Source organism: Streptomyces sp. NPDC088794, from assembly GCF_044750545.1.
Classification (GTDB): Bacteria; Actinomycetota; Actinomycetes; order Streptomycetales; family Streptomycetaceae; genus Streptomyces.
Genome location: NZ_JBIVKB010000004.1, coordinates 165138 through 222414 on the forward strand (window position 1 = coordinate 165138; position 57277 = coordinate 222414).

Sequence of the window (57277 nt, forward strand, 5' to 3'; positions counted from 1 at the left end):
ACCGGAGGTCATCAGCATGAGCGTTTCCGTCCGTATCCCGACCATCCTGCGGCCCTACACCGGCGGCGCGGCCGAGGTCGCGGCCGAAGGGGCCACCCTCGGCGAGGTCATCGCCGATCTGGAGAAGAACCACGCCGGTATCGCCGCGCGCGTGCTGGACGACCAGGGCAAGCTGCGGCGGTTCGTCAATGTGTACGTGAACGACGACGACGTGCGGTTCGAGCAGGGGCTCGAGACGGTCACCCCGGACGGGGCCGGTGTCTCGATCATCCCCGCCGTCGCCGGTGGCTGAACGTGGTTGATCGCGGCCGATAATTACCTTCGGTAACAGCGATTACGAAGAGTTCATCCGATTGCCCCCTCCGTGAGAGAAGCGGAGGGGGCAATTCAGTGGGGTTGAGCGAGGTACAGTTGGGGAACGCGCCGCCGATCCACGGGTCGGCCTCCCCGGAAACCTGCTGCACGGGCGACAAGAAGTAGCCAAAGTAAGCAGGTTTTTTGTGTGTTTTGCGCCTTTTATGGGGCCCGACTTGCCCTGAATTCTAATGAATTCTCGCCAGATTCCCGACCGGTCGTGCCCGGAATTCTCGTCGGATTGACCTGTTGCAGACGGCAGTTGGACGGATACATTCGGCCGCGGTCGACGCGTTCCGGCGCACGCCCCCAATCCGTGGGGGGTGAGGTCTGACCCGGATCCGCGAAGTGTGGATCTGTGCAAGGGCCAGTAATAGGGGAGTTAGGCATGGCTCAGGGCACCGTCAAGTGGTTCAACGCGGAGAAGGGGTACGGCTTCATCGCGGTCGACGGTGGTGCGGACGTCTTCGTCCATTACAGCGCCATTCAGATGGACGGCTACCGCACCCTGGAAGAGGGCCAGCGGGTCGAGTTCGAGATCTCGCAGGGTCAGAAGGGCCCGCAGGCCGACATGGTTCGCGTCACCGCCTGAACATTTCACATGGCGAGGGGTCCGCATCCGGCAGGGTGCGGGCCCCTCGCCGTGTCTGCGCGTGCCCTCGACGGTGCCCCGGCCGCCTGCCCGATCCCGAGAGCCGCTTGCGCCCGCCCGGCGCCCGACCACCACCCCTCAACGAGCCCGCTTCGCGGGCGCACCTTGCACTCTACGGGGGCGAGTGCTAATCATTGGCGTTAGCACTCTGAAGGTGAGAGTGACAAGAAGGACCGGGTCGGTGAGGCCCGCAGGCCAGGTGGGGCAAGGAACCACGGGGCATGCGAGCCGTCCGTCGCGGGCGCGGGCGCGGTCCGAAGGAATCACCCCCAGTCCTGGAGGGACCACTTCACATGGCCAAGATCATCGCGTTCGACGAGGAGGCGCGGCGCGGCCTCGAGCGCGGCATGAACCAGCTCGCGGACGCCGTGAAGGTGACGCTCGGCCCCAAGGGCCGCAACGTCGTCCTCGAGAAGAAGTGGGGCGCCCCCACGATCACCAACGATGGTGTCTCCATCGCCAAGGAGATCGAGCTCGAGGACCCGTACGAGAAGATCGGCGCCGAGCTGGTCAAGGAAGTCGCCAAGAAGACGGACGACGTCGCCGGTGACGGTACGACCACCGCGACCGTGCTCGCCCAGGCCCTCGTCAAGGAGGGTCTGCGCAACGTAGCCGCCGGCGCCAACCCGATGGCCCTCAAGCGCGGTATCGAGAAGGCCGTCGAGGCCGTCTCCGGTGCCCTGCTCGAGCAGGCCAAGGATGTCGAGACCAAGGAGCAGATCGCCTCCACGGCCTCCATCTCCGCCGCCGACACCCAGATCGGCGAGCTCATCGCCGAGGCGATGGACAAGGTCGGCAAGGAAGGCGTCATCACCGTCGAGGAGTCCCAGACCTTCGGTCTGGAGCTGGAGCTCACCGAGGGTATGCGCTTCGACAAGGGCTACATCTCGGCGTACTTCGCCACCGACATGGAGCGGATGGAGGCGTCGCTCGACGACCCCTACATCCTGATCGCCAACTCCAAGATCGGCTCCGTCAAGGACCTGCTCCCGCTCCTGGAGAAGGTCATGCAGTCGGGCAAGCCGCTGCTGATCATCGCCGAGGACGTCGAGGGCGAGGCCCTGTCGACCCTGGTCGTCAACAAGATCCGTGGCACCTTCAAGTCCGTCGCCGTCAAGGCCCCGGGCTTCGGTGACCGTCGCAAGGCCATGCTCGGCGACATCGCCATCCTCACGGGCGGCGAGGTCATCTCCGAGGAGGTCGGCCTCAAGCTGGAGAACGCGTCCCTGGACCTCCTGGGCCGCGCCCGCAAGGTCGTCATCACCAAGGACGAGACCACCATCGTCGACGGCGCCGGGTCCTCGGACCAGGTCGGCGGCCGGGTCAACCAGATCCGCGCCGAGATCGAGAACAGCGACTCGGACTACGACCGCGAGAAGCTCCAGGAGCGCCTGGCGAAGCTCGCCGGTGGCGTCGCCGTCATCAAGGCCGGTGCCGCGACCGAGGTGGAGCTCAAGGAGCGCAAGCACCGCATCGAGGACGCCGTGCGCAACGCCAAGGCGGCCGTCGAGGAGGGCATCGTCGCCGGTGGTGGCGTGGCCCTGCTGCAGGCCTCCGCGGTGTTCGAGAAGCTGGAGCTGACGGGTGACGAGGCGACCGGCGCCAACGCCGTGAAGCTCGCCCTGGAGGCCCCGCTCAAGCAGATCGCCGTCAACGGTGGTCTCGAGGGCGGCGTCGTGGTCGAGAAGGTCCGCAACCTGACCGTGGGTTGGGGTCTGAACGCGGCCACCGGCGAGTACGTCGACATGATCGCCGAGGGCATCATCGACCCGGCGAAGGTCACGCGTTCCGCTCTGCAGAACGCCGCGTCCATCGCCGCGCTGTTCCTCACCACCGAGGCCGTCATCGCCGACAAGCCGGAGAAGGCCGCCGCGCCGGCCGGCGGCGGCATGCCGGGCGGTGACATGGACTTCTGATCGACCGGTTCCGGTTGATCAACGTCCTTACGGAGGGCGGCACTTCCTGTTCCGACAGGGGGTGCCGCCCTTCGGCGTGTCCGGGATCACAGGGCGAGGTGTCGGTGGGGCGGAATGAGATCGCCGGCGCGGGTGTTGAACATTGACCGACGTTCAATGCGCGCGCACATACCATCCGGTACCTCAAGGAGTTCCCCCACGTGACCGCCACCGCCTTTCCCGCCGGCTCCCCCTCCCGCGCAGCCGAGATCCTCTCCCGCCCGATCACCCTGGGCGGCCTGACGGTCCCCAACCGCATCGTGATGGCCCCGATGACCCGCCAGTTCTCCCCGGGCGGCATCCCCGGCGAGAACGTGGCCTCGTACTACGCGCGCCGCGCCGGAGCGGGCGTCGGTCTCGTCGTCACCGAGGGCACGTACGTCGGACACGAGTCGGCCGGGCAGAGCGACCGCATCCCGCGGTTCCACGGCGAGGAGCAGCTGGCGGGCTGGGCGAAGGTCGCCGACGCGGTGCACGCGGCGGGCGGGCGGATCGTGCCGCAGCTGTGGCACATCGGCATGGTGCGCGAGCAGGGCCAGCCGCCGTACGCCGACGCCCCCGCGGTCGGCCCCTCCGGGCTGCGGATCGGCGCCACCGAGCCCACCGGCAGGGCGATGACCCAGGACGACCTGGACGACGTCATCGACGCCTTCGTCGAGGCCGCGGTCGCCGCCGAGCGGATCGGCTTCGACGGGGTCGAACTGCACGGCGCCCACGGCTACCTGCTCGACCAGTTCCTGTGGGCGGGCACCAACCGCCGCAGCGACTCCTACGGCGGTGACCCGGTCGCCCGTACCAAGTTCGCGGCGGAGATCGTGGGGTCGGTCCGGGAGGCCGTGTCCCCCGACTTCCCGATCATCTTCCGCTACTCGCAGTGGAAGCAGGACGTCTACAAGGCCCGCCTGGCCGAGACCCCCGAGGAGCTGGAGTCGATCCTGGCGCCCCTCGCGGCGGCCGGCGTCGACGCCTTCCACGCCTCCACCCGCCGCTACTGGCTCCCCGAGTTCGACGGCTCCGACCTCAACCTGGCCGGGTGGACCAAGAAGCTCACCGGCAAGCCCGTCATCACCGTCGGCTCGGTCGGCCTCGACGGCGACTTCCTCAAGGGCTTCCGCGGCGAGGGCGCCCCGCTCAAGGGCATCGACGACCTGCTGGACGCCCTGGAGCGAGAGGAGTACGACATGGTCGCCGTCGGCCGCGCCCTGCTCCAGGACCCGGAGTGGGCCTCGAAGGTCCTGGCGGGCCGCTTCGACGAACTGAAGCCGTACGACGCGGCGGCGCTGAAGACCCTGAGCTGAGAGACCGAAGGCCGGATCCGGGGCGGTGACCGCGGGAGGGTGCTCGGCTAGCGTTCCGTCGTATGCGGATCATCCATCTGTCCGACACGCATCTGGACCGCACCGACGCCCCCAACCGGCACGGTGTCAACGCGACCGAATCCCTCCGTCTCATGCTCGGCGAACTGCGTCACCAGCGGGCCGTCGACGCGGTCTTCGTCACCGGTGACATCGCCGATGACGGAGCCGTGGAGGCGTACACGACCGCCCGTGAGCTGATCACGGAGTTCGCGCGGCGGTGGGCCGCGCCGGTGTTCTTCACGACCGGGAACCACGACGAGCGCGAGGCGTTCGGCAAGGTGCTGGGGAGCGGGCATCTGGCGGCGGACGGCACCGAGCGGGCCGAGGCGGTCATCGGGTCGGCGCGGGGCGAGCGGGCCGCGGTGAGCACGGTGGCCGGCTGGCGGGTCGTGACCTTGGACTCGTTGGTGCCGGGCAAGGTGCACGGATGCCTGGGGGACGAGCAACTCGCCTGGCTGCGGTTGGTGTTGGCCACTCCGGCCGATGCTGCCCACGGCACGATCCTCGCCTTCCACCACCCGCCCCTCGCCCTCGACGTCGAGACGCAGCGCGTCTTCGGACTGCGCGACCCGGACGCCCTCGCGGACGTCGTCCGGGGCAGTGACGTCCGGGTCGTCCTCACCGGACACTTCCATCTCCAGCTCTTCGGGATGCTGGCGGGGGTCCCGGTCTGGGTGACCCCCGGCGTGGTCAACCGCATCGACCTGACGACACCGCCCGGCACGGAACGCGCGGTGCGCGGCGCGTCCGCCTCGCTGGTGGAGCTGGGCGGCGCGACGGGACCGATGTTCCACACCCTCCACGCCCGCGACCCGCGTGCCCACGAGACGGTGTACGAGCTCGACGCGGCGCGGACGCGGGAGCTGATCGAGCGGTACGTCGGGGCCGACGAGTCCCGCAACCCATGAGTGAGGAGCAGTCGATGACGACCAGCGAGCCCGCGGGGACCGTCGTGCGGACCGCCGCCGGGGCGGTGCGCGGCCGGCGGGAGGACGGGTTGGCCGTCTTTCGCGGCATCCCGTTCGCCGAACCCTCGGTGGGGGAGGCCCGGTTCGGGGCGCCGCGGCCCGTCCGGAGCTGGGACGGCACCCGGGAGGCGTACGCCTTCGGGCCGCCGCCCCCGCAGGAGTCGGGGATCCAGGGCTTCAAGGGCCCGGCGACCGAGCCCACGGGCGACGACTGGCTGACGGTCAACGTCTGGACCCCGGACCCGGATCCGGCCGCCCGCCGCCCGGTCATGGTCTGGATCTACGGCGGCGCCTACAAGCTGGGCCACGCCGGCAGCCCCGGCTACGACGCCCAGCACATCGCGCGCGAGGGCGACCTGGTCGTCGTCACCTTCAACTACCGGGTGGGCATGGAGGGTTTCGCGCGCGTCGACGGAGCGCCCGCCAACCGCGGTCTGCTCGACCAGGTGGCGGCCCTGGAGTGGGTACGGGAGAACATCACGGCGTTCGGCGGCGACCCTGAACAGGTCACCGTCTTCGGGGAGTCGGCCGGGGCCGGGTCGGTGGCCTCGCTGCTGGCGATGCCGAGCGCGCGGGGCCTGTTCACGCGGGCGATCGCGCAGAGCGTGCCCGGCACGTTCTTCTCCGACGACCTGGCCCGGGACATCGCCGCGGCCATCGCCGAGGAGGCGGGCCTGCGCCCGACGGCAGCCGATCTCGCCACCCTCGCCCCGCACCGACTCACCACGGTCGGCGAGGCGTTGGGCCAGAAGATGCGGGCGTACGGGGACCGTTGGGGCCAGGTGGCCGCGACGGCGACCCCCTTCTCGCCGGTCGTCGACGGCGAGGTCCTCCCCGTCACCCCCTGGGAGGCGCTGGCGGCGGGCGCGGCCCGGGACGTGGACCTCCTCACCGGCCACAACCGCGACGAGTACCGCCTGTTCGCGGTCCTGGCCCAACTGTCCGGAACCGCGGCCGAGGTCGGCGACGAGCAGGCGGCCTGGGCCCTGCGGACCTACGCGCCCGAGCCGGACGGCGAGCGCTCCTACCGCGCCGCCTTCCCGGACGCCACGCCGGGCGAGCTCTTCGAACAGGTCTGGACGGACTGGCTGTTCGCCATGCCGACCCTGCACCTGGCCGAGGCGCAGCTCAGGGGCGGCGGCCGGGCGCACGTCTACGAACTGACCTGGCCGGCCCCCGGCGCCGACGGCATCTTCGGCGCCTGCCACGGCCTGGACATCCCGCTCCTCTTCGGCACGTACACGGCGGACCTCGGCATCCTGCTGTTCGGAGGCGCGGAGGTGCCGGCCGAGGCACGGGCCCTGTCCACCCGGTTCCGCTCCTCGTGGACGGCGTTCGCGCGCGGCGGCGACCCGGGCTGGCCGGCGTACGACGGGGAACGGCGTCTGGTCCAGGTCCTGGACGTGGACCCGCGGGTCGTGCCGTACCCGGGGGAGAGCTCGCGGCGCCTGTGGGAGGGGTACGAGTTCCGATCGCTGGCGCTGCCCAAGTAGCGGCCGGCGCCTACAAGTTGCCGAGGGGCTCGATGTCGACCTTCACCGGCGTGCCCCACACCCGCAGCACCTCGTAGTCGGTGAACTCGTGCACGAGCCGGTACGCCATGGCGGCCCGGGGCGCGCGACGCTGGGCGGTGAGGTACAGCTCCGCCTCGTGCCGGTCCCGCCGTGGTGTGCCGCACAGCTGCCACTCCTGCCCGTTCCACAGCTCCGGCAGCCAGCGCTCCTGGGGCTGCGGGCGGTCGGCGCGGACGCCGTAGCGGGACGAGGCCGCGGTGTCGGCGCTCCTGGCCGGCATGGCGGGTCCGTTGAACTCGGCGCGGCGGGCGGAGCGGCGGCGGGTCTCGCAGAGCAGGCACAGGTCGTGGGCGTTCTCGTCGACCGGGCCGTTCGGGTGCTCGGGGCAGCGGGTGGCGGGCGCGGCGCCGGTGACGCTCTCGTCCAGCAGGTCCAGGGCGCGGCGCAGATCGGCCCTGGCCTCGTGCAGCTTGGCGTCCGGGGTGTCGGTGGAGAGCGTCTCGCCGTGCTCACCGAGGAGCCGGAGGGCGCGACCGAGGGCGGTGAGCTGGGCGTGGTTCACGGTGTGAGCCTTTCAAATGCGCACGGTTCAGGCCAACCTGCGGCCCCGGAGCGGCGATTGTTGACGATTCTGGCGCCAATTCATCGGATTCACAGGAGGTCTTAAGCAACCACTGTTGCACTCGTGCCGCCCGAGCCGCTCAGAGAAGAGACGGAAGTGAAGCGAGTGAAGCGCAGAACTGTGGTCATGGGGCTCACCGCGGCCGCCGCGGCACCGTCCGTGGGGTTCGCGACCGGCGCCGGCGCGTCCACCAGGTCGAGCGCGTCCGGCGAGTCGAGCGTGTCCGGGACGGACGCCTCGCTGGTCTTCGACCCGAGTGCCTACACCGAGCTCACCACCGGCATCACCGACACCGAAGGCACCGCGCACTCGGTGACGTACCACTTCTACAAGGTCGCCAGTTACGTGGCGAACCCGGTCGACGTCACCTACCAGGGCCTCAACGTCAGCGTCCCGGTGTCGGTGGACGGGACGGCCGTCGACGCGACCGGCGCACCGATCCTGTTCGCCAACTCCGTCGGCGGCTACATGCCGTCCTCGGTGGCGAACGCGACCGGCATCGGCGGCGGAGGCGGCGCGGGCGGCCCCGGCGGACCGGGCGGTCCCGGTGGCCCCGGCGGTGACAGCGGCCCGAACCGCACCCAGCTCTCGCTCCTCGCCGGGTACGTCGTCGTCGAGCCGGGCGCCCGCGGCCGTACGCTCGTCGACTCCTCCGGTGTGTACTACGGCGTCGCGCCCGCCGCGATCGTCGACCTCAAGGCGGCCGTGCGCTACCTGCGCCTCAACCGGGGCCTGATTCCCGGGAACGTCGAGCGGATCGTGTCGTCCGGTACGAGCGCGGGCGGCGCGCTGTCGGCGCTGCTGGGCGCGTCGGGCGACAGCCCGCTCTACGAGCCGTACCTGCGTGAACTGGGCGCGGCGGACACGAGCGACGCGATCTTCGCGAGCGGCGACTGGTGCCCGATCACCGATCTCGAACACTCCGACATGTCCTACGAGTGGTGCTGGGGCGACAACCCGCTCGCGGACGGCACATCGGTCGACCCGACGATCTCCGCGGACCTGAAAGCCGAGTTCACAGGCTACTTGGCGGCCCTCCACCTCACGGCCCCCGGCTTCGGCCGCCTGACCGCCCGCAACCTCGACGACTACCTGGTCAGGACCCACCTGGAGCCCTCGGCCGGCCGCTACCTCGCCGCCCTCCCGGACGCGGACCGCACGACGTACCTGACGGCCAACCCCTTCATCACCTGGGACGGCTCGAAAGCCACTTTCACCTGGGCGGACTTCCTCACGCACGTCGGCGCCCGCAAGAAGAGCGCGCCGTCCTTCGACGCGTTCGACCTGTCGACGCCGGAGTGCAACGAGTTCGGCGACGGCACCACGATCGCCCGTCACTTCACGCGCTACGGCCAGGAGCACGACACCTCCGGCTCCATCGACACCCGCCTCGACGCCCACATCCCCGAGAAGCTGCACGCGATGAACCCGATGTACCACCTGGTCGACAAGGTCAACCCGCACCGCTCCCGGCACTGGTGGATCCGCCTCGGCACCAAGGACAGCGACACCTCCCTCACCGTCGCGTCCAACCTCGCCGCCCGCCTGGGCGAGCTGGGCGACGACGTCGACCTGAAGTACTACTGGGACGCGGGCCACGGCGCCGACAACGACCCCGGTGACTTCGTCACGTGGATCGCGCGGGTGTCGGGGCACCGGCCGTCGGGACGCCGGTCGTTGTGACCGCCGGCCTGAACAGCGCGTACGTGGCGAGAAAGCCGACCAGGTAGCCGGTCAGCAGCCCGCCGCCGTAGACGGCCACCGTCAGGGCCGGGCTCCCGTTCCCCGCCAGCAGCGGGAACAGGGCCCAGCCCGACGGTCCGATCGCCGTCGCCCCCACCCGGTCGCCGAGCAGCGCGAAGAACCCGACGAAGGCACCCCCGGCCGCGCCGCCCGCGCAGGCGGTGAGGAAGGGCCGTCCGAGGGGCAGCGAGACGCCGTAGACGAGCGGCTCCCCGATCCCCAACAGCCCCGCCGGGAGCGCGGACTTGATGGTCGTACGAAGTGAGCCGTCGTGCCGCATCCGGACGTACACGGCGACCGCCGCACCCACCTGTCCCGCACCCGCCATCGCCAGCAACGGCAGCAGCACGGTGTAGCCCTGCTGCTCGATGAGTGTGGTGTGGATGGGGATCAGCGCCTGGTGCAGCCCCAGCATGACCAGCGGCAGGAACAGCCCGCCGAGGACCAGCCCCGCGAACGGTCCCGCCGTCTCCAGCAGCCAGTTCGCGCCCGTACCGATGGCGGACGAGACCGCGCCGGCCGCGTACATCAGCCCGTAGAGCGTGGCGAGCCCGGCGAGCAGGACGGTGAGGGTAGGGGTGACCAGCACGTCCAGGGTGGCCGGCACCCAGGTACGGCACCACTTCTCGATGTACGTGGCGAGGAGCGCGGCGGCGAGCGCGCCGAGGACACCGCCCTGCCCGGGGGAGAGGGCGACCCCGAAGGCGGTCACCTTGGCCACGCCCGGATAGACGACGATCGCGGCGACGGCCCCGCCGAGCACGGGCGTACCGCCGAATTCCTTGGCGGTGTTGTAGCCGACGAACACGGCGATCAGCGCCATGAAGGCGGAGGCGACGGAGGTCAGGGCGGGGGTCAGGCCGGGCAGCCAACTCAGGTTGAGGAGAAGGCCATTGAGACCGGCCAGCACTCCGCAGCCGATGAGGGCGGGGATGAGGGGGACGAAGATGTTCGCGACGCGGCGCAGCAGGAGTTTGCCGGGGGTCGCGTTGCGTCTGCGCCGCTCCTCCTTCAACTCCACGCCCCGTGCTGCCAGTTCACCGGCGCTGCCCACCAACTTCTCGAACTCGGGCGTCACTCGGGCCACCACTCCGGGCCCCAGCACGATCTGATACGTGTCGTCGTCCACGACGCCGAGCACCCCCGGCGCCCCCCGCACCGCCTCCTCGTCCACGAGCGACCGGTCGTCCAGCCCCAGCCGCAGCCGGGTCATGCAGTGGGCGACGGAGGTGACGTTGGCCGCTCCTCCGACGAGGGGGAGGAGCGCGGCGGCGAGATCCCGGGGGGTAGACATCCCCCGAGAGTGCTGGTCAGCGGGGTGCCGCCGCCAGCGCGGCACGCAGATGTCCGCCGGACTCCTCCAGAAGGCGGGCGGCCGTGGGCCCGTCGACGCCGGCGAGGAGCGTCAGGATCGCGTTCTTCACCTCACCGTCGGTCGCCGCGAGCGCCCGCTCGATCTCCTCGTCCCCGGCACCGGTGGCGAGCGCGACGATCCGCCGGGAACGGGCCCGCAGCTTCTCGTTCGAGGCGCGTACGTCGACCATCAGGTTCCCGTACGTCTTCCCCAGCCGGATCATCGTGATCGTGGAGAGCATGTTGAGCACGAGCTTCTGCGCGGTGCCGGCCTTGAGCCGGGTCGAGCCGGTGACCAGCTCCGGCCCCACGACCACCTCGATCCCGTGCTCGGCGGCGGCACCGAGCGCGCTGCGCGCGTTGCAGGACAGTCCGACGGTCAACGCGCCGAGCCCACGGGCGTGTTCGACGGCGGCGATGGCGTACGGGGTCCGTCCGGAGGCGGAGATCCCGACGACGGTGTCGGCGGGGGTGAGGGAGAGGGCGTCCAGATCGGCGCGGGCGAACTCGGCGGAGTCCTCGGCCCCTTCCACCGACGTCACCATGGCCTCCGGCCCACCGGCGATGAGCCCGACGACCTCGTCCGGGTCGGTGTTGAAGGTGGGCGGACACTCGGAGGCGTCCAGCACGCCGAGCCGTCCGGCGGTACCGGCACCGGCGTAGATGAGCCGCCCGCCGCGGGCCATGCGTTCGGCGATGGCGTCGATGGCGGCGGCGATCTCGGGAAGCCGCCGCGCGACGGCGGTGGGAACGGTCGTGTCCTCACCGTTCATGAGCCGGGCGATGTCGAGGGTGGGGAGCTGATCGATCTCGGCGAGCTCAGGCCGAAAGGCCTCGGTGGTCAGGGACTCCAACTGGGCTTGCAGATCACGGTGGTTGGAGGTGGAGGTCATGAGGAGCGGCTCTTTCAATCGTGCGGTGACGGAGAAGGTGCGGTCTAACGACGGTGCCGATGAGCCAGCGCTTCGTACGACGCGGCCAACGCCGGTGCCGCCGCCTCGTAGGTCCGCTGTGCCACCCCCACGAACAGACAGTCCACGACAAGCAGCTGACTCGTCCGGGAGGACATCGCCGCGGGCCGCAACTCACTCTCCCGAGCAGTGGACGTCGTGAGCACATGATCCGCGTACTGTGCGACCGCCCCGTTGGGCCGCCCGGTGATCGCCACCGTCGTCGCGCCCCGCTCGAAGGCGACCCGCAACGGCTCGATGACGTCCCCGGTGGACCCGGAATGCGTGATGGCGATGGCCACATCCCCGGCCCGCAGCTGCACGGCGTTCGTGACGGCGAGATGCGGATCACTGTGCGCGTGGGCTATGAGCCCTATGCGCAGCAGCTTCTGGGTGAGGTCCTGGGCGACGAGCCCGGACGCACCGATCCCGTACACGTCGATCCGCCGAGCCGCCGCGGCCGCGGAGACCGCCGCCCCCAACTGCACCGTGTCGAGCCCCGCAGCGGTGTCCGCGAGGGTCTGCTGCTCGTCGTAGGCGAGTTTCGCGACGACGTCGGCGATGGGGTCGTCCACCGCGATGTCGGTCGTGATGGCGGGCGCGCGCCCGGACTGCTGCTGGGCGGCGAGGCCGGCGAGGGCGAGGCGCAGATCGCGGTAGCCGGGGTAGCCGAGGATGCGGGCGGTGCGGACGACCGTCGCCTCGCTGGTGCCGGTGAGTTCGGCGAGGCCGGTGACCGTCAGGGCCGCGCAGCCGGCGGGGTCGTTCGCGACGGCCTCGGCGACGCGCTGCATGGAGCGGGTCATCGAGGGCGCGAGGGTGCGGACCTTGGCGGCGAGAGCGGCGGGGGCGGGGCCGGCGCGGTCGGCGAAAATTTCCTTCACTTTCTGGGTCACGTATGAAAGATATTTTCGGCCCGGTGTCGCGGTCAAGAGTGCGCACAATAGGGGCATGAACCCCATCGACCCTCCGGAGATCGACCCCTTGGAGCAGGCGTTGCACGCGGCACGCGCCCTCGTGCTCGCCGATCTGGCCGCGGGCGCGGTCGCCGAGGCGGACGTGGTGTCCCTGGTCGAGGACTCCGTCGTGCAGCGGCGCTGGTGGGTCGAGCAGTGGCCGGAGGGCGTGGAGTACGTCGCCGGACTGATCGCCCAGGACGTCCAGGACGCGCTCCTGGAACGGTACGGCCGCTGGCCCCTGTGCCCGGTGTGCGGTGCGGGCGACCCCCACGCGCTGGAGGTCGAGCCGGAACTGGGCCCCGACCCGCACTGGGTCTGCCACCAGGCGGGCGTGAAGGTCGCGGCGGTCGGCACGCTGGGACCGGCGACCGGTGGGCTGGCGTCCTCGTGAGGGCGCAGGTGACGGTCTGCGGGCGGGCGCCCGTGACGATCTGCGTGCGGGCGTCCGTGACGGTCCGGGTGAGGCGCCGGTGACGATCTACATCGACCCGCCGACCTGGCCAGGACACGGCCGCATGTGGTCCCACCTGGTCAGCGACGTCTCGTACGACGAACTGCACGTGTTCGCCGAGGCGTTGGGGGTGCCGCGGCGCGCCTTCGAGCGGGACCACTACGACCTGCCGTCGCATCGGTACGGGGATGCGGTGGGGGCGGGGGCGCTGGAGGTCAGCAGCCGGGAGGTGGTGCGGCTGCTGACGCAGGCGGGGTTGCGGCGGCCGAAGGGGCGGGCGGCTCCGCCGGGGTGAACCAGGTTTCGGCTTCGTGGCGGATGCCCATCGCCGTGGCCTTCTCGGCTGCTTCGCGCAGGGATTTTCCTGCTCGCATGGCTGTCAGGGCGAGGGTGACGAGGGAGATCGAGAGGTCGTCGTTGGGGTCGGCGACAATGGTGAGTTCCCCAGGGCCGGTGTAGGAGAGTCCGTCGAAGAGATCGTCCTCCAGCCGCCGTTCGTCGATCCACTCTTCCCCGGGCGGCAGCACGGTGTAGCCCAGAGCGGTGAGGGACGCGGTGATCTCGTCGCGGCGTCGGCCGGTGTGCTCGGCGGCGGCGCGGACGACGTCAGGGGAGATGGGGCCGAACCCCTCGGGTGAGCTAAAACCCCCGTAGTACAGGACTTGGACGTCCTGGTCCCGCAGCGAGGAGACGGCCTTCGGATCGAAGGCAAAGCTGTACCCCATCGAGGTGAGCCGGGCGACCGTCTCGACCAGGGATACGCCAGTTCTGTGAGCGGCCGATGCGACTCCCGCCAAGGACACCGGGCGGCTCACGTCGGTCAGTTCGGCGCTTGTGCCGAGAAAGGTGATTTCCTCGCGTGAAGGCATGTGTTCGTCTTCGGGCACGTCCGGAACTTGGTACCCGAGCTCACGGAGACGGTCTGCCAGGATTCGCGCGGGCCGGCTGAGGCGGCGGGCAGCCGACGCGATGTAGTTCAGCGTCACGTCCCGGTCCACGCGGGGTTGTTGGGACAGCAGAGCTCGGTCGTCGTCGGTAAGTTCCGGGAGCTCCACCGCATTCGGCGGCAGGGTGAAACACATTTCGTCCAGGAACTCTCTGACGAAGTGGAGGGGTAGATCCGTTGTGCGGGCCACCGCCGTCAGTTGTGCCGCGCACACCTGTATTGCCTCGTCGGACGAGGGCGGCGTCGCGTAGGACAGCCAAAGACTTTCGACGACACTGCGCTCCTCCTCGCTCCAGTGTTCACGGACGGGGAACTCGGCCGGCACCGTGTAGCCCAGTTCCCCGAGCCGCTGCGCGGCCCACGACGTGGTGCTGACCGCCCGCGCCGCGCTCACACAAATCTGGGCCGCTGATAGATCCGTGCCGGGAGCCAGCCAGCCGCCGAGACTACCCAGCGACTGGAGCATCGGTAGATCGGAGTACTCAGCCGTGGCACACCCGAGCAGCGGCTCTACGCGGTAACCCAATGAGGTCAGCCTTTCGGAGACCTCTGCCGGCGAGCGCTCAGTCCGCGAACTTAGCCGGAAGGTTTCCGCCGAACTGATGGGAACGGCTGGATCACGCCAGCGGGCCAGAGCCATAACACTCATCAGTCCGGTGTCGGCCAGTTGCTGAGACGGGGAGTAGCCGCCGTTCGCGCGACTCGCCACCGGGCCTTGCAGCCAACTGTTGCGGCCGTAGCTCCACGTGTAGAACCCGTCGTTGTTGAGGAGCGCGAGATCCGACGGTCGGGCCCATCTGGTTTCGGGGCGATCGACCACCGGTAGCGTTACCGGCCCGCCGAGTCCGGCACCGTACAGAGCACAGAGGCGCCAGCGGAGGACGGGCAGTGGCATGGTGAGGAAATAGGAGGCGAGCCTCGACCGATCCGGGTGGTCATAGTGGCCGGTCACCAGAGGCAGCAGATCGTCGTCATGCGGGAAGAAGCCCACCTGGCCGAACGGCGCCAAAACATCGTTCTGAAATCGCCAGGGAAGGTCCGCCCGCTGTGCGTGCTCGGTCACTCGGTCGGCGAAAGCCACGGACCACTCGCTCGCCTCGTCCAGCCAGGTGGAGTCCAGCAGTTCGGTCCCCCGCACGGTGAGACTTGGAATGGCGGCGGTCATGCGCTTGTCGACATGTTCGTGGTCGTAGGAACGCACGTTCTTGCGATCGACAGTGAGTTCCGGAGCGTGCTTGCCGGTCAGATCGGTAATGGCGCCGTAGACCTTTTGCTCGTACTCGGTCTCGGCCAGCAAACCGTCGGCAAGCAGGATTCCGTCGCTGGCGATCCACCACACGCCCGGATCGTCGGTCGGAACGCACAACACGTCACCTTTGCGGGTGTGCAAATAGGGCGCGTAGATCTCCAAACTCTCGACAGACAACTGCCCCGGCGCCCACGCCCGCACCCGCGCCCCATGCGTAGCAGACGTTCCGTACGGCGCCACCCACAGCACCTTCTCCAACGCCCCCACACACGAGACGGACCGCCGCTCCTTGCTGAGAAGCAACTGGACCGTCGTCCCGGAGTCCTCCCCCGGCCCCACATCCTCCACCCGGAAGAAGTTCCCCGGCCCGGCGATCGTCACCCGCAACCGCCGCCCCGGCCGCCCGTCCCGGCCCATCCGGCAGGTGCTCACCACGATCTCGTCGGCGAGCATGAAATAGCTGAGCACTCCGATGCCGAAGCGGGAGTTCGGGTGAAACTCCAGTTTCGGCTCGGGCAGTTGGGCCCAGTCCGCCTGTTCCTCGACATACTCGGGCAGGTCCACGAAGCGCGCGCCGCCCTGGGAGAAGACCGTGCTGAGTTCGGTGATGCCCATGCCGATGCCGTTGTCGCGGCATTCGAGATAGGCCCGGCCGTCGGAGCGGACGCCCTGGACGAACTCGATGCGGCCCTCCCAGTCCGCGACCGTCCGGCCCGTGCGCCGCAGGTACGTCGTGCGGCAGTCCCGGTAGCGCAGGGCGTCCAGCGCGTTCTGGTACAGCTCGCGCACCGCCAACTCGCTGTCGCCGTACAGCTCTTCGCCCATGAGGAGTTCCTGCACCCGGTCCTCTGCGAGCTGGAAACGGATGCCGTCGGAGAGCTGGTCGGGGGTGTTGCCGTCGAGGCGTACCCGGCTGCCGTCGGCGTAGGGCGGGAGCGTACGCAGCGGGGCGAGGGCGGCGATGTCGCCGCGGTTGATGTCGCGCAGCAGGACGTCGACCCGGGCCGCGTGTTCGCGCAGGGCGACCTGGACCGCGGGGTGGGTGCACACGGCGTTCAGGGAGCGGCCGAGCCCGGAGACCCGCCAGTCGGAGCGCCGCACGGTGTCCAGCAGGGCGGCGAGGTCGACGCTGTCGTGGACGCCGAGGTGCTCGACCACGATCTCGGGCAGGTCGACCGGGTCGACGGCCATCGCGTAGGTGGCCTTGACCAGCGCGGTGACCAGGGCGGTACGCACCTCGTGCTCGTCGCCCGTGCTGGCGGCGACGACGTCGTGGTCGTCCGGCACGCGCGGTCCGTCGGGCTGCGGGACGGTGGTGGAGCGGCGCATGGTGAACGGCGCGGTGCGGTGGGCCCGTAGAAGTCCCGCGAGGCGCTCCGCGGAGACGGCGTCGGCGACCCAGGAGGGGTGGTCGGGGGCCGCGGTCACCTCGCCGAGCAGTGCTTTGAAGCGTTCGGCGGTGTACAGCTCGGGCTGCTTGATGAGCCAGCGGTGGAAGAGCCACCAGCGGATGCGGCGGACCGGGGCGTCGGCAGCCTTGCGGTGTTCCAGGGCGCTGAGCCGGCGCTTGAGACGGGGAAAGCCCTGCGCGAACTTGTCGAAGCTGTGGTGGTCGGGGCCGTCGACCGCCGCGTCCGCGGTGAGCACGCCGACGCGCTGTGCGGCCTCCTGGGCCCAGAAGGTCTGGGCGACCAGGGGGAACAGGAAGGCGAGCGCGGCTTCGGTCGGCGAGAGCCGGACCTCCTTGGTCAGCTGGCCGACCAGGAACGCCAGCCGTTCGTGGGCGCGTTCGGCCAGCTTGCCGTCGTGCCACGGGTCCTCGCTCAGCGTCCGTACGGCCTGCTGGTAGGTGGCCGCCAGGCGGCCGGCCAGCTCGCGGCAGACGTCCTTGACGGTCTCCCGGGTCGGGCCCTCGGGGGTGCGGTGCCACGGGTACTCGTCGACGTCCCGGACCCAGGCGTGGACGCCGGTCCGCCGTTCGGTGCCGGGCAGCAGAGGGAAGTCGTGGCCGTCGGCGTCGGTCTCGCAGGTCACCTTCACCTGCTGCGGGAGGCTCGGCTTGCCGTACGCCCGGTGGTACGCATCGACCCGCTCCTGCACCTGCCGGGAGAACTCGCGCAGGCCCAGCGCGTGCGGATCGCCGGTGATCACGTCGGCGACGGCCCGGGAGAAGATGCTGAACGACTCGCCCTGCTGCGCCCCCACGTCGTGGCCGGGCCGGACGGTGTCCGTGTCCCGGACGAAGAGGGCGACCTGCGGCTTGGCGCAGGCGTGGACGTAGGCGACCTTGCGGCGCAGGGTGCCGACGATCTCGGGGGCCTTCCAGGGCCGGGTGCCGGGGATCGACTTGGTGTCCGGGGCCCGGCCCTCGCGGCAGGCGTCGATGAGGAAGACGACGTGCTGCGCGGGGGACTTCTCGACCTCCTTGTGCCAGCCGATCTCGATGCAACCGTCGGTGAACGGCTCGGCGTCGGGCGCGTCCTCCGGTACGAGGTAGTCCTTGCCCTCGATGTGGATGCCGTGCCCGCTCAGCACGATGATCAGGGTGTCGCCGGTGCGCGCGTCGGCCAGGAACCGGTGCACGGCCCCTCGCACGGTGTTCTGGGTGATCCCGCGGCGGTTCTCCAGGACGTCGGCCTGGAAGCCGCGCCCGGTGAGGACCTCGCGCAGCCGCTGGAGGTCGTCACGGACGAAGGGCAGGTCCCCGTAGCCGGGGATGTCGGAGTAGTCGCTCGCCCCGACGAGCAGGGCCTTGTGCTGTGGCATGGGCGACGCCGCCCGTTCAGGCGGGCCGCTTGAACGTCAGGGTCAGGCTCCGGCCGCCCTGCACCTGCCCGGAGCCGATGAACTGGACGCCTCCGCCCGCGGTGACCTGGAAGGAGAGCTGCGCCTCGGCCAGCGGGAGCGGGCCGCCCCGGTCGGCGACTTCCTGGAAGACCTGCTGCAGGGCGTCCACGGCGTCGGCGAGGTTCCTGCGCAGCGGGCCCAGCGGCACCGCGTGCAGTACGGCGTCGCCGTCGCGGTTGAACAGGCCCATGGTGTCGTTGCTCCGGGCCGCGAGCGCGATGTCCTCCTCGGTTGCCTCCACCCAGAACGGCAGCGTCCGCTCGTCCACCGGTGCCTGGACCGTACCGTCCCCCGTGACGTCCCCGGTTCCCCCGACCCGGTCCAAGGCCTGCTCGCTCATGCCGTCTCCGTCCCCCTCGGTGACACCGTCTATGTCATCGTCTTCTGATGGAAGGACAACTGTAGTTCCGGCAGGGGCGTTTGCGGTCGGTGATGAGGTGACTCGGTCCGGTACGCGCCGCCATCAACGCAGTTCGAACGCCAACCCCTCCTCGTCCGCGCTCACCCGCGTGTACCCCACCCGTGACACCACCGCCTGGGACGCCAGATTGTCCCGGTCGATCGTCGCGAGGAGGGCGTTCACGTCGTCCCGGGCCAGGGCCCACTGGGAGAGGGTGCGCAGGGCCTCCGTCGCGTAGCCGCGGCCGCGGGCGCCTTCGACGAGGTCGTAGCCGACCTCCGCGCGGCCGTCCTCGTCGGGGACGCCGTGGAAGCCCATGCCGCCGACCGCGAGACCGTCCTCGCGGACGAGGACGAAGAGGCCGAACTCGGGCCGGTGCACGCCTGCTTCGTAGGCCTTGAGAACCATTCCGGACGCTTCTCGGGTGCCCGAATAGGGGCCGCCCACCACCCAGTTGAAGCCGCCGTCGCCGCCCGCCACCAGGTCGGCGACGGCCGCGGGGGTGGCGCCTTCGAGGGTGAGGCGGTCGGAGTGCAGGACCAGGTTGTTGTTCCAGCGCCATTCGGTGCGCAGGGCGCGGCCGGGCAGGGCGATGCGGCCGGTGGCGTGCAGGAGCGTGCGCCACGGGTCGGGGTCGGGCTGGACGTGCGGGAAGATGCGCGTGACGACGAACTCGGCCAGCGCGGCCGGGGGTTGGTACGGCAGACCGAGGCCCTCGGCGATGTCGTACGTGTGCACCAGGATCTCCGCCATCCCCATCGCGGCGAAGCCCTCGCGGTTCGCGCTGCGGAAGGGGTACGGGTGGAAGGCGCGGACCTCGCGCGGGGTGGTGCGGAGCGTGGCGGCGAACAGGGCGCCCGTCGTCTCGATCACCTGCACGACACCCGCGTTGTCGATGTCGTCCTCGGGCACCACCTCGAAGGGCACGTAGGCGTCCCGCGCGCGTCCCGCCAACTGCCCGGCGTACGCGATCAGATCCTCGGCGATGTGGAACGCCGTGCGCCGGCAGTCCCACTCGAGACCACCGGCCGGCACCGACTTCCAGTCACTGCCCAGCGCCATCCGCAGCGTCGCCACACAGCCCGCGACGGCTTCTTCCACCCGTTCCACGCCCCATTCACGCATGGTTCGCAGATTAGGTGGCCGGGTCCGTCGTGGTCGACAGCATTTCCAGCTCGGCGGCCAGGTTGTACCGAGCCGTCGCCTCCCATTCCCGCAGGCCGTAGGGGGTGCGGAACAGCCCCGGCAGATCGAGGAGTTGACGCAGGATCGCCGAACGGCCTTCCCTGAACGCCTCGTTCGGCACGAAGTGGTACTCCTCGCGGACCTCCGCCGTGTAGGCCGCGTACGCCGACGGCGGCGCCGCCAGGATCGCGAGGTCCGCGTCGGACAGGACCGCGCCGTTCGCGTCGGCGGGCTCGGGGGCGTGGGTGACGGTCAGGCGGACCAGGCGGGCCACCTCGGCCGTCCCGTCCGGCGACACCCCGGCCTCGGCCAGCGCGCGCTCCGCGAGCCGCGCCGACCGTTCCTCGTTCTCCGAGCGGTCGGGCAGGTAGACCGCGTCGTGGAACCACGCGGCCAGGCGGACGAGGTCCGGGTCCTCGGCGTACTCCGCCAGTACGTCGATGTGGTCCAGGACCTCCGTGAGGTGCGTGAGCGTGTGGTAGCGGCGCTGCGGCTCCTGCCAGCGGGCCAGCAGGTCCTCGGCATAGGGGAGAGCGTCGGGGAGCGGGTCGGGGCCCGCGGCACGGGCGCCGTCCAGGGCACGGGACCAGCGCAGACGGAGGGCATCGAGGTCGGCCATGGCGCCATTGTCCCCGGGTTCCCCCGATCTCCCCACGCCCTCCGACTCCCCACGCCCCAGTGACCCCGCGCCGGTGCGCCCCCTAGCGTGGAGCCATGACTGATCCATACCAGGTACGGGACCCCGAACTCCCCGGTCGGCTGCTGAGCGTCGAGCGCGACGACCTCGTGCCGCTGCTGCGGGCCCGGTCCGACGCGGACTTCGCGCTGCCGACGGTCGGCTGTCCGGCGTGGACGGTGCGGGAGGTGCTCGCGCACTGTGCGGCCGCGTTGATGCGGGTGGTGGAGAGCCGCTTCGAGCAGGGTGTCTTCTCCCCGGAGGCCAACGACCGGGACATCGCCGAGCGGGCCGAGTGGACGAACGCGCAGGTCGTCGACGAGTTGGAGCGCGGGATGACCGAGGCCGGGCCGGTGATCGCCAAGGCCGGCGGGGCGCTGGACATGATCGCGCTGGGGGAGTGGGTGCACGCCGGTGACGTGCGCGAGGTCCTCGGGGCGCCGGGGGCGTACGCCGGGTCCGGGCTGCCGGACGCGCTCACCCTGCTGGTGCGCGTCACCCGGGAGCGGGAGCACCTCCCGCTGCACGCCGACCTCGACGACGTGGACGAGCCGCTGCGCCTGGGCGCCGTGACCGCGCCGCGCCCACCCGCGCGCTACATCGGCGAGGCCGCCACGCTCGTACGGCTGTACGCGGGGCGGCCGGTGGCGGCGGGAACCTCGTACGAGCTCGCCGGGGCGGAGGAGGGAGAGCTGAAGATCTTCGGGTGAACGGTCAGGGACTTGTCGTTGACGGGGCGGCGTCTTGCCGTTGACCGGTCAAGGTCTTGCCGTGACCGGATTCAGGCGCTCGCCCCGACGACTTCACGTGACGAACGTGACAAGCGTGACGAGGGCGACGGGGCGATCTCGCGGTCCCCTGCCTGCCCGGCTACCCTGAGATTGGACTAGACCTGTAGCCGCTCCAGGGGAACACGACGGAAGGGGTCCTATGAGCACGCGTGCAGTCCTGGAGGTGATCGCCCTCGACGTCGAGGACGCGGTCGCCGCCCAGGCCGGAGGCGCGGACCGCCTCGAACTGATCACCGACATGGCGGCCGACGGGCTCACCCCCTCGGTGCGGACCTTCGCCGGGATCCGGGCCGCCGTCGACATCGATCTGCGCGTGATGCTGCGACTCACCGACGGTTTCGCCGCCGGCCCCGCCGAGGACGTCGAGCGGCTGGTCCGGATCGCCCTTGAGATGCGGGACGCGGGCGCCGAGGAGTTCGTGCTCGGCTTCCTCGACGCTGGGGGCGGGGTGGACCTCGGGGCCGTGGAGCGGCTGGCCGGGGAGCTGGACGGGTGCCGGTGGACGTTCCACCGGGCCATCGACCACGCGGCCGACCGGGCCGCCCTGCGCAAGCAGCTCGCCGACCTGCCCGGCCTCGACACCTACCTCACCGCGGGGTCCGCCGCCGGGGTCGACGACGGCCTGCCCACGCTGCTTGCCGAGGCGGCGCACCGCGGGGAGCCCGGGTACGAGCCCCGGCTCCTCGTCGGCGGCGGCCTGCGCCTGGACCACGTGCCCGCACTGCGCGCCGCCGGTTTCGACGCTTTCCACATCGGCGGCGCGGCCCGCCCCGCCGGCTGGGACGAGCCGGTGTCGACGACGGCGGTCGCCGAGTGGCGGGCGGTGCTGGACGGGAAGTGAGCGGACGGTACTGAACGGGACGCGAGCGGGCGGTGGCCTGCGGGTCAAGCGACCTCTCGGTCGGGTGACTTGCCGGTCGCGTGAGCCCTCGGTCAGGTGGCCTGCCGGTCGAGCGACCTCTCGGCCGGGTGACTTGCCGGTCGAGCGACCTCTCGGTCAGGTGGCCTGCGGGTCGCGTGAGCCCTCGGTCCCCCGACCCCACCGGTCAAGTGAGCCCAAGGTCAGTCGAGTTGCGCGGGCAGCGCCCCCGCATGGGTCACGATCAGCCCCGACACCGCCCGGGTCAGCGTCACGTACAGGCGGCGCAGGCCGGTGCGTTCGTCCGGTTCGCCGTCGACCACCGCCCGCGGTTCGTCGAGGACCACGTAGTCGTACTCCAGGCCCTTGGCGAGGGACGCCGGGACCAGAGTGAGACGGGTCTCCGCCGTCGTCTCCTCACCCGGGGCGAGGTACGACAGACCCGCCGCCGTCAGTGCCTCGGCCAGCTCCGGGATGCGCGCGTCCGCCGCGATCAGGCCCGTCGAGCCCTCGTGGGCCAGCAACTCCTCGCAGGCCGCGACCACTTCGGCCGTGCCGGTGACCGGGCGGAGCGCGAAGAAGCCCGGGTTCTCGCGGACCGACGCCACCGGGGTGAGACCCGGCGCGATGTGCGGGAGCAGCCGGGAGGCGTACGTGATGACGTCCGTCGGCACGCGGAAACCGGCCGTCAGCTCCTCGATGACGCCTTCCGCCTTGCCCAGGTGGGCCAGCGCCTCGTCCCAACTCCGCGTCGCCCAGGGCGTGGTGCCCTGCGCCAGATCGCCCAGCACGGTCGCGGAACCGGTGGTGCAGCGCCGCCCCACCGCCCGGTACTGCATCGGCGACAGGTCCTGCGCCTCGTCCAGCACCACATGCCCCAGCGAGTGCGTGCGCTGCACGAGATCCGTCGCCTCGTCGATCAACACCGCGTCCGCGGGCGCCCACTTGGCCGCCTTCACCGACCGCACGGGCCTGGCCCACAGGATCGTCTTGCGCTCGTCCTCGGTGAGGATCCCGTCGGAGTGCGCGGCGAGGAAGTCCGCGTCCGTGAGCAGCCGCAGCACGAGCTTCGCCGGGTCGACCGGCGGCCATACGGCCTTCACCGCCGCCTTGACCGCGCTGTTGCGGGCCACCGCGTCCTGCACCCGGTCGTCCGGCGCCTCGCCCGACCGCTCCATCTGCACCAGCACGGCGTGCGCGATGCGCTGCGGCAGGGCCTCGCGGGCGGCGCCGTAGCGGATCCCGCGCTCCAGCAACTCCCGCACGATGTCCTCGAGTTCGTACGCCGGCACCCGCCACCGGCGTGACCCGCGCACCACGACGACCTGCTCCGTCGGCATGGTCACGTGGGCGTAGACGGCCCGGCGCAGCACCTCGGCCATCCGCGCGTCGCCCTTGATGATCGCGGCCGCCGCGTCGTCCGTGCCCCGCACCTCGACGCTCCCCGCGACCAGGTCGTCCACGGTCGCCTGCCGCACGCTCAACTCGCCCAGCGCGGGCAGCACTTGCTCGATGTAGTGCAGGAAGGACCGGTTCGGCCCGATGACGAGGGTGCCGGTACGGGCGAGCCGCTCGCGGTGGGCGTAGAGCAGATAGGCGACCCGGTGCAGACCGACGGCCGTCTTCCCGGTCCCCGGCCCGCCCTGCACGCACACCGTGCCGCCCAGCCCGCTGCGCACGATCTCGTCCTGCTCGGGCTGGATGGTCGCCACGATGTCCCGCATCGGACCCACGCGCGGGCGCTCGATCTCCCGTTGGAGCAGCTTGCTGGTCCGCGCGGCCTCCGCCGGGTCGGAGAGGTGCTCGTCCTCGTACGCCGTGAGGTCGCCGCCGGTGTACCCGAAGCGGCGGCGCAGCGCGATGTCCAGCGGGTCCTTCTTGGACGCCCGGTAGAACGGCTGCGAGACCGGCGCGCGCCAGTCGATGACCATCGGGTCGCCGTCGTGGTCGTGCACGTGCCGGCGCCCGATGTAGAAGCGCTCACCGTCCGCGCCCTCCGCCCGGTCGGCGCCGGGGGAGTGCAGGTAGTCGAGGCGGCCGAAGAAGAGCGGGGTGTCGCTGAGGTCGGCCAGTGCCTTGATGCGGTCGTCGATCTGGCGGGACAGCACCTCGGCGTTGACCCAGTTCGCGGTGACGTCACTGATGTCCAGCGACTCGACGTCCTCCCGCATGGCGCGCAGCGCGGCACGGGAGGAGGCGAGGTGGGAACGCTCCCGGGAGAGGGGGTCGTCGAGCGGGGGGTCGAGAGGGTCGTGGGCGGGCGTGGACAAGGGAGTGCCTCCGAGGGACTGCTGAGCGAGTGGCTGCGGGAACGCTGATGCCGACCGGTTTCCGTCCGGGCGGCGGCACTCCGAGGAGGGAGGCGGGGAGGAGCGGAGATTCTAGGTCGGACAGGCAGGAGGAAGCCAACGAATAAACGGCACCGCGTCCATCCCCTAGGGGATGCTCCCCTCCTCCCGTGGGGGAACGGGTCGCCCCACAGTCGTACGAGATGACGACCGCGCTTCGCCCCCCAGACCGATGCCCTCCTTACGTGCCAAAAGCCACCATGGAGACATGAGCGCAGCAACCTTCACCCCAGCCCCCGCCCCCCGGCCGCCCCGCGCCAGCGGTGCCACGGCCGTCGAGGGCAGCCACCCCCACCGCGTCGGCAACGCCCTGCGCGCGATCAAGGTCTTCGCCGGCGCCGCCTTCAGCGTCGTGATACTCGGCGAGTACGGCGAGGAAGCCGGCATCCGCCGCAAGTGACCCGGCGGCCCCCTTCGGGCAGCCCGGTCAGCTCTCCTCCGCCAGCAGCTCGTCCGCGTCCATGATCCGGTACGCGTACCCCTGCTCCGCCAGGAACCGCTGCCGGTGGGCCGCGAAGTCCTGGTCGAGGGTGTCGCGGGCGACCACGGAGTAGAAGTGCGCCTGGTGGCCGTCGGCCTTGGGGCGGAGCACCCGGCCGAGCCGCTGCGCCTCCTCCTGCCGCGACCCGAAGGTCCCCGACACCTGGACGGCGACCGTCGCCTCCGGCAGATCGATGGAGAAGTTGGCGACCTTCGAGACGACCAGCACGCTGATCTCGCCCTCACGGAAGGCGCCGAAGAGCTTCTCGCGCTGCGCGTTGGAGGTCTCGCCCTTGATGACGGGGGCGTTCAAGTGCTCGCCCAGTTCGTCGAGTTGGTCGATGTACTGGCCGATGACGAGGATCTGCTGACCCGCGAAGCGCCGCACGATCGCCTCGGTGACCTTGCGCTTGGTCTCCGTCGTCGCACAGAACCGGTACTTCTCCTCGGCCTCGGCCGTGGCGTAGGCGAGCCGTTCGGAGTCGGTGAGGTTGACCCGGACCTCGACGCAGTCGGCGGGCGCGATGTACCCCTGCGCCTCGATCTCCTTCCACGGCGCGTCGAACCGCTTCGGACCGATCAGCGAGAACACGTCCGACTCACGCCCGTCCTCACGGACCAGGGTCGCCGTCAGACCGAGCCGGCGCCGCGCCTGGAGATCCGCCGTGAACTTGAAGACCGGCGCGGGCAGCAGGTGCACCTCGTCGTAGAGGATCAGACCCCAGTCACGGGAGTCGAAGAGTTCGAGGTGCGGGTAGACGCCCTTCCGCTTCGTCGTCAGCACCTGGTACGTCGCGATGGTGACCGGGCGGATCTCCTTGCGCGTACCGCTGTACTCCCCGATCTCCTCCTCGGTCAGCGAGGTCCGCTTGATCAGCTCGTGCTTCCACTGCCGGGCGGAGACGGTGTTGGTGACGAGGATGAGGGTGGTCGACTTGGCCTGGGCCATCGCCCCGGCGCCGACCAGCGTCTTCCCGGCCCCGCAGGGCAGCACGACGACACCGCTCCCGCCGTGCCAGAAGTTCTCCACGGCCTGCTTCTGGTACGGCCGCAGCGCCCACCCGTTCTCGTCCAGCTCGATCGGGTGCGCCTCGCCGTCCACGTACCCGGCGAGGTCCTCGGCGGGCCAGCCCAGCTTCAGCAGCGCCTGCTTGATCTGGCCGCGCTCGGAGGGGTGCACGGCGACGGTGTCGGGGTCGATCCGGATGCCGACCAGCGGGGCGATCCGCTTGGAGCGCAGGATCTCCTCAAGCACCGGCCGGTCGGTGGTGGTGAGCACGAGCCCGTGGGCCGGGTCCTTGCTGAGGGTCAGCCGCCCGTAGCGGTCCATGGTCTCGGCGACGTCGACGAGCAGCGCGTGCGGCACGGGATACCGGCTGTACTGCACGAGGGCGTCCACGACCTGCTCGGCGTCGTGCCCGGCCGCCCGCGCGTTCCACAGCCCGAGCGGGGTCACGCGGTAGGTGTGGATGTGCTCGGGCGCCCGCTCCAGTTCCGCGAACGCCGCGATGGCCCGGCGGCACTCGTCGGCCTGCTCGTGGTCGACCTCGAGGAGCAGCGTCTTGTCGGACTGGACGATCAGCGGACCGTTCACGTACGTACATCCCTTCGGCACGGGCCAAACGTCCAGTGTGCCTTACCGCCCCCTGTTCGGGGTGGGGTGCGGCTCACACCCGATATGCCCCCTGTGCAACCCCGAGCCCCCGCCGACTGTCTTGACCGGCGGGACCCGCGTGCACACGCGGGTCGGGGAGGAGCGTGGGGTGATGTCGGTACGCAGGTGGGGGACCGGCCTGGGAGCCACGGGTGTGCTGGTGGCGACGGGCGCGTGGGTGGTGCTGCCGGCGGACGTGGACGCGCGGCTGTGGGGCGAGGTGCGGCCGGCGATCGAGGCCCGCCTGGTGGCCGACTCGGCGGGCACGGGATATCCCTACCGGGGCGCACGCTGGTTCTGCCGCGCCGAGCCCCTCGACCTCGCCGAGCACGACGGCGTCGTCCGGGCCGGGGTGAACACCCTGTGCCTTGAGTACGGCACCCGCGCCGGCGCCCTCCTGGAGTGCGCCGGCGCCGCGATCCCGCAGGTCGTCCGCCTGAAACGCGATTCCGACGGCACGTACCAGGTCACCTCCCGCGAGGAACCCCCGGACGGCGAGGGCTACGGCGACTGGCTGGCCGCCCACTTCAGCCTCGCGTCAGAGCCGACCACGGCCGACTCCGTGCAGCACGCCCCCTTGGCAGCCGCAGCCCGCACCCACTTCAACCTCCCGGCGAACGCCCCGATCAGGGACTGCTGAACGCCTGGCCGGGGGCCTGCGAACGCCCGACCAGGGACCGCTGAACACCCCGCCGGGTCAGTCCCCGTCGTCCGCCGACTTACGCCCCCGGCGGCCCGGTCCAGCGGAACTGCCCGCCTCCCGTCGGTCGTGCCCGCTGCGGCCGACCGCGACCGCACCCCGCCCACCCGCGGACGCGCGTCACCGCTCCCCTCCTCCGCTCCCGGGGCACCCGGTCCAGCGGGCCCGCCCGCAGGGCGACCGCGCCCACCCCCGCAACGCCCCGCTTACTCCGCCTGGCCCCGCCGACGGACGCGCCTGTCGCTCCCCGCCTCCGCTCCGGGGTCGCCCGGTCCAGCGGGCCCGCCCGCAGAGCGACCGCGCTCACCCCCGCAACGACCCTCGCCCCGCCCCACCCCGACCGCGGACGCGCCCCGTCAGTCCCCGTCGTCCGCCAGTTCCGCCACCCCCGTCACCCGGTGCAGCGGGTACGTGCGTACCTCGTCGGCCGTGTGGTCGTAGGCCGTGACGAAGCCGCCCTCGACGCGGATGGGGGCGATGACGCGTTGGCTGGCGGCGCCCTCCGCGTTGACGTAGCCGATCCAGAGGGTCTCGCCGGTGAGGACGGCGGCCTGCATGGTGGCGAGGGTCTCGGCGGCGGTGGTGCGGGGGAGGGCGCCGCCGGAGACGGGGGCCGCGGACGGCTTGCGCGGGGTCGTGGAGGCCAGGTCGCCCGCGCGGATGGCGCGGATCGCCGCCGACAGGAGCGTGGCGTCCGGGGTGGGAGGGCCGTCGCGGACCGGCTCGGGGGCCGTGCGCGGCGGGGTGCGGTGGGCGTCGGCGCGGGTGATCAGTACGTCCCCGTCGGCCGACTCGGCGGCCGGCGCGAAGCCCATCGCGCGCAGCCCGTCGAGCAGCGCCGCCGGATCGGCCTGGGTGGCCAGCACGGTCGGCGCGAGGCGGCGCAGCCGCAGTCCGGCGGCCCGCTTGTCGGCGAGGATCTCGTTCAGCACGGCGTCGTCGTCGCAGCGCACGTACGCCGAGGCCGCCCCCACCCGCAACCGGCCGTGTCTGCGGGCCACGTCGTCGATCAGATACGTCAGCGGCTGCGGCACCGGCGTCCGCGAGTGCGCGGCCAGGAACGCGTGCAGGTCGCCGGCCGCGCGCCCGGCGTCCAGGGCCCGTCGTACCGAACCCGGCGTGAAGCGGTACACCGTCGCCCCGCCCTTGGACTCCACGTCCGCGAGCACGTCCAGCATGTCCGCGAGCGGACGTTCCAGCGGTCCCGGCGCCACCGCGGTCAGGTCGGCCTGGAGCAGGACGTGGTCCAGCGGCTCGGGGAGGAGGGGGGCGAGGAGACGGATGGCGGCGGCCGAGGCGGTGGCCTGCTCGGCGGGGGTGAGGGGTTCCAGGGGAGGGGGCGGAGCAGGGGTGTGGTGGTGGACGGGGAGTCTGTCGCCCGGGACCTCCGGCAGGGTCTGCGACGGCGAGGGGGCCGGCGCGCCCAGGAGCGCCCGGCCGTGTGCCGACAGCGCGCCCCTGCCCGTCACGCCCAGCATCTCCGCCTCCGACAGCGTCCACCGGGCGAGCCGGGCACGCAGGTCGTCGCCGGGCTGGGGGCCGCGCGGCGGGCGTTCCCAGCGCAGTCGGGCCAGCACGGAGTCGGCGGCCGGCGCGGCGCCCTCCGGCAACCCGGCGAGCAGGCTCAGCACCCGGTGCCGTACCTCCGGCGCCGCCGAGCGGTCGAGCCCGGGCCCAAGCGTCGCCAGCGAACGGTCCTTCGCGTCCCGCCCCCCGACCAGACCGGACGTCCGCGTCGCCGTCAGCCACGCCTCCGCGAGCCGGGCCCACCGTTCGGCGGCCGGCCGCTCCAGCCACTCGTCGTAGGCCGGGGTCGCCGCGTACCGCTCGTCGGCCTCGCCGTCGGACGCCAACAGCCCGGCCGCGTAGGCGAGTTCGACCCAGAACGCGGCCACGGGCTCGGGCAGGTCGAGGGCGACGGCGGTCCGCTTGAGGTCGCGCACGCTCAGTCCGCCCGCCCGCAGCACGGCGGGCCCGCCCTCGTGCCAGTCCTTCAGCAGCTCCGCCACGGTCGCGAGCGCGGTGTACGCCTGCCCGGCCGCCGCCGCGTCCACAACCTGTGGACGGTGCACGGCGGTCGGCTCCACCGCCGGCGGCACCGGCTCGGTGGTGCGGTGCGCATGACCGCCGCGCAGATGCAGGGCCACCTCCCGGGGGAGTACGACCGTGCCGGGCGCCGTCGGCAGCAGCAGCCCGCGATCCAGCAGCCACCGCAGCCGGGGCGCCGGATCCGCCGTGACCTGCCCGTACGGCGGCCCCCACACCAGCCGCGCCAGCACCTCCAGCGACTCCGCCGGCGCCTGCTCCAGCAGCGCCGCCATCCGCGCGCGGTCGCCGTACAGCCCGGTGAGCGCGGCCACCGCCGAGACCGCGTCGTGCGTCGAGGGCAGCCCGGCCGCGCCCACGATCTCCTGGATCCGCCCCGGCGACATCCCCGCCGTCGCCTCCGCGACCGTCGGCCCGAGCCCCGTCGGCGACGGATGCTGCGGCGAGGGCGCCAGCAGCTCACGGGCCGTACGCACCAGCCGCAGCCGGTCGTCGCCGCCCCACACCAGGGCCTGTTCGCGCAGCGTGCCGAGGGCGTGGGGCAACGCTTCCACGACGGCCGCATCCCGCTCGTCCCCGGCCATCAGCCCGAGCAACTCCGCGTACGACGCCGGTTCCGCCGCCACCGCCAGCGCCTCCGCGGTCTGCAACGCGAACCGGTCGAGACGCTCCAGCGCGCGCACCACCGAGGCCCGCGTGCCGGCCCGGGTCGCGAGCTGCGTGAGGTCCGTGGGGACGGGCGTGATGAGATCGGGCCGGGCGCGCAGGAGCGCGCCGAGGGAGGCGTCGTCCCTGTGTCGGAGCGCCTCCGCGAGAGAACGGGGCGGTGTTGCCGGATCGCTCATCCGACCTACGGTAGGGCAATCCCGGTCGGTACGGCTCTTGCGGGCGAGGCGTGAACCCGTCCCCACGAGGTACCTTCGTCCAACGGGGATTCAACGGCGCCCATCCCGGAGGGACTTCGTTGGGCATCGAGAGCGACCAGGTCGTCTACGAGTATCTGAGCCGCGTCGGCGACGTCGCGCACCAGCGCCAGTTGCCGTCCGGCACGCGCATGCGGCTCGTCTCCGAGCTGCGCAACGAGATCGACCGCAGCCGGGCCAAGGTCACCGTCGACAGCCCCGCCGCCGTCCGCAAGATCATCGACCGGCTCGGCAGCCCCGACGAGGTCGTCACGGCCGCCGGCGGCACCGGCTCCACGGCACCCCAGGTGCCGAGCGCCCACGTGCCCGTGCAGCGCGACGACGAACCCGAGCAGCGCCCCAAGGGCCTGCGCCGCGTCGTACCGCGCCCCCGCCCCACCGAACCCGCCCCGGCCGAGCCCTCCGACGCCCCCGCCCCGCCCCACCTCGCCAGCGCGCAGGAACTCGGGGACAGCGCGCTGCGGCCCGACTGGTGGCGGGTGGGCAGCACGCCCCTCGACGACAGTGTGCCGGGGTTCGTCGGCGGTGTGGAGATCCCGGAACTGCTCAAGCCCCCGCCGCCGAAGGAGGAGGAGAAGCCGAAGGAACCGGTCCTGGAGAAGGCACCGGTCGTCGAGCAGGTCGTGGTGGAGCCCGCGCCGAAGGTTCGGCGCCGGTTGATCCCCCGCCCCGCGGTCGGCTGGAGCAACCCGCTGCTCCTGCTCGCCGCCGCCCTGCTCGTGGCCGGCGCGATCCTCGGCAACCTCTTCGCCCTGCTTCTCGGCTGGGTCATCGCCTACGCCTCCCGCCGCCTCACCCCGAACGAGTCCAAGTGGGCGGTCATCGGCATGCCCTCCCTCGCCCTCACCGCCGGCATCGTCTGGCTCTGGGGCCGCAACGAGGGCCGCTGGGGCGAGCCCATCGCCCAGGACCACATGAACGACGCGATCTCCGAGACCTGGCCGTGGGTGATCCGCGGCGCGGCGGTCCTGTCGGCGCTGTTCCTGGTCTGGCGCTCCCAGCGGAACCGGTAGCCGTCCGGCGGCAGGACGCCGACGGGTGCGCCGAGCGGACATCGGCTGCCCCGCCACTCCGCTCGGCCGCGTTGTCCCGCTCGCTCCCGGCGGACGTGGTGGCTGTGCGGCGGTGGGCGGGTCACGCTGTCATCGTCGGCCGTGTCGCCTCGCTCGGCGGCGCTGTCCTGCTCGGCCCCGCGCCTCGCTCTGCCCCCGCTCCTGGCGCGCCCGGATGCCGTCGGGCCGGAAGGAAGCGTGCCGCCCTCTCCCCGACGGGCAGTCGTCGCCTGCCGGGGCCGTCTGCCGACGGCGGGTCGGTGTACGTCACACCGGCCGGACGTCTCCCCGGCACCCCGCCTGGGCACAATGGCCGATATGGCCTCCACTAGCCCCACCCCCGAGCGCACCGCCGACTCCGGCCCCCTCACCGTCGGCTTCGACCTCGACATGACCCTCATCGACTCCCGGCCCGGCATCCGCGCGTGCTTCCTCGCGCTGGCCGAGCGGACGGGGACGTACATCGACGCCGACCTGACGATCACCCGGCTGGGACCGCCGCTCGCCCAGGAGTTGATCCACTGGTTCCCGGCGGAGAAGGTCGAGGCCATGGGGGATCTCTACCGTTCCATGTACCCCTCGTTCGCCATCGAGGCGACCCCCGCGATGCCCGGCGCCCGCGAGGCGATCGACGCCGTGCAGGCGGCCGGCGGGCGGGCGATCGTCGTCACCGCCAAGTACGAGCCCAACGCGAAGCTGCACCTGGAGCACCTCGGCCTGGCCCCCGACGAGGTCGTCGGAGACCTGTGGGCCGAGCAGAAGGCCCAGGCGCTGCGCGAGCACGACGCGGGCGTCTACGTCGGTGACCACGTCGGGGACGTCCGCGGGGCGCGCACGGCCGGTGCCCTGTCCGTGGCCGTGGCGACCGGGCCGTGCGACGCCGAGGAGTTGACGGCGGCCGGGGCGGACGTCGTCCTCACGGATCTGACGGAGTTCCCCGCGTGGCTGGCCAACTACCGTCCGGCGCGCGCCTGACGGCGGCCCGCCGCAATCGACTGGAGCACGCCGGCACCGGCGACGAGGAAGCCGACGCCCATGAGCATGCTCAGTCCGAACATGTACGTCGGAAATGGTTTCGCATGGAGGAAGAGCGGAGCCACTGTGACGAGTGTGGCCACCGCACCGATGAAGAACACGATGGCACCGGCACGGATCAGTCGGTCACCGGGCCCGGCGGAATTCGTTTGGGTTTTGTCACGCACCGGACCAGGGTAGTTCCCAGCCCGAAGGAACAACCCGGCGACGTCTTGTCACCGGCCTGAAGACCATTAGCCTTGGTACCGGCGGGTCCCGACGACCCGCCCCAGTGCTATCAAGAGCCGTTTCAGAAGCAGTTTTCCGACGAGTACGAGGACGAGGACAGACGTGCCCACCGGCAAAGTCAAGTGGTTCAACAGCGAGAAGGGCTTCGGCTTTCTCTCCCGCGACGACGGCGGTGACGTCTTCGTCCATTCCTCGGTCCTCCCCGCCGGAGTCGAGACGCTCAAGCCCGGTCAGCGGGTGGAGTTCGGAGTGGTCGCGGGCCAACGCGGCGACCAGGCCCTTTCGGTGACCGTTCTCGACCCGACCCCCTCCGTCGCGGCGGCGACCCGCAAGAAGCCCGACGAACTGGCCTCCATCGTGCAGGACTTGACGACGCTCCTGGAGAACATCACGCCGATGCTGGAGCGCGGTCGCTATCCGGACAAGCCGGCCGGCAAGAAGATCGCCGGTCTGCTGCGCGCGGTCGCCGACCAACTCGACGTATAAGCCACGTAAGTCACCCACAAGTCGCGGACAAGTCACCCGTCACGGAAATTTCAGTGCCTCCGGGCCGAGGGGCGGAACCAGTCCCTCGGCCGCCGCGCGCGTCAACAGGCCACGGATTGCCGCATAGCCGGCCTCGCCGAGGTCCGCGGTGAATTCGTTGACGTACAGGCCGATGTGCTGGTCGGCGACGGACGGGTCCATTTCCTGGGCGTGTTCCATGACGTACGGGCGGGAGACCTCGGGGTCGGCCCACGCGGCCCGCACCGAGACGCGGATCGACTCGGCGAGCGTTTCCAGCCTTTCCGCGCCCAGTGAGCGCTTCGCGATGATCGCGCCCAACGGGATCGGCAGCCCCGTCGTGTTCTCCCAGTGCTCGCCCATGTCCGCGAGCTTGTGCAGCCCGTAGTTCTGGAACGTGAAGCGCGCCTCGTGGATGACGAGACCCGCGTCGACCTTCCCGTCCCGCACGGCCGGCATGATCTCGTGGAACGGCATGACGACGATCTCGCCGACCCCGCCCGGGATCGTGTCCGCGGCCCAGAGGCGGAACAGCAGATACGCCGTCGACCGCTCGCTGGGCACCGCGACCGTCCGGCCGGTGAGGTCGACGCCCGCCTCGCGAGTGAGCACCAGCGGGCCGCAGCCCCGGCCCAGCGCGCCCCCGCACGGCAGCAGCGCGTACTCGTCGAGGACGTACGGCAGGACGGCGTACGACACTTTCAGGACGTCCAACTCGCCGCGTTCGGCCATGCCGTTGGTGATGTCGATGTCCGCGAAGGTCACGTCGAGCGCGGGCGCGTGAGGCACGCGGCCGTGTGCGAGGGCGTCGAAGACGAAGGTGTCGTTGGGGCAGGGGGAGTAGGCGATCTGCAGCCGCTGCTCACCGGTCGTGTGGGTCGTCATACGGGTTCCAACTCTCCAGGACGGGCGCGAACTTCCCGAAGCCCTCGGTCAGGGCCGCGAGGGCGTCGCCGATGCGCCAGGCGGCGCGGTCGCGCGGGCCCACGGGGTTGGAGACCGCGCGTACTTCCAGGACGGGCACGCCGTGCGAGGCGGCGGCCTCCGCGACCCCGAAGCCCTCCATCGCCTCGGCCAGCGCGCGGGGGTGGCGGGCGCGCAGTTCGGCGGCGCGGGCGGCGGTGCCGGTCACCGTCGAGACGGTCAGTACGGCTCCGGTGCGCGCGCCGGTCGCGGCCGTGAGATCTCGTACGAGTGATTCCGGGGGGCGGTGGGTGACGGTGCCGAAGCCGAGGTCGGTGACCGGGACGAAGCCGTCGGCGGTCTCGGCGCCCAGGTCGGCGGCGGTGATCTCGTCGGCGACGACGAGGGAGCCGGCGGGCGCCTCGGGCTGGAAGCCGCCGGCGATGCCCGCGGAGACGACCAGGGTGTAGGGGGCGCCTTCGAGGGCGGCGGTGGTGAGGGCTGTGGCGGTGGAGGCGGCGGCGAGGGCCGGGCCGACCCCGGCGGCGATGACGTCGACGCTCACGCCGGCCGTGCTGTCAGCCGTGGTGTGGGTCGTGAACGCCCGTGCCACCGCGTCCCGTTCGGCGGGGACGGCGGTGGCCACGAGGACGCGGAACGCCCGTGCGGCGGACGTGATCAGTCGTCCTTCTTCAGCTTGAACGACCACAGACCGGTGACCGTGTCGCTGTTCTTCTTGCCGTCGGCGGCCTTGATGGAGACCAGGGTGGAGTTGCCCTGGGCGCCGTACTGGGCGTTGAAGAAGACGCTGCCCGGGATCGTGCGGTACGTCTTGTCGCTGTCCTCGGTGAGCGGCTGGCCGTTCATCAGGATCGTCCAGCGCTTGTCGGCGACGTCGGGGTCGACGCCGAAGCGGACCGTCTCGTCGGGGTCGACGCTGATGGACTTGATGTCGTCGTCCTTGAGGCACGCGGCGAGGTCCGCGGACTTCAGGGCCTTGCCCTCGCCGCCACAGGTGGCCTCTTCGCTGACCGAGGAGCGGCCGACCGTGATCGTCGACAGCGGCGTGGGCTTGTCGCAGGCCGAGAGGACGAGCAGTCCGGCGGATACCGCGCCGGCGGCGGCGACGGCGCGACGGCGTCGCACAGCGCGGAGCATGTCGGCGGCTTCGCCGCGAGGCATCGAGGTCATGGGGCGAAGGTTATCGGGCGCGTCCGGCCCGCTCCCCAGGTGGGGTGCGGCGTGCCGGTGGGTGGGCCTGACCGGCGGATCGGGTCGGCCGTGCGACGCGGCACGTCCTGACCGGGCCGGGCGGGCCGGACGGCCGTGCGGCAGCGGAGGAGGAGGTCGGCGACGCGATCGGAGGGGCGGCCACCGGCGACGGGCGTGGCGCGCCCGCGGGTCCGGCCGATCCGCTGGACCGGCCTACGCCACCCGGGGCTTGGAGGAGCCGCCGTGGCGGGCCGAGCCCAGCAGGCCGCGGGTCGTGGTCAGCCAGCCGAGGGTGAGGACGGCGGCGGCCACGCACAGGCCGAGGGTGCCGTTCAGGGGCATCACGATGCCGATCGCGCCGCCCAGGACCCAGGCCATCTGGAGCATGGTCTCGGACCGGGCGAACGCCGAGGTGCGCACCGTCTCGGGCACGTCCCGCTGGATCAGCGCGTCCAGGGACAGCTTGGACAGCGCCTGCGAGAAGCCGGCGACCGCGGCCAGACAGGCCACCAGGAACGCGCCGAAGAAGATCGCGGCGACCACCGCCGCGCCCAGCACGAACGCCAGCATCACCACGATGATGATCTCCGGTGCCCGGGATCTGAGCCAGGCCCCGAACGCCGTACCGATCGCGTTCCCCACGCCCGCCGAGACGGCCACTATGCCCAGCGACACGGCCGCGCTGGACCCGGTCAGCGGATGCTCGCGCAGCAGGAACGCGAGGAAGAAGGTCAGGAAGCCCGACAGCCAGCGCAGGGCCGCGTTGGCGCCGAGTGCGTGGGTGACCGCGCGGCCGACCGTCCGCAGCCCCGGGCGCTTGACCGGCCGCAGGTGCGGTCCGTGCAGGTGCTCCTCGTCGGAGGCGAGCAGCGCCACGTCCTCGTCCTTGGCCGAGTCGACCTTGGGCGGCAGGGTGAAGGACAGGAACGTACCGGCGACGTAGATCACGAAGGCGCCGTACAGCGGCCAGCGCGGTCCGATCGCCTGCAACCCGGCCCCGACGGGCGCGGCCGCGGCGGTGGCGAGGAGCCCGCCCAGGGTCACCCGGGAATTGGCCTTCACCAGCGAGATGCGGGGTGGCAGCAGCCGGGGCACCACGGCGCTTCTGATCACGCCGTACGCCTTCGACGCGACCAGCACGCCGAGCGCGGCCGGATACAGCTCCAGGCTGCCGGTGGCGACCGCGCCGGAGATGATCAGCGCGAGCAGGGCGCGGGCCAGCATGGAACCGGCCATCGCGGCCCGGCGGCCGTGCGGAAGGCGGTCCAGGAGCGGGCCGATCACGGGGGCGAGGACGGTGAAGGGCGCCATCGTGATGGCGAGATAGAGGGCGACCCGGCCGCGGGCCTCGTCCGTCGGCACGGAGAAGAAGACCGTGGAGGCGAGGGCGACCGTGATCATCACATCGCCCGCGCCGTTCACACCGTGCAGTTCGATCAGCTTGCCGAGACCGGATTCGCCGGCGCCGTGCGCGTGGGTCGCCTTCCTGATTCCCCTGGCCGTGCCGGTCACCGGGAAGTGCAGGGCACGACCGACCGCGCGGACGGGTCCGCCGATCCGGCCCGAGCCGCCACCTTGACCTTTCCCCTTGACCCCACCGACACCGGTGGCTCCGTGGGGCGTCCTCGCGGTTGCCACCCCGTCATAGTGCCCCGAGAAAGCTGTGGGTAGTGCGGTTACCGCGCGTATGAACGCTTATGAAGCGATGAACCATCACGTCGGTGTAGGCCGAGCGGTCGCGAGAAGGTAGCGTGCGTAGCGCGTCGTGGCGAACGTTCTCGGCCGCGCGCCTCTCTGTCATCCCGCAGAATGGACGATGAGGTGCGCCCGAGTGCGATCGGGCGTGGACGTCGACGCGGTCCTTCGGTCCGCTCCGTCCGCATCCGCCGCCTTCAGGCCGGCGCACCCGAGTGACGGCGTAGGAGAGAAGCGATACCTGTGAGCGCAGCGACCACGCGAAGCCGGACCACCGACCGCCTGTGCGCCGAGGCCGTCGACCTCGCCCGCGCCGCCGCCGAGGAGGCCGCCGCGCCCGGCGTGGTCGGCGAGCACTCGGGTCTCCAGGCCGACGGCGACCGGGTCGTCACGCACTTCTTCGAGTGCAAGGAGCTCGGCTACCGGGGCTGGCGCTGGGCCGTGACGGTCGCCCGCGCCTCCCGCGCCAAGCTGGTCACGCTGGACGAGGTCGTCCTGCTCCCCGGCCCGGACGCGTTGCTCGCGCCCGAGTGGGTGCCGTGGAGCGAGCGCCTGCGCCCCGGCGACATGGGCCCCGGCGACCTGTTGCCCACCGACGCCGAGGACCTGCGCCTGGAGCCCGGCTACACGGGCGTGGAGGACCCCGCGCCCGACTCCGCCGTCTCCGAGGAGATGGCCGAGCTGGTCGACGCGGAGGACATCGAACTCACCGAGGGCGTCCCGGCCGACCTGCCCGTCGCGCCGACCCGCGGCTCGATCGCCGCCGTCGCCGAGGAACTCGGCATGCGCCGCGCCCGCGTCCTGTCGCGCTACGGACTGCACGTCGCCGCCGACCGCTGGGAGGAGTCCTTCGGCTCCGAGACCCCCATGGCCCAGGCCGCCCCCGCCGCCTGCGTCAGCTGCGGCTTCCTCCAGCCCATCGGCGGCTCCCTCGGCCAGGCCTTCGGCGTCTGCGCCAACGAGTTCTCCCCGGCGGACGGCCGCGTGGTGTCCCTCTCGTACGGCTGCGGCGGCCACTCCGAGGCCGCGGTCATGCCCAAACCGCCCCAGCCGGCCCTCCCGGTGATCGACGAGACCCAGGTGGACCCGTTCCCGCTGCGACCGGCGGCGGATTCGGGGTCGGTGCCGGTCGTCTCCGACGAGGACGGCGCGGAGTTGGGGCACTCCTGACCGGGTGGGGGCACTCCTGACGGGGTGGGGTGCTCCTGGCGGGTGGGGCACTCCTGGCGGAGCCGGGGGCACTTCTGGCGGAGCCGGGCATTCCTGCTTCGGCTAGGTCATATAGCGGATGCCAGCGCGAAAGCGCTCCTCATAGGGTCCGTCTCAGGTCGCGCCGAGCGGGTCGTACCGAGCAGGTCACGGCGAGCGCGTCGCCCGTGTGCGGTCGAGCCCACCCCATGCCTGAGGAGTCCCATGAGTACCGAGGTTTCCCGCCGTCATGTACTGGCCGCCGGCGCGGCGCTGGCCGGCTCCGCGGCGCTGATCGCCGGTTCGGAAGGCACGGCCGGCGCCGCGCCGGCCCCCGCCGGCACCGGTGCGGAGAAGTCCAGGGCGAAGCCCACCATCGTGCTGGTGCACGGCGGTTACGCCGACTCGTCCTGCTGGAACGCCACCATCGCGAAGCTTCAGGACAAGGGCTACACCACGATCTCCGCGGCCAACCCGCTGCGGGGCATCCCGACCGACGCCCCCTACGTCGCGAGCCTGCTGGACTCCATCAGCGGACCGGTCGTGCTGGTCGCGCACTCCATGGGCGGCACGGTCATCACGAACGCCGCCGCCGGGAAGGCGAACGTCAAGGCGCTGGTCTACATCGCGGCCTTCGTGCCCGACGTGGGCGAGACGCAGGGCGAGCTCATCACCAAGTTCCCCGGCAGCGAGGTCGAGCCGGTCAGCGTGCCGGTCCCGTACACGAAGGCCGACGGCACGACCGGAATCGATCTGTACCTAGGCAAGGACGGCCAGGCGGCCTTCGCGGCCGACATCTCCACCGCCGACTTCCGCGTCCTCCAGGCCACCCAGCGGCCGTTCGACGCCGACTCCTTCACCTTCCCGACCACGGCCGCCGCCTGGAGGTCGATCCCGTCGTGGGGCCTGGTCGCCGGCCGGGACAAGGCGATCCCGCCGGCCTGCGAGCGCTGGATGTACAGCCGCGCGAACGCGCGCAAGATCGTCGAAGTACCCCGCTCGTCGCACGTCGTGATGCTCAGTCACCCCAAGGCCGTCGCCGACCTCATCACGGAGGCCGCAAGGTCGGTCGGCTGACGCCCGTGCGGAGCGCCCCGGTCCCGGACCACGGACCGGGGCGCTGCGCACGCCGGGGCCGACCACCGCTTTCCGTCGCCGTGCCGCACGGGCTGTACCTTCATCCTCACGTCGATGAGGAGAGTGAACGTGAGCAAGTTCGTGCGGCCGGCCCCCGAGGGAGCGGACCCCTTCGGCACCGCGCGCCTGCGGCGGGGCGTGCTCGACGCCTGGGCCACCAGCCCCGCCCGCTTCCGTGAGGACGCGAACGCCGAGGAGGACCTGGTCCTCGGCGGCTACCGCGACCGCCTCGTCGTCGAACTCGCCCAGAACGCCGCCGACGCGGCCGCCAGGGCAGGCGTTCCCGGCCGGCTCCGGCTCACCCTGCGCGACGGCGTTCTCGTCGCCGCCAACACCGGCGCCCACCTCGACGCGGCCGGCGTCGAATCGCTGTCCACGCTCCGCGCGAGCGCCAAGCGGGACACGCCCTCCGTCGGCCGCTTCGGCGTCGGATTCGCCTCCGTCCTCGCCGTCACCGACGAGCCCGCCGTCGTCGGGCGGCACGGCGGGGTGCGCTGGTCGCTCGCCGAGGCCCGTGAGCAGGCCGCCGAGACCGCCCGGCACAGTCCGGGGCTCGGGGACGAGGTCCGGCGCCGGGACGGCCATGTGCCGCTGCTGAGGCTCCCGTTCGCCGCCGAGGGCACCGCCCCCGACCCGTACGACACCGCCGTCATCCTGCCCCTGCGGGACACGGCCGCCGCCGACCTCGCCGAGCGGCTCCTGGCCGCCGTGGACGACGCTCTGCTCCTCGCCCTGCCGGGGCTCGCGGAGGTCGTCATCGAGACCGACACCGTCCGCACGCTGCGCCGCGGCAGCGACGGCGCCCTCACCGTCGTGGAGGACTCCCTGCACGGGAGCACCCGTTGGCGTACCGCCGCCGCGAACGGGCCGCTCACGCCCGATCTGCTCGCCGACCGGCCGGTGGAGGAGCGGCTGCGGCCGTTCTGGTCGGTGACGTGGGCGGTGCCGGTGGACGCCGAGGGCGCGCCCGAGCGGCCCCGGACCAGTCCGTACGTCCATGCCCCGACCCCCAGCGACGAACTGCTCGGCGTGCCCGCGCTGCTCATCGCCTCCCTCCCGCTGGACACCACCCGCCGGCATGCCGCGCCCGGTCCGCTGACCGACTTCGTCGTGCAGCGGGCGGCGGACGCGTACGTCGAACTCCTCGCCGGCTGGCGGCCGGTGGGGGAGGGGATCATCGGCCTGGTACCCGGGCCGCTCGGGAAGGGGGAGCTGGACGGGACCCTGCGCGCGGCGATCCTGGAGCGGCTGCCGCGGACCGCGTTCCTGCCGCGCGCGCAACCGGCCGTGCTTCCTGTGCTCGACGAGCAGGACTCCGAGCTGCCGGAGGCGCTGCGTCCGCGGGACGCGGAGATCGTCGAGGGCGCCGGCGACGACACCGTGCGCGTGCTGGCCGAGGTCCTGCCGACCCTTCTCCCCGCCGGGCTCGAACGGCGCGTGGAACTGCGGACGTTGGGCGTGGCCCGGGTGCCGCTGACCGACGCGGTGGACCGGCTGGCCGGCCTGGAGAAGGAGCCCAGCTGGTGGCAGCGGCTGTACGACAGCCTCGCCGGGGTCGATCCCGACCGGCTCACCGGGCTGCCGGTACCGCTCGCCGACGGGCGTACGACCATCGGGCCCCGGCAGGTGCTGCTGCCCACGTCGGACGCGCTGACCGACCCCGAGGTGCTCGCGCGGCTCGGGCTCAAGGTCGCGCACCCGGACGCCGCCCACCCGCTGCTGGAGAAGCTGGGCGCGCTGCCCGCGACGCCCCGGGCCGTGCTCACCACGCCCCAGGTGCGGGCCGCCGTCGCCGCGTCTCTCGACGACGAGGGCGCCCTTGACTGGGAGCAGGAGGCGCCCGACGCCGAGGAGTTGGCCGACACGGTCCTCGCGCTGGTGCGGGACGCGGGTCTGGAGCCCGGTGACGAACCGTGGCTCGGCGCGCTCGCACTACCCGACGAGGAGGGCGAGTTGGCGCCCGCCGGTGAACTCGTGTTCCCCGGCAGCCCCTTCGCCGAGGTCATCCGCGAGGACGAACTCGCCGCCGTCGACACCGAGTTGGCCGAGAAGTGGGGCCGGCAGCCGCTGGCCGCCTGCGGTGTCCTCGCCGACTTCGCGCTCGTGCGCGCCACCGACGTCGTCCTCGACCCCGACGAACTGGAGCCCCGGGACGGCGACTTCGCCGAACCCGACGACGCCGGGCTGCTGGACGCGGTGGACGTATGGAGCGAGGACGTCCTGGACCGCTTCCCGGACTCGCCGGTCCCGCCGGTCGCCACGGAACTGATCGCCGTACGCGACCTGGACCTGGTGGACGACGACAAGTGGCCCCAGGCGCTGGCCATGCTGTCCCGCCCTCCCCTGCGTGACGCTTTGGTCCAACCGGTCCGCATCCTCCTCCACGACGGCACCCACGAGCTGGTACGCCCGTACACGGCGTGGTGGCTGCGCGGAAACCCGGTCCTGGACGGCCGCCGCCCCGCGGGCCTGCTGGCGGCGGGCGGCGACCCGTTGCTCCGCGGCCTGTACGACGAGGCGGACGCGACGGGCTTCGACGACGAACAGGTACTGCGCGCGCTGGGCGTCCGCACGTCGGTGGCGGCGCTGCTGGACGAGCCGGGCGGCGCGGCGGAACTCCTGGACCGCCTGGCCGACCCGGACCGCCGGGTCACCGGGGCCCAACTGCACGCGATCTACGGAGCGTTGGCGGACCTGGACCCGGATCAGGTCACCCTGCCGGACGAGCTACGGGCCGTAGTGGACGGCGAGGTGACCGTCGTCGACGCGACCGACGCGATGGTCGTCGACTCCCCGGACCTGCTCCCCTTCACGGACGGCGTCCCCTTGCTGCCGGTCCGCCCGGCGCGGGCCGCGGAGTTGGCGGAGCTGTTCCAGGTACGGCGGTTGAGCGAGTCGGTCACCGGCTCGGTGGACTCCGAGGGCACGGAACACGACGTACCGGAGTCGGTACAGGTGTTGCTGGGCGACCGCACCCCGACGACGTACGTCGAGCACGAGGAACTGGTCGTCGACGGCGTGGAGCTGGACTGGCGCCTCACGGCGGACGGGGTGCTGCACGCGTCCACGGTCGAGGGCGTGGCCGCGGGCCTGTCCTGGGCGGCCCGCCAGTGGCCGCGGCGCTTCGAGGTGGCGGCGCTGCTGGAGGATCCTTCACGGACGGAGGAACTGGGGCGGGATCGCTGGTTCGACTGAGTTGGCTGAGTAGACAGGATGGCTCCCCACCCGTTCCGGTGGGGAGCCTCCGGCCGTTCCTGTTTCAGCCGATCGTGCGCGCGTACAGAGCTTCGTACTGCGTATACATCTGGGCGAGCTGCCGTGGGTCGTCTCGTACGTCCAGGAATTCGAGGACGAGCGAGAGCAGGCTCTCGGTGGCCTCTCGATCCTGATCCGGGTGCAGAGGGCCCAAGTGTTTCCAGCCTCGGAACTCGAATTCGGGAAGGGCTCGTTGGAGGACGAGCACATGCCAGTGGAGACTGCTGCATTCGCCTCCGCGCACAACGAGCCACTCCGTGAAACCCCGCAGCAGCCCACCGGAGCTGGCCATGTCGAACCCCTCGAGGAACATGGCGGTCGGGTAGTAGCAGCCGTTCAGGCCGAACAAGCTCGGTCTGTCACGGATCCCCTCGACGAACTCCTTGTCGTTCACTTGCCTCCTAGAACCCAAAGTGGATCGCGTCGTGCCAAAGCCACTTGGATTTGAACTCCGAGACAGTCTCCCCGCCTCGCCCTGTCCAGGCGTCGTAGACCCGGTTGTTGTATACAACCACTACATGGTTGCGCCACCCCGACTCCTGGCCTCGGTAGGGGGGAAGATAGGCCGACATCGTCGGCAGGATGGTGAAGATCTCGCCGCCTCCGAGGCTGTCTCGAATATCCCGAGCACAGACCTCACAACCGGAAGAACCGGGAATTTCCGACACGCTCCTGGGAAGCCCGGGAACGTCGTGGTCCGCGCAGGAAAGCCCTCCTTGTCCCGCGGCTTGGGTCACACTCGCGTAGGCCAACGAGGATCGTAGCGGCGCCTTGCCGGCGATCTTGCAGCCGCGCTTAAGCAGCTTCAGTTCGTCGTACACCCGTTCCAGGGACTTGAGCTTGGCGCTGAGGAGTGCGTCGATCGCTACGCCCTTGCAGTTGTCGAAGTCCTTTTTCTGGAGGCACTTCTCGAACTGGCTGAGGCCCAGCAACTCCTTCTCGGCGTTCCACAGTTGCTCCATGGCATCGCCGAACTCCTTGCCGTTCGCGACGATCTCGCAGGCGATCTCCGACTGCTGGCACCACCGGGCGAAGTCCTGCGGATCGCACGGGACCATGCCCTGCTGGCAGCGGTAGATCTCGGCGGCACGCTGGCCGTTGTCGTTCTTGGCCTTCTCCTTGGCCGCGACAGCCGCCTTGCGCCGGGCCTCCTCTTCCTCCCGGTACTTCTTGACCGTGACGATGAACGCGTCGGTCGCCGCCTTGAGCGCCGCATCCGCGTCCTTGCCCGCCGCGACCGCCGACTTGCGCGCGTCCTCGGCGTAGTACGCGGCGTTCGACGCGGCGGCCTGGGCGGTCTCCGAGGAGAGCGTGGCGTCGGCCGCGGACCGGGCCGCGTCGTGGGCCGAGACATCCGCACGGTTCGCGGCGTCACGGGCCGTCTTCGCCGACGCGGCGGCCTGGGTGGCCGACGCCTCCGCGTCCTTCGCGTACTGGTCGGCCTGCGTCGCGTACTCGTTGGCCTTGGTCGCAGCCGCGTCCGCCTTCTTGGCCCATGCCGTGGCCTCGGCCGACGCCTTGCGGGCGGTGGCGGCGACCTTCTGGGCGGTCGCGGCGTTCTTCTGGGCGGTGGCCGCGACCTTCGCCGCGTCGGCTATCAGCTTCTGGACCTGTGCCACATGGGTGGCGGCCAGATAGTCCTTGCGCTGAGCCTTGTACTGGCCGGAGACCACGAACGCGTGCAGTGCCTCCGGCGAGCCCTCCAGGGCGACCCGGGCCGCCGACTTCACCTCGGGGCTGCCGCTGTCGACGAGTTGCGCGGCCCTGACCCGCTCGTCCTGGGTCCGCGCGGTCCCCTGCGTGGTGACCAGGAACTCGCTGTACTTCTTGGGGTCGCCCGTGGCCAGCGCCTTGCGGCCGGCCTCGGTGACGATGGGCCCGGCCCCGGAGAGGGCCTGGGCGATGGCGACGCGCATGCCCTCGGCAGCGGCCTGGTACTGCCCGTTGTCGACGAACGCGGTGATCGCGGCGGCGTCACCGTCGAGGGCGGCCTCGGCCGCGTCGCGCACGGCCTTGTCCTCGCTCTCCTCGGCGAGACGTTCCACGTAGGAGCGTTCGTCCTGCTGCTCCGCGGTCTTCCAGCCGTTGCGCAGATAGTCGACGACCACCTCGTCGGGGCCGGACAGCGCGGCCTCCGCGGCGCCGCGGCCCCAGGCCGTACCGCCCTTCATCGCCCGCACGGCCAGATCGCGGCCCTGCTTGGCGACGGACGCGAGATCCGCGCCGGGTTCGGCGGCCTTGGCGACCAGCCGGTCCCGTTCGGTCCTGCGGTCCTTGACCTCCTTCTCCGACGAGGCCTGTGCGGTGGTGCGGGCGTCGTAGGCGGCCTTGTCGTCCTTGGCCAGCTCGATGCCCGCGTTGGTACGGCCCAGCAGTTCCTCGCCCTCGACCTCGCGGGCGAGCTTGTAGACACCCTGGGCGGTGATCACGGCGTCGGCGGCGACGTTCGCGGCCGTGGTGGCGGCGTTCGCGTGCTCGGTCGACTTGGCGGCTGCCTGCGCCGCGTCGCCGGCGTGGTCGGCCGCTTCCAAGGCGGCCTTGGCGGCGTTCTTGGCGTGCGTGGCCGCCGACCTGGCGGCGTCCCGGGCCTCGCGGGCCGCGGTGGCCGCCTTGCGGGCCAGGGCTTCGGCGGCGGCCGCGGCACGGTTGGCCTCGGCCGCGTGACGCTTGGCGGTGGCCGCGGCGGCGCGGGCCTCGGCGGCGGCGGAGCTCGACTCGCCCGCGTAGTTGCCGGCCTCGATCGCGGCGTTGGCGGCGGCGGTGGCGTTGGTGCCGGCACTGGCCGCCGAGTGCGCGGCGTCGCCGGCCGCGTCGGCCGCCTTCGCGGCCTGGTCCGCGGCGTCGGCCGCCAGGTTGGCGCCTTCGGCGGCCTTCTCGGCGTCCTGGGCAGCGGTACGCGCGGCGCTCGCGTTGTTGGCGTCCACCGCGGCATCGGCGGCGGCGTTGCGGGCGCGGGAGGCGGCCTGGGAGGCACCGGCCGCTGCGGCTGCTGCCTGGGAGGCCGCGTTGGCGGCCACCCGGGCCGAGTTGTTCGCCGCGTTGGCCGCGTCGATCGCCCGCTGTGCGGAGGCCGCGGCCTGGGCCGCCGCGGTGGCGGCCCGCTTGGCGGCCCGGGCGGCCTTGGCGGTGTCGTCCTTGGCCGCCTTGGCCTCCGCCTCCGCCTCCTGCGCGGCCTCCTTGGCCAGCTGAGAGGCCTTGACCGCGTTGGCGGACTCGGTCTTCGCCGCGGCCGTCTGCTCGGCGGCCTGGCGTCCCGCTTCCTTCGCCTGCGCGGCGAGTTCGGCGATGGTGGCGTGTTCCTGGTCCTTCGCGCGGGCGACGAACTGGCCGATCTCCAGGAACTCCCGGATGTCCTCGGCGCTGCCGCTCAGCGCGATGCGTCCGGCCGCCCGGACGTTGGTGCCGCCCACGCTGACGATCTGGACGAGCTGCACCCGCTCGTCCTGCTCACGCTGGACGTACTGGCCCTTGGCCAGGAACTCGCGGATGTCGTCGGACGAGCCGTTCAGCGCGGCGCGTCCGGCGTCCTGCACGTTGGCGCCGGCGGTGTCGATGATCTGGGCGACCCGGACGCGGTTGTCCTGCTGCATCGGGGCTTCCCAGCCCCAGCTCAGGAACGTCTCCAGTTCCTCGCGGGTGCCGGTCAGCGCGGTGCGTGCCGCGGTCAGCAGCTCCGATCCGCCGAGGGAGGCGAACTGCGCGGCGGTGACCCGCTCGTCCTGGAACGCCACGCCGTCGGCCGCGGCGAGGAAGGTCTGCACGTCGGTGTCGCTGCCGGTCAGGGCCGCCTCGGCGGCGGCCTTCACACCAGGACCGCCCGCTTTCCAGTAGTCCACGACCAGGCCGCGGTCCGCGGGGTCGACGGCGGACACGGCGGCGGGTATGCCGTCCGTCGGACCCGCGGCGGCCGTGGCGGGCGGTGCGCTCAGCAGGCCGACGGCGAGGGCGAGCGGCAGCAGACCCAGTGCGGCTCTACGGAGGACGTGTGGTCGTGTTCTTTTCCCGGCGCTATCGAACTGGTCAGTTCTTCGATTCACTGGGTACCCGTCTCGGTAATCGGCGACGACCCCCGTTGTGTGAGTCGCCGAATGGTCGGCGGGTAAGCATATCCATGGCATGTCCCAAGGGTTTGATCCGGCTGACGAAAAATAGCTGTTGACGTTGATCGTGACTATGCCTAAGGTATACCTCGACTTTGCTGTGGACATGACCGGCCTGACCAGCCGGAATCTCGTCCTGGCCTGAGGACTTCAGGGGGTTGAGGGGGACCGGATGCGCTCGGCGCAGGCCGGATGATCAGGGCTTTTTTACTTTTTGACCGCATCCTGGCGCGACTCCGCGCGCTGCGAGGAGCCGCGCCGGAGGGGACTTTTTCGTGCCTTTCCGCGCCCGAAATCTTTTTATCTCCGGAACTGCTCTGGCGTTTGCCACGCTCGCCGGAATTTCTGTGGCTTCTGCCGACGATCCGCCGAAATCGCCGTCGGCGGAAAATCCTCCTGCCTTGGTGGAGGACTATGTCTATCCCGGTGCCGATCGAATTTTGGCGGAAAAGGGAATCAAGCTGAAGAAGGGCGACGGTCGTATTCTGCTGGCCGACTGCGACGAGGCCGCCCAGCAGATCCGCGTGCTGGCCGTCGCGGACTCCTCCGCGAACCGCGCGGGTACGTACTGCTTCAAGGCCGTCGGGAAGGCCGGCTGGCTCACGCTGGAGCTCTCCAGGGTCTTCGCCGTGGAAGCCGCGGACCACCCGATCGTCGCCGACCTCACCGCGAACGGCACGACCACGTCGGTCCCCGTCGAGCAGGGCGGATGGGCCTCCGTCGGTGAGGGGACCGTCGGCGGCGCCAGGTCGGTCCTGGTCGAGCTGCGCGTCACCGGCTGATCCCCACCCTTCCGCACGCTTCGCGGGACCGCCGTCCCGCCGAGCCGAATTCCCCATGCGAGGCACACGTGAATGACGCCCGTCCGCGCAGAACGCGCACGGTGTGGGCCACCGGACTCGTGGCCGCGAGCCTGACGACAGGTCTGCTCGCCACCGCCCCACCCGCCCAGTCCGTCGTCGGCGACCAGGTCGCGGAGGGAGCCGACCAGTACGTGGTCAAGCTCCACATCGGGGGCAGCGTCGCCGGCCACCCCGACGACGAACGCAGTTGCTCCGGCACCCTGGTCGACCCCCAGTGGGTCCTCACCTCGGCGAGCTGCTTCGCCGCGAACCCGCAGCAGCCGACCGCACTCACCCGGGGCGCGCCGCCCCTGCCCACCGTGGTGACCGCCGACGGCAACAAGCCCACGGCGAGTGCCGAGCTGAAGCAGAAGGTGCGCGAGATCGTGCCGTATCAGGGCCGCGACCTGGTCATGGCCCGGCTCGACGACCCGACGACCGCCGCCGACAAACTGGACGGTCCGTTCCCCGACATCGGCATCGCTCAGCTCTCCGGCGCCGCACCGGTCCAGGGCGGTCAGCTGCGAGCCGTCGGCTACGGCCGTACCAGACTCGAATGGACCCCCGAGCGCGCCCACACCGGTTCCTACGGTGTGGACCTCGTCAATCCGACGACCCTCGCGATCTCACCCGCCGCGAGCGGCGGTGCCCTGTGCAAGGGAGACGCCGGTGCGCCCGTGCTCAACTCCGGCGGCAGGGTCGTGGGAGTGGTCAGTGCGGCTTGGGAGGGCGGGTGCTTCAACTCGGAGGAGACCCGCAACGGAGCCGTCGCCACCCGGGTCGACGACATGGCGGACTGGGTCCAGCAGGTGCGGCTCTCCGGTCAGCAGCAGGAGATCACCGACGTCATGACGGCGGCCGACTTCGACGGTGACGGCCGTACGGACATCGTCTCGCTGATGAAGCCCGGCAGGGCTCACATGTTCCAGGGCCGGTCGGACGGGACGTTGCAGTTCGGGGGCTACCTGACTCCCGTCGGGCGCGTCAACCAGAAGCGGCTCGTCGCGGGAGACTTCGACGACACGCACGGAATCGAACTGATTTCGGCCGACAGCGACGGAGAGCTCGTTCTGCACAGCCAGCGTGCCTGGCCGTTGTCGCGGTACGACAGAACCCCGTTGTGGACCGATGCCACGTGGAAGGACGGTCTGCCCGCCGCCGCCCTGCGGATAGGGAAGGAAGCCCGGCAGACCCTGCTCTTCCAGTGGCCCGACGGCTCCCTGTACACCTACAAGCGGGACACCGCGGGCAACCTGGTCAACCAGAAGAAGTCGATGTGGCCGGACAAGACGTGGAAGAAGAAGCTCATCGCCACCGCCGACTTCACCGGTGACGGCTGGGAAGACATCGCCGCCGTCGCCACCGACGGATCGCTGAGCCTCTACCCGGGCGCGGCGGACGGAACGTTCGGAAAGGCCCGTTCGATGTCGCCCGACAAGACCTGGGGCGCTCTGCGCACCCTGGTCGGCGGCGACTTCGACGGTGACGGCAAGGCGGACCTGGCCGCACTGGCATCCAACGGCGACCTGCGCTGGTACGCGGGCGACGGCCAGGGCGGACTCGCGGCCGGCAGGAGCATGTGGCCGACGCTCTGAGCACCTTCGGGGCGGCCGCTTCGGCCCCGGCGTGCAAGGCCTTCGCAATGCTCGAACAAAAATCCGCCGGACCGTACAACCATTCACAAGCGCCACAGATCTGAACCCGTGAGCCAACAGGCTCCACGATCACTTTCTCCCCCCAGAGGGAAACACATGCGTATACGTGCCACCGTGGCCGCCGTCACCGGCGCCCTGGCCCTCTCCGCCTTCGCCGCGCCGGCCTCGCAGGCCGCCGACTCCGCCTGGTTCGTCCAGGCGCAGGCCGCGAAGGCCCACGCCGGTCAGTCTGTGAGCTCCGCCAAGTCCGCGCTCGCCGCCGACGCGGCCGCGGCCGACCTGGGCGTCACCTTCTCCAACCTCAAGGTCGCCAAGGCCGTCAAGGTGGGCACCTCCGCCCACGTCAGCACCACGGTCACCTACACGCTGACCCACGGTGCGAACTACGACCTCACGTCGGACGACTTCGCCAACGGCCCGTACCTGTACAAGGGCAAGTTCGAGGCGCCCGACGCCGTGCTGTTCGGCTATGACGCGGCCACCTGCAACGCGACCTCGACCACCACCGCCAACTGCTCCGGCAAGATCGACATCTACCCGGGCGAGGGCGACCTGATCAACTCCGACGCCGGCAAGTGGTCGGCGGGTGCGCTCGCGCTGCAGTACAGCACCGGCGACGTCTCCGACCAGGGCGCCCTGGGCTCCACCCTCGTCCAGCGTGCCTCGCAGCTGACGGTCAACGCCGCCCCCGAGCCGGTGAAGAAGGGCAAGACCGTCACGGTCACCGGCAAGCTCAGCCGTGCCAACTGGGAGACCAACAAGTACGCCGGCTACGCCACCCAGAAGGTCGTGCTGCAGTTCCGCAAGAAGACCTCCAGCACCTACACCAACGTCAAGGGCATCACCTCGTCCTCGACGGGCACCCTGAAGACCACCACCAAGGCCACGGTCGACGGGTACTACCGCTTCACCTTCGCCGGCACCACCACGACCCCCGCGGTCAGCGCGGCGGGCGACTACGTCGACGTGAAGTAAACGGGCCCACACGCAGTGAACGGGCCTACGTCACGTAAGCCCGGCTAGACGGAAGCGCGGCGGTCGACCACCCTCCACACCACCTCCAGGGCGACCGCCGCGACCGCCGAGATGCCGACCGCGATCCACGGCATCGTCACGCCCACCAGCTTCAGTGCGAAGAAGTGCTGGAGCCAGGGCACGACGAGGACGAGGACGAAGGCCGCGGCCATCGAGGCGACCAGGGTCACCCGCCACCAGGTGTAGGGGCGGGCGATGATCGCCAGGACCCACATCGAGATCAGGAACAGCGTGAGCGTCGCCGCACTGGTCTCCGCGTCCAACGCCCCCTCGCCCGTGTAGTGGTGACGGGCGATCATGTACGTCACGAAGGTCGCCACCCCGGCCACCACCCCGCCCGGGATCGAGTACCGCATCACCCGCCGCACGAAGTGCGGTTTCGCCCGCTCCTTGTTGGGGGCCAGGGCGAGGAAGAAGGCCGGGATGCCGATGGTGAGGGTGGACAGCAGGGTCAAGTGCCGTGGCAGGAACGGGTATTCGACCTGGAAGCAGACCACCAGGATCGCCAGCAGCACCGAGTAGACCGTCTTCACCAGGAACAGCGTCGCGACCCGCGTGATGTTGCCGATGACCCGGCGCCCCTCCGCGACCACCGAAGGCAGCGTCGCGAAGCTGTTGTTGAGCAGCACGATCTGCGCGACCGCCCGGGTGGCCTCCGAGCCCGATCCCATGGCGACGCCGATGTCGGCGTCCTTGAGGGCGAGTACGTCGTTCACGCCGTCCCCGGTCATCGCGACCGTGTGCCCGCGTGACTGCAACGCGCCCACCATGTCCCGCTTCTGCTGCGGGGTGACCCGCCCGAAGACCGTGCCCTCGTCGAGGGACTTCGCCATCTCCTCCTGGGCGGAGGGGAGTTGGCGGGCGTCGAGCGTCGTACCCGTCAGGCCCAGCTTCGCCGCCACCGCGCCCACCGAGACCGCGTTGTCGCCGGAGATCACCTTGGCGTGCACGTCCTGCTCGGCGAAGTAGCGCAGGGTGTCGGCCGCGTCGGGGCGCAGCCGCTGCTCCAGGACGACCAGGGCGGCCGGCTCGGCGCCCCGGGCCACCTCGGGGTCGTCCAGGTCGCCGGTGGCGCGGGCCAACAGCAGGACGCGCAGGCCCTGTTCGTTCAGGCGGACGGTCTCGGCGAGGGCGGGGTCGGCGGGGGCCAGCAGCACGTCAGGCGCGCCCAGCAGCCACGTACTGGTCTCGCCGTCGCCCTCGCTGAAGCGGGCGCCGCTGTACTTGCGGGCCGAGGAGAAGGGCAGGGACTGCGTGCAGCGCCAGTCCTCGGCGTCCGGGTAGGCGTCGATGATGGCCTGGAGGGAGGCGTTGGGGCGCGGGTCGGACTCGCCGAGGGCGCCGAGCACTGTGCGTATGTAGGCCTCGTCCGTGCCCTTCAGGGGCCGGAGTTCGGTGACGTCCATGCCGCCCTCGGTGAGGGTGCCGGTCTTGTCGAGGCAGACGGTGTCGACGCGGGCGAGGCCCTCGATGGCGGGCAACTCCTGGACCAGGCACTGTTTTCGGCCAAGGCGGATGACGCCGATCGCGAACGCGACGGAGGTGAGCAGGACCAGGCCCTCCGGGACCATCGGCACGATGCCGCCGACCGTGCGCGCGATCGAGTCCTTGAGGTCGTTGTCCTTCACGAACAGCTGGCTGATGACCAGGCCGATCGCGGTCGGGATCATCATCCACGTCACGTACTTGAGGATCGTGGAGATGCCGGAGCGCAGTTCGGAGTGGACGAGCGTGAACCGGGAGGCCTCTTCGGCGAGTTGGGCGGCGTAGGCCTCGCGGCCCACCTTGGTCGCCCGGAACGCGCCGCCGCCGGCCACCACGAAACTGCCCGACATCACCTCGTCGCCGGGCCGCTTCACTACCGGGTCCGCCTCACCGGTGAGCAGCGACTCGTCGATCTCCAGGCCGTCGGCCTCCACGCACACGCCGTCGACGACCGCCTTGTCGCCGGGCCCGATCTCGATCAGGTCGTCCAGCACGATCTCCGAGGTGCTGACCTCGGCGGCGGTCCCGTCCCGCCGTACCGTCGGCTTGGCCTCCCCGATCACCGCCAGCGAGTCGAGGGTCTTCTTCGCCCGCCACTCCTGCACGATCCCGATGCCCGTGTTGGCGAGGATCACGTACCCGAACAGGCTGTCCTGGAGGGGTGCGACGGCCAGCATGATCAGCCAGAGCACACCGATGATCGCGTTGAACCGGGTGAACACGTTGGCCCGGACGATCTCGCCCATCGACCGACTGCTGCGGACGGGTACGTCGTTGACCTGCCCGCGCGCCACCCGCTCGGCGACCTCGGCGGCGCTCAGCCCACGCGCCGTCTCCGGCAGGGGTACGGGGTGCACAGGGTCGAGCTCGGCGCCGGCGTCGATGTGCGTCATGCCTTCGACGGTACGTGCGGATTTGCGGCTTCACCCGCCGAGTGCGCGGAAGATCCGACCTGGGGAGGAGTCGGGTCGTGCCGTGGTTGTAGGGCCTACGCCGTCGACCCTGATCCCGGGTCCGACGCGGCCCGGGCTCCGGTCCCCGCCTCCGCTGCCGCCGCCGCCCGCTTGAGCGCCGCGTCGCGCCCGCGGACGTACCAGATGCCGATGAACCCCAGACCGCCGCCGGCCAGGCATGTCCACAGCCACCACAGGTGTCCGTGGTCGTCGAACCAGCCGTAGAAGGGGAGCTGCACCAGGAAGAGGACGAACCAGACGGCCGTGAGGCCGGTGATGGTGGCGACCACGGGGCCCTCCAGGGGCTCCGGCGCCTCGTGCGTTGGTGTCCACTTCGCCATGCGCACAGCTTACGAGGCGTTTCCGTCTACGCGCGGAGATGGCGCTGACGACCTCATATGTTCATACTGAAACCGTTTTCCGTTTGTCCACTTCTGCTCGTAGGAACCTCCAATGGCCACCGGCACCACCGGCGCACTCGACCGCTACTTCAAGATCTCCGAGCGCGGCTCCACGCTGCCCCGTGAGATCCGTGGCGGCTTCGCCACCTTCTTCGCGATGGCCTACATCATCGTGCTGAACCCGATCATCCTGGGCAGCGCGAAGGACATGTACGGGCACCAGCTGGACAACGGTCAGCTCGTCACCGCGACGGCTCTGACCGCCGCCTTCACCACCCTGCTCATGGGTGTCATCGGCAACGTACCGATCGCGCTCGCCGCCGGTCTCGGCGTGAACTCGGTCGTCGCGCTCCAGCTCGCGCCCCGGATGTCCTGGCCGGACGCCATGGGCATGGTCGTGCTGGCCGGCCTCGTCGTGATGCTGCTGGTCGCCACCGGGCTGCGCGAGCGCGTGATGAACGCCGTGCCGTTCGGGCTGCGCAAGGCCATCGCCATCGGCATCGGCCTGTTCATCATGCTGATCGGCCTGGTCGACTCCGGCTTCGTCTCCCGCATCCCGGACGCCGCCCAGACCACCGTCCCGCTTCAGCTCGGCGGCGACGGGCACCTCAACGGCTGGCCGGTGCTGGTCTTCGTCCTCGGCGCGCTGCTCACCCTCGCGCTGATCGTGCGCAAGGTCCCCGGCGCGATCCTGATCTCGATCGTCGCGATGACGGTCCTCGCGGTGATCCTCGACGCCGTCGCGACGATCCCGTCCTGGGGCTTGACGACCCCCAAGTGGCCCGGCAACCCGGTCGCCACCCCGGACTTCGGCCTGATCGGGAAGTTCAGCCTGTTCGGCGGCTTCGACAAGGTCGGGGTGCTGACCGGCGTCCTGTTCGTCTTCACCGTGCTGCTGTCGTGCTTCTTCGACGCGATGGGCACGATCATGGGCGTCTCCGACGAGGCGAAGCTGACCGACGCCGAGGGGCAGATGCCCGGCATCAACAAGGTCCTCTTCGTCGACGGCATCGCGGTCGCGGCGGGCGGCGCCAGCTCCTCCTCGGCGACCACCTGCTTCGTGGAGTCCACGGCGGGCGTCGGCGAGGGCGCGCGCACCGGCTTCGCGAACATCGTCACCGGGGCGCTCTTCGCCGTCGCGCTGTTCCTGACGCCGGTGGCCACGATGGTCCCGTCCCAGGCGGCCACCCCGGCGCTGCTCGCGGTGGGCTTCCTGATCCTGGCCGGCTCGGTCAAGGAGATCGACTGGGCCGACCACACGATCGCGATCCCGGCCTTCGTCACGATGGTGATGATGCCCTTCACCTACTCGATCACCAACGGCATCGGGATGGGCTTCATCACCTTCGTGGTCCTGCGGCTGGTCGCCGGGCGCGGGCGCGAGATCCCGGTGGCCATGTACGTCGTGGCGGCGGTCTTCGGCTTCTACTACCTGATGCCGGCGCTGGGTCTGACGTGACCGGCGAGTGTGCCGGTTCCGCTCACGGAACCCCGTAGAACTTCTCTGTCTCCTCGACCGCGGTCTGGAACCGCTCGTCGAAGTCGTCGCGGATGAGCGTCTGGACCACGTAGTCCTGGACGCTCATTCCCCTTTTGGCCGCATGATCCCGGAGCCGGTCGAGCAGCTCCCCGTCTATCCGCAGGCTGAGCACACTGGTCCCCATGGAGACGAGGGTCGCGGGAGCGGTGCGGGGCGTGCGTCGCTTTTCCGTTCTGGCTCACTCATATGGGTGACGGAAAGGTTCGGTGACCGGGGTCATGGGCACCTTGCGTGTCCCAGGTGGTCTTTAGAGAGGGTAATGAGTTACGCTAAGGACATGCCGGACCTCACCCATGGCGACGACGCAGCCGCCGTGAACTCGCTTCGATCAGCTGTCATGCGGCTGTCCCGCCGACTCAAGCACCAACGGGTCGACGAGTCGCTGAGCCCCACCGAGATGTCGGTGCTGGGCACCCTGTCGAACTGCGGCAGTGCCACGCCGGGCGAACTCGCCCGCAAGGAGCACGTCCAGCCGCCGTCGATGACCCGCATCGTCGCGCTGCTGGAGGCCAAGGGACTGGTCCGGCTGGAGCCGCACCCCGAGGACCGGCGCCAGAAGGTCGTCACCAAGACCGAGCAGGCCGAGGCCATGCTCGAGGAGAGCCGCGCCAAGCGCAACGCCTTCCTGGCCACCCTGGTCGACGACCTCGACGAGGACGAGTGGGCGAAACTCCGTGCCGCCGCCCCCGTGCTGGAGAAGCTCGCACACCTGTAAGCAGTGCCACCAAGGAGGCGACCCTTTTGAGTTCGGGACCCGGAGCAGACTCCGCCCCCGCACCGTCCACCCACGAATCCCCGCCCACCCCCGACGCGGCCCCGGCCAAGTCCCTCAAGTCCTCGAAGACCTCGAAGTCCTCCAAGTCCTCGATGTTCTCCTCGCTGCGGGTCAGGAACTACCGCCTGTTCTTCGCCGGCCAGGTCGTCTCCAACATCGGCACCTGGATGCAGCGCATCGCCCAGGACTGGCTGGTCCTCAGCCTCACCGGCTCCGCGACCGCCGTCGGCGTCACGACGGCCCTGCAGTTCCTGCCGATGCTGCTCTTCGGTCTCTACGGCGGTGTCCTGGTCGACCGGTTGCCCAAGCGCCGCACGCTGCTGTTCACGCAGTCCTCGATGGGCCTCATCGGCCTCGCGCTCGCCGCCCTCACGCTCTCCGGCCACGTCCAGGTCTGGCACGTCTACCTCGCCGCCTTCGCCGCGGGACTGGCCACGGTCATGGACAACCCGGCCCGCCAGTCCTTCGTCTCCGAGATGGTCGGCCCGGACCAGCTGCAGAACGCGGTCAGCCTGAACTCCGCCAACTTCCAGTCCGCCCGTCTGGTCGGCCCCGCCGTCGCGGGCCTGATGATCACCGGCGTCGGCACCGGCTGGGCGTTCCTCTTCAACGGCCTGTCCTTCATCGCGCCCCTCACCGGACTGCTCCTGATGAAGGCCCGCGAACTGCACGTCGTCGAGCGCGCCCCGCGCGCCAAGGGCCAGCTGCGCGAGGGACTCCAGTACGTCGCCGGCCGCCCCGACCTGATGTGGACCATCGTCCTGGTCGGCTTCATCGGCACCTTCGGCTTCAACTTCCCGGTGTACCTCTCGGCCTTCGCGGACGACGTCTTCCACGCGGGCGCGGGCTCCTACAGCCTCTTCAACACGCTGATGGCGGTCGGCTCCCTGGGCGGCGCGCTGCTCGCGGCCCGGCGCGGCACGGCCAAGATGCGGGTGATGATCGCGGCGGCGGTCGCCTTCGGCGCGATGGAACTCGCCGCGGCGGCAGCGCCCGGCCTCTGGCTCTTCGCCCTGCTCATGGCCCCGATCGGCATGTTCGGCATGACGGTCAACGTCACCGCGAACACCAGCATCCAGATGAGCACCGACCCGGCCATGCGCGGCCGGGTGCTCGCCCTCTACATGATGGTCTTCCTGGGCGGCTCCCCGGTGGGCGCGCCGATCGCCGGCTGGGTCACCGACGCGTACGGCGTCCGCGCGGGCCTCGCGGTGGGCGGCGCGATCTCGGCTCTCGCGGCCGTGACGATCGGCCTGGTGCTGGCCCGGGTGGGCAACCTCCGCCTGTCGGTCGGCTGGAACCGCGGCCACCCGCACGTCCGTTTCGAACCACGCGAGCAGCAGGAGAAGCTGGCCGCGGTGGCCTGAGGGCCGTCCCTGGCCCGGGGGTCGGACCTAGACCCTCCGGGCCAGGATCTGTCCCGGCCAGTCGTCCGTGCCCGTGAAGGCCTCGGTGCGGGTGAAGCCGTTGCTCTCGTAGTAGCGGACGAGCTTGCCGTCGCCGCCCGCGTAGCAGTCCACCCGCAGCAGCGAGACGCCGGCCCGCCGCGTCTCCTCGACGGCGTGCGCGAGCAGCGCGGCCCCGACACCCCGGCCCTTGAAACGGCGGTCGGAGGCGAGGAGATGGACGTACCGCTCGGGTTCGTCGGCGGGCGGCAGATACGTCCCGGGACCGTCGGTGAGGCTCAGCGTCCCCGCCGGTACGCCGTCCAGTTCGGCGACGAAGGCCGCGCCCCGGGTGACGTAACCGGTCACCAGCTCCACGGTCGAGGCCCTCTCCGACCAGGGCCTGCTGCCCCACTGCCCGGTCCGCCCCTGCGCGACGAGCCACTCCATGGCGCTGTCGAACATGCCGAGGATCGCGGGGATGTCGTCGGACCCGCCGGCTCTGATGCTGATCTCCGGGTGCGTCATGGGGGCAGGCTAGGCGACGGGCGTCAGGGACGGTGGCCCGGTGATCCATTCCCTGGAAGGGTGACGCCATGAGACTCTTCGCGGCGCTGTTGCCACCGGAGCGGGTGCTGGCCGAACTCGGGGCCGTGGTGGACGAGTTGAGGCGGTTGCCGGGGGCGGACGCGCTCCGCTGGACCGGCCGCCCCGGCTGGCACTTCACGCTCGCCTTCTACGGCGAGGTCGACGACGACGTCGTACCGGAACTGTCGGCCCGGCTGGCGCGGGTGGCGCGGGAGAGCGAGCCGTTCGGTCTCGCGGTGCGCGGGGGCGGGCAGTTCGGGGACGGGCGGGCCCTGTGGGCCGGAGTGGAGGGGGAGTTGGCGGGGCTGCGGGTGCTGGCCGAGCGG

48 protein-coding genes (1 of these 48 running past the window's edge) are annotated in these 57277 nt (G+C 71.3%); 26 read left to right on the top strand and 22 right to left on the bottom strand.

Features of this window, described 5'->3' with window-relative positions; translation table 11 throughout:
- The first annotated feature begins 16 nt into the window (after window positions 1–16).
- From ACIP6U_RS13260 to ACIP6U_RS13285, 6 genes are all read left to right on the top strand, one after another.
- Window positions 17–292, top strand: a complete 276-nt coding sequence (locus tag ACIP6U_RS13260) for a MoaD/ThiS family protein (RefSeq protein ID WP_401715889.1) — start codon at window positions 17–19, stop codon at window positions 290–292.
- A gap of 450 nt (window positions 293–742) precedes the next feature.
- Complete coding sequence (locus ACIP6U_RS13265) at window positions 743–946, top strand: cold-shock protein (protein ID WP_004986573.1); 204 nt, start codon at window positions 743–745, stop codon at window positions 944–946.
- 353 nt (window positions 947–1299) lie between these two features.
- On the top strand, window positions 1300–2922 hold the full coding sequence (gene groL / locus ACIP6U_RS13270; protein WP_401715892.1) for a chaperonin GroEL: 1623 nt from the start codon (window positions 1300–1302) through the stop codon (window positions 2920–2922).
- Window positions 2923–3122: 200 nt separating this feature from the next.
- Window positions 3123–4259, top strand: a complete 1137-nt coding sequence (locus tag ACIP6U_RS13275) for an NADH:flavin oxidoreductase (RefSeq protein WP_401715895.1) — start codon at window positions 3123–3125, stop codon at window positions 4257–4259.
- Window positions 4260–4321: 62 nt separating this feature from the next.
- On the top strand, window positions 4322–5227 hold the full coding sequence (locus ACIP6U_RS13280; RefSeq protein WP_401715896.1) for a metallophosphoesterase: 906 nt from the start codon (window positions 4322–4324) through the stop codon (window positions 5225–5227).
- Window positions 5228–5241: 14 nt separating this feature from the next.
- Complete coding sequence (locus ACIP6U_RS13285) at window positions 5242–6780, top strand: carboxylesterase/lipase family protein (RefSeq protein WP_401715899.1); 1539 nt, start codon at window positions 5242–5244, stop codon at window positions 6778–6780.
- Window positions 6781–6790: 10 nt separating this feature from the next.
- Here ACIP6U_RS13285 and ACIP6U_RS13290 read toward each other — a convergent pair whose 3' ends face one another.
- A complete protein-coding gene (locus tag ACIP6U_RS13290; protein WP_401715900.1) occupies window positions 6791–7363 on the bottom strand; it encodes a hypothetical protein in 573 nt (190 codons plus the stop codon).
- 186 nt (window positions 7364–7549) lie between these two features.
- Here ACIP6U_RS13290 and ACIP6U_RS13295 point away from each other — a divergent pair, with 186 nt between their 5' ends.
- A complete protein-coding gene (locus ACIP6U_RS13295) occupies window positions 7550–9106 on the top strand; it encodes a subtype B tannase (protein WP_401716964.1) in 1557 nt (518 codons plus the stop codon).
- Here ACIP6U_RS13295 and ACIP6U_RS13300 read toward each other — a convergent pair.
- From ACIP6U_RS13300 to ACIP6U_RS13310, 3 genes are read right to left on the bottom strand one after another with little or no spacing between them, the layout of a single operon-like run.
- Window positions 9051–10460 (bottom strand): PTS transporter subunit EIIC, encoded by a 1410-nt coding sequence (locus tag ACIP6U_RS13300; RefSeq protein WP_401715903.1) that lies wholly within the window; start codon window positions 10458–10460, stop codon window positions 9051–9053. The two genes, ACIP6U_RS13295 and ACIP6U_RS13300, sit on opposite strands and share 56 nt — an antisense overlap.
- A gap of 16 nt (window positions 10461–10476) precedes the next feature.
- Window positions 10477–11412 carry an N-acetylmuramic acid 6-phosphate etherase gene (murQ, locus tag ACIP6U_RS13305; protein ID WP_401715906.1) on the bottom strand — a complete coding sequence of 312 codons (936 nt, stop codon included), beginning with the start codon at window positions 11410–11412 and terminating at the stop codon, window positions 10477–10479.
- A 44-nt stretch (window positions 11413–11456) separates the two neighbouring features.
- Window positions 11457–12365, bottom strand: coding sequence for a MurR/RpiR family transcriptional regulator (locus tag ACIP6U_RS13310; protein WP_401715909.1), 909 nt, complete (start codon window positions 12363–12365; stop codon window positions 11457–11459).
- A 55-nt stretch (window positions 12366–12420) separates the two neighbouring features.
- On the opposite strand from ACIP6U_RS13310, the gene ACIP6U_RS13315 reads away from it, so the two are divergent.
- Entirely contained in the window at window positions 12421–12819 is a 399-nt protein-coding gene (locus ACIP6U_RS13315; protein ID WP_401715912.1) for a hypothetical protein, read from the top strand.
- Window positions 12820–12898: 79 nt separating this feature from the next.
- Complete coding sequence (locus ACIP6U_RS13320; RefSeq protein WP_401715915.1) at window positions 12899–13174, top strand: DUF4031 domain-containing protein; 276 nt, start codon at window positions 12899–12901, stop codon at window positions 13172–13174.
- Here the strand turns inward: ACIP6U_RS13320 and ACIP6U_RS13325 are convergent.
- The 4 genes from ACIP6U_RS13325 to ACIP6U_RS13340 form a co-directional block, all read right to left on the bottom strand.
- Complete coding sequence (locus ACIP6U_RS13325; protein ID WP_401715918.1) at window positions 13095–17840, bottom strand: caspase family protein; 4746 nt, start codon at window positions 17838–17840, stop codon at window positions 13095–13097. The two genes, ACIP6U_RS13320 and ACIP6U_RS13325, sit on opposite strands and share 80 nt — an antisense overlap.
- A 16-nt stretch (window positions 17841–17856) precedes the next feature.
- Complete coding sequence (locus ACIP6U_RS13330; protein ID WP_401715921.1) at window positions 17857–18261, bottom strand: hypothetical protein; 405 nt, start codon at window positions 18259–18261, stop codon at window positions 17857–17859.
- Between the two features lie 123 nt (window positions 18262–18384).
- A complete protein-coding gene (locus tag ACIP6U_RS13335; protein WP_401715924.1) occupies window positions 18385–19446 on the bottom strand; it encodes a GNAT family N-acetyltransferase in 1062 nt (353 codons plus the stop codon).
- A gap of 10 nt (window positions 19447–19456) precedes the next feature.
- Complete coding sequence (locus ACIP6U_RS13340) at window positions 19457–20125, bottom strand: hypothetical protein (protein ID WP_401715927.1); 669 nt, start codon at window positions 20123–20125, stop codon at window positions 19457–19459.
- A 95-nt stretch (window positions 20126–20220) separates the two neighbouring features.
- Between ACIP6U_RS13340 and ACIP6U_RS13345 the strand changes: the two genes are divergently transcribed.
- Both ACIP6U_RS13345 and ACIP6U_RS13350 read left to right on the top strand, forming a co-directional pair.
- The gene (locus tag ACIP6U_RS13345) at window positions 20221–20892 is read left to right on the top strand and encodes a maleylpyruvate isomerase family mycothiol-dependent enzyme (RefSeq protein ID WP_401715930.1); all 672 of its coding nucleotides are present in this window, start codon (window positions 20221–20223) and stop codon (window positions 20890–20892) included.
- Window positions 20893–21112: 220 nt separating this feature from the next.
- Complete coding sequence (locus tag ACIP6U_RS13350; RefSeq protein WP_401715932.1) at window positions 21113–21814, top strand: copper homeostasis protein CutC; 702 nt, start codon at window positions 21113–21115, stop codon at window positions 21812–21814.
- A 221-nt stretch (window positions 21815–22035) separates the two neighbouring features.
- Here ACIP6U_RS13350 and ACIP6U_RS13355 read toward each other — a convergent pair whose 3' ends face one another.
- Complete coding sequence (locus ACIP6U_RS13355) at window positions 22036–24102, bottom strand: HelD family protein (RefSeq protein ID WP_401715935.1); 2067 nt, start codon at window positions 24100–24102, stop codon at window positions 22036–22038.
- Between the two features lie 286 nt (window positions 24103–24388).
- Here ACIP6U_RS13355 and ACIP6U_RS13360 point away from each other — a divergent pair, with 286 nt between their 5' ends.
- Complete coding sequence (locus ACIP6U_RS13360; RefSeq protein WP_401715937.1) at window positions 24389–24580, top strand: hypothetical protein; 192 nt, start codon at window positions 24389–24391, stop codon at window positions 24578–24580.
- Window positions 24581–24607: 27 nt separating this feature from the next.
- On the opposite strand, the gene ACIP6U_RS13365 is transcribed toward ACIP6U_RS13360, so the two are convergent.
- Window positions 24608–26254, bottom strand: coding sequence for a DNA repair helicase XPB (locus ACIP6U_RS13365; protein ID WP_401716966.1), 1647 nt, complete (start codon window positions 26252–26254; stop codon window positions 24608–24610).
- Window positions 26255–26426: 172 nt separating this feature from the next.
- Here ACIP6U_RS13365 and ACIP6U_RS13370 point away from each other — a divergent pair, with 172 nt between their 5' ends.
- Entirely contained in the window at window positions 26427–26954 is a 528-nt protein-coding gene (locus tag ACIP6U_RS13370; RefSeq protein WP_401715940.1) for a hypothetical protein, read from the top strand.
- A 416-nt stretch (window positions 26955–27370) separates the two neighbouring features.
- On the opposite strand, the gene ACIP6U_RS13375 is transcribed toward ACIP6U_RS13370, so the two are convergent.
- Entirely contained in the window at window positions 27371–29905 is a 2535-nt protein-coding gene (locus tag ACIP6U_RS13375; RefSeq protein ID WP_401715943.1) for a helicase-associated domain-containing protein, read from the bottom strand.
- 119 nt (window positions 29906–30024) lie between these two features.
- Between ACIP6U_RS13375 and ACIP6U_RS13380 the strand changes: the two genes are divergently transcribed.
- Both ACIP6U_RS13380 and ACIP6U_RS13385 read left to right on the top strand, forming a co-directional pair.
- Entirely contained in the window at window positions 30025–30996 is a 972-nt protein-coding gene (locus ACIP6U_RS13380) for a hypothetical protein (protein WP_401715945.1), read from the top strand.
- A gap of 348 nt (window positions 30997–31344) precedes the next feature.
- Window positions 31345–32010 (top strand): HAD family hydrolase, encoded by a 666-nt coding sequence (locus tag ACIP6U_RS13385; protein ID WP_401715948.1) that lies wholly within the window; start codon window positions 31345–31347, stop codon window positions 32008–32010.
- On the opposite strand, the gene ACIP6U_RS13390 is transcribed toward ACIP6U_RS13385, so the two are convergent.
- Window positions 31989–32237 carry a hypothetical protein gene (locus tag ACIP6U_RS13390; protein WP_124004060.1) on the bottom strand — a complete coding sequence of 83 codons (249 nt, stop codon included), beginning with the start codon at window positions 32235–32237 and terminating at the stop codon, window positions 31989–31991. The genes ACIP6U_RS13385 and ACIP6U_RS13390 overlap by 22 nt on opposite strands.
- A gap of 163 nt (window positions 32238–32400) precedes the next feature.
- Between ACIP6U_RS13390 and ACIP6U_RS13395 the strand changes: the two genes are divergently transcribed.
- Entirely contained in the window at window positions 32401–32784 is a 384-nt protein-coding gene (locus tag ACIP6U_RS13395) for a cold-shock protein (RefSeq protein ID WP_124004059.1), read from the top strand.
- Window positions 32785–32823: 39 nt separating this feature from the next.
- Here the strand turns inward: ACIP6U_RS13395 and ACIP6U_RS13400 are convergent, their stop codons facing one another.
- The 4 genes from ACIP6U_RS13400 to ACIP6U_RS13415 form a co-directional block, all read right to left on the bottom strand.
- A complete protein-coding gene (locus ACIP6U_RS13400; RefSeq protein WP_401715952.1) occupies window positions 32824–33687 on the bottom strand; it encodes a 1,4-dihydroxy-6-naphthoate synthase in 864 nt (287 codons plus the stop codon).
- On the bottom strand, window positions 33665–34414 hold the full coding sequence (locus tag ACIP6U_RS13405) for a futalosine hydrolase (protein WP_401715955.1): 750 nt from the start codon (window positions 34412–34414) through the stop codon (window positions 33665–33667). Before ACIP6U_RS13405 ends, ACIP6U_RS13400 begins: the two co-directional genes overlap by 23 nt.
- Window positions 34384–34896 carry a DUF2771 domain-containing protein gene (locus ACIP6U_RS13410; RefSeq protein WP_124004056.1) on the bottom strand — a complete coding sequence of 171 codons (513 nt, stop codon included), beginning with the start codon at window positions 34894–34896 and terminating at the stop codon, window positions 34384–34386. The genes ACIP6U_RS13405 and ACIP6U_RS13410 overlap by 31 nt, the downstream gene beginning before the upstream one ends.
- Window positions 34897–35130: 234 nt before the next feature.
- Window positions 35131–36555 carry an MFS transporter gene (locus tag ACIP6U_RS13415; protein WP_401715958.1) on the bottom strand — a complete coding sequence of 475 codons (1425 nt, stop codon included), beginning with the start codon at window positions 36553–36555 and terminating at the stop codon, window positions 35131–35133.
- Between the two features lie 300 nt (window positions 36556–36855).
- Here ACIP6U_RS13415 and ACIP6U_RS13420 point away from each other — a divergent pair, with 300 nt between their 5' ends.
- From ACIP6U_RS13420 to ACIP6U_RS13430, 3 genes are all read left to right on the top strand, one after another.
- Window positions 36856–37782 carry a DUF3027 domain-containing protein gene (locus ACIP6U_RS13420; protein ID WP_401715961.1) on the top strand — a complete coding sequence of 309 codons (927 nt, stop codon included), beginning with the start codon at window positions 36856–36858 and terminating at the stop codon, window positions 37780–37782.
- A gap of 243 nt (window positions 37783–38025) precedes the next feature.
- Window positions 38026–38877, top strand: coding sequence for an alpha/beta fold hydrolase (locus ACIP6U_RS13425; RefSeq protein ID WP_401715964.1), 852 nt, complete (start codon window positions 38026–38028; stop codon window positions 38875–38877).
- Between the two features lie 129 nt (window positions 38878–39006).
- Window positions 39007–42132, top strand: a complete 3126-nt coding sequence (locus ACIP6U_RS13430) for a sacsin N-terminal ATP-binding-like domain-containing protein (protein WP_401715966.1) — start codon at window positions 39007–39009, stop codon at window positions 42130–42132.
- A gap of 64 nt (window positions 42133–42196) precedes the next feature.
- Here ACIP6U_RS13430 and ACIP6U_RS13435 read toward each other — a convergent pair whose 3' ends face one another.
- Together ACIP6U_RS13435 and ACIP6U_RS13440 are read right to left on the bottom strand one after the other, a co-directional pair.
- Window positions 42197–42586 (bottom strand): hypothetical protein, encoded by a 390-nt coding sequence (locus ACIP6U_RS13435; protein ID WP_401715969.1) that lies wholly within the window; start codon window positions 42584–42586, stop codon window positions 42197–42199.
- Window positions 42587–42593: 7 nt separating this feature from the next.
- Window positions 42594–46064 (bottom strand): ALF repeat-containing protein, encoded by a 3471-nt coding sequence (locus ACIP6U_RS13440; protein ID WP_401715972.1) that lies wholly within the window; start codon window positions 46062–46064, stop codon window positions 42594–42596.
- A 632-nt stretch (window positions 46065–46696) separates the two neighbouring features.
- Between ACIP6U_RS13440 and ACIP6U_RS13445 the strand changes: the two genes are divergently transcribed.
- From ACIP6U_RS13445 to ACIP6U_RS13455, 3 genes are all read left to right on the top strand, one after another.
- The gene (locus ACIP6U_RS13445; RefSeq protein WP_401716969.1) at window positions 46697–47074 is read left to right on the top strand and encodes a hypothetical protein; all 378 of its coding nucleotides are present in this window, start codon (window positions 46697–46699) and stop codon (window positions 47072–47074) included.
- A gap of 68 nt (window positions 47075–47142) precedes the next feature.
- Window positions 47143–48729 carry an FG-GAP-like repeat-containing protein gene (locus ACIP6U_RS13450; protein ID WP_401715975.1) on the top strand — a complete coding sequence of 529 codons (1587 nt, stop codon included), beginning with the start codon at window positions 47143–47145 and terminating at the stop codon, window positions 48727–48729.
- Window positions 48730–48885: 156 nt separating this feature from the next.
- Window positions 48886–49764 carry a hypothetical protein gene (locus ACIP6U_RS13455; RefSeq protein WP_401715978.1) on the top strand — a complete coding sequence of 293 codons (879 nt, stop codon included), beginning with the start codon at window positions 48886–48888 and terminating at the stop codon, window positions 49762–49764.
- Between the two features lie 44 nt (window positions 49765–49808).
- Here ACIP6U_RS13455 and ACIP6U_RS13460 read toward each other — a convergent pair whose 3' ends face one another.
- Both ACIP6U_RS13460 and ACIP6U_RS13465 read right to left on the bottom strand, forming a co-directional pair.
- Complete coding sequence (locus ACIP6U_RS13460; protein WP_401715981.1) at window positions 49809–52202, bottom strand: HAD-IC family P-type ATPase; 2394 nt, start codon at window positions 52200–52202, stop codon at window positions 49809–49811.
- Between the two features lie 95 nt (window positions 52203–52297).
- Window positions 52298–52603: a DUF2530 domain-containing protein gene (locus ACIP6U_RS13465; RefSeq protein WP_401715983.1), complete on the bottom strand. Its 306-nt coding sequence runs from the start codon at window positions 52601–52603 to the stop codon at window positions 52298–52300.
- A 112-nt stretch (window positions 52604–52715) separates the two neighbouring features.
- Between ACIP6U_RS13465 and ACIP6U_RS13470 the strand changes: the two genes are divergently transcribed.
- A complete protein-coding gene (locus tag ACIP6U_RS13470) occupies window positions 52716–54122 on the top strand; it encodes an NCS2 family permease (RefSeq protein ID WP_401715986.1) in 1407 nt (468 codons plus the stop codon).
- 22 nt (window positions 54123–54144) lie between these two features.
- On the opposite strand, the gene ACIP6U_RS13475 is transcribed toward ACIP6U_RS13470, so the two are convergent.
- Complete coding sequence (locus tag ACIP6U_RS13475) at window positions 54145–54327, bottom strand: ribbon-helix-helix protein, CopG family (RefSeq protein ID WP_124004047.1); 183 nt, start codon at window positions 54325–54327, stop codon at window positions 54145–54147.
- Between the two features lie 153 nt (window positions 54328–54480).
- Here ACIP6U_RS13475 and ACIP6U_RS13480 point away from each other — a divergent pair, with 153 nt between their 5' ends.
- Both ACIP6U_RS13480 and ACIP6U_RS13485 read left to right on the top strand, forming a co-directional pair.
- Entirely contained in the window at window positions 54481–54918 is a 438-nt protein-coding gene (locus tag ACIP6U_RS13480; protein ID WP_401715989.1) for a MarR family winged helix-turn-helix transcriptional regulator, read from the top strand.
- A 26-nt stretch (window positions 54919–54944) separates the two neighbouring features.
- Window positions 54945–56345, top strand: a complete 1401-nt coding sequence (locus tag ACIP6U_RS13485) for an MFS transporter (protein ID WP_401715991.1) — start codon at window positions 54945–54947, stop codon at window positions 56343–56345.
- Between the two features lie 27 nt (window positions 56346–56372).
- Here the strand turns inward: ACIP6U_RS13485 and ACIP6U_RS13490 are convergent, their stop codons facing one another.
- Window positions 56373–56891: a GNAT family N-acetyltransferase gene (locus ACIP6U_RS13490; RefSeq protein WP_401715993.1), complete on the bottom strand. Its 519-nt coding sequence runs from the start codon at window positions 56889–56891 to the stop codon at window positions 56373–56375.
- Window positions 56892–56959: 68 nt separating this feature from the next.
- On the opposite strand from ACIP6U_RS13490, the gene thpR reads away from it, so the two are divergent.
- A protein-coding gene (thpR, locus tag ACIP6U_RS13495; RefSeq protein WP_401715996.1) for an RNA 2',3'-cyclic phosphodiesterase crosses the window boundary here: on the top strand, window positions 56960–57277 show its 5' portion. It continues 255 nt past the right edge of the window; only the first 318 of its 573 coding nucleotides appear in the window; the start codon lies at window positions 56960–56962; its stop codon lies off the right edge, out of view.

Bases quoted from the DNA above. Each gene is read 5' to 3' on its own strand.
- ACIP6U_RS13260 (WP_401715889.1), top strand. From the start codon at position 17: ATGAGCGTTTCCGTCCGTATCCCGACCATCCTGCGGCCCTACACCGGC.
- ACIP6U_RS13265 (WP_004986573.1), top strand. From the start codon at position 743: ATGGCTCAGGGCACCGTCAAGTGGTTCAACGCGGAGAAGGGGTACGGC.
- groL (WP_401715892.1), top strand. From the start codon at position 1,300: ATGGCCAAGATCATCGCGTTCGACGAGGAGGCGCGGCGCGGCCTCGAG.
- ACIP6U_RS13280 (WP_401715896.1), top strand. From the start codon at position 4,322: ATGCGGATCATCCATCTGTCCGACACGCATCTGGACCGCACCGACGCC.
- ACIP6U_RS13285 (WP_401715899.1), top strand. From the start codon at position 5,242: ATGACGACCAGCGAGCCCGCGGGGACCGTCGTGCGGACCGCCGCCGGG.
- ACIP6U_RS13295 (WP_401716964.1), top strand. From the start codon at position 7,550: ATGGGGCTCACCGCGGCCGCCGCGGCACCGTCCGTGGGGTTCGCGACC.
- ACIP6U_RS13300 (WP_401715903.1), bottom strand. From the start codon at position 10,460: ATGTCTACCCCCCGGGATCTCGCCGCCGCGCTCCTCCCCCTCGTCGGA.
- murQ (WP_401715906.1), bottom strand. From the start codon at position 11,412: ATGACCTCCACCTCCAACCACCGTGATCTGCAAGCCCAGTTGGAGTCC.
- ACIP6U_RS13315 (WP_401715912.1), top strand. From the start codon at position 12,421: ATGAACCCCATCGACCCTCCGGAGATCGACCCCTTGGAGCAGGCGTTG.
- ACIP6U_RS13325 (WP_401715918.1), bottom strand. From the start codon at position 17,840: ATGCCACAGCACAAGGCCCTGCTCGTCGGGGCGAGCGACTACTCCGAC.
- ACIP6U_RS13330 (WP_401715921.1), bottom strand. From the start codon at position 18,261: ATGAGCGAGCAGGCCTTGGACCGGGTCGGGGGAACCGGGGACGTCACG.
- ACIP6U_RS13335 (WP_401715924.1), bottom strand. From the start codon at position 19,446: ATGCGTGAATGGGGCGTGGAACGGGTGGAAGAAGCCGTCGCGGGCTGT.
- ACIP6U_RS13340 (WP_401715927.1), bottom strand. From the start codon at position 20,125: ATGGCCGACCTCGATGCCCTCCGTCTGCGCTGGTCCCGTGCCCTGGAC.
- ACIP6U_RS13345 (WP_401715930.1), top strand. From the start codon at position 20,221: ATGACTGATCCATACCAGGTACGGGACCCCGAACTCCCCGGTCGGCTG.
- ACIP6U_RS13350 (WP_401715932.1), top strand. From the start codon at position 21,113: ATGAGCACGCGTGCAGTCCTGGAGGTGATCGCCCTCGACGTCGAGGAC.
- ACIP6U_RS13360 (WP_401715937.1), top strand. From the start codon at position 24,389: ATGAGCGCAGCAACCTTCACCCCAGCCCCCGCCCCCCGGCCGCCCCGC.
- ACIP6U_RS13370 (WP_401715940.1), top strand. From the start codon at position 26,427: ATGTCGGTACGCAGGTGGGGGACCGGCCTGGGAGCCACGGGTGTGCTG.
- ACIP6U_RS13375 (WP_401715943.1), bottom strand. From the start codon at position 29,905: ATGAGCGATCCGGCAACACCGCCCCGTTCTCTCGCGGAGGCGCTCCGA.
- ACIP6U_RS13385 (WP_401715948.1), top strand. From the start codon at position 31,345: ATGGCCGATATGGCCTCCACTAGCCCCACCCCCGAGCGCACCGCCGAC.
- ACIP6U_RS13400 (WP_401715952.1), bottom strand. From the start codon at position 33,687: ATGACGACCCACACGACCGGTGAGCAGCGGCTGCAGATCGCCTACTCC.
- ACIP6U_RS13410 (WP_124004056.1), bottom strand. From the start codon at position 34,896: ATGACCTCGATGCCTCGCGGCGAAGCCGCCGACATGCTCCGCGCTGTG.
- ACIP6U_RS13425 (WP_401715964.1), top strand. From the start codon at position 38,026: ATGAGTACCGAGGTTTCCCGCCGTCATGTACTGGCCGCCGGCGCGGCG.
- ACIP6U_RS13455 (WP_401715978.1), top strand. From the start codon at position 48,886: ATGCGTATACGTGCCACCGTGGCCGCCGTCACCGGCGCCCTGGCCCTC.
- ACIP6U_RS13460 (WP_401715981.1), bottom strand. From the start codon at position 52,202: ATGACGCACATCGACGCCGGCGCCGAGCTCGACCCTGTGCACCCCGTA.
- ACIP6U_RS13465 (WP_401715983.1), bottom strand. From the start codon at position 52,603: ATGGCGAAGTGGACACCAACGCACGAGGCGCCGGAGCCCCTGGAGGGC.
- ACIP6U_RS13470 (WP_401715986.1), top strand. From the start codon at position 52,716: ATGGCCACCGGCACCACCGGCGCACTCGACCGCTACTTCAAGATCTCC.
- ACIP6U_RS13475 (WP_124004047.1), bottom strand. From the start codon at position 54,327: ATGGGGACCAGTGTGCTCAGCCTGCGGATAGACGGGGAGCTGCTCGAC.
- ACIP6U_RS13480 (WP_401715989.1), top strand. From the start codon at position 54,481: ATGCCGGACCTCACCCATGGCGACGACGCAGCCGCCGTGAACTCGCTT.
- ACIP6U_RS13490 (WP_401715993.1), bottom strand. From the start codon at position 56,891: ATGACGCACCCGGAGATCAGCATCAGAGCCGGCGGGTCCGACGACATC.